Origin of the sequence: Microbispora triticiradicis (assembly GCF_005864065.1) — a bacterium.
GTDB lineage: Bacteria > Actinomycetota > Actinomycetes > Streptosporangiales > Streptosporangiaceae > Microbispora > Microbispora triticiradicis.
Genome location: NZ_VANP01000005.1, coordinates 56553 through 114223 on the forward strand (window position 1 = coordinate 56553; position 57671 = coordinate 114223).

General features: G+C 70.9%; 46 protein-coding genes and 1 pseudogene (2 of these 47 cut by a window edge). 25 read left to right on the forward strand and 22 right to left on the reverse strand.

The features are described from left to right. A protein-coding gene (locus FED44_RS14530; protein ID WP_138461002.1) for a hypothetical protein crosses the window boundary here: on the reverse strand, positions 1-749 show its 5' portion. It extends 25 nt beyond the left edge of the window; the window shows 749 of its 774 coding nt (coding positions 1-749); the start codon lies at positions 747-749; the stop codon falls past the left edge of the window. After that, entirely contained in the window at positions 750-1247 is a 498-nt protein-coding gene (locus tag FED44_RS14535) for a hypothetical protein (protein ID WP_138461003.1), read from the reverse strand. Between the two features lie 1031 nt (positions 1248-2278). Here FED44_RS14535 and FED44_RS14540 point away from each other — a divergent pair. Both FED44_RS14540 and FED44_RS14545 read left to right on the forward strand, forming a co-directional pair. After that, complete coding sequence (locus FED44_RS14540; RefSeq protein WP_138461004.1) at positions 2279-3550, forward strand: S1 family peptidase; 1272 nt, start codon at positions 2279-2281, stop codon at positions 3548-3550. A gap of 134 nt (positions 3551-3684) precedes the next feature. Beyond that, positions 3685-4338, forward strand: a complete 654-nt coding sequence (locus FED44_RS14545) for a hypothetical protein (RefSeq protein WP_138461005.1) — start codon at positions 3685-3687, stop codon at positions 4336-4338. Between the two features lie 476 nt (positions 4339-4814). Here FED44_RS14545 and FED44_RS14550 read toward each other — a convergent pair whose 3' ends face one another. The 5 genes from FED44_RS14550 to FED44_RS14570 all read right to left on the reverse strand — a co-directional run bounded on the left by FED44_RS14550 (position 4815) and on the right by FED44_RS14570 (position 12267). Beyond that, positions 4815-7628 (reverse strand): DUF5682 family protein, encoded by a 2814-nt coding sequence (locus FED44_RS14550; RefSeq protein ID WP_138461006.1) that lies wholly within the window; start codon positions 7626-7628, stop codon positions 4815-4817. Beyond that, positions 7625-8740: an ATP-binding protein gene (locus FED44_RS14555; protein WP_111697253.1), complete on the reverse strand. Its 1116-nt coding sequence runs from the start codon at positions 8738-8740 to the stop codon at positions 7625-7627. The genes FED44_RS14550 and FED44_RS14555 overlap by 4 nt, the downstream gene beginning before the upstream one ends. A gap of 10 nt (positions 8741-8750) precedes the next feature. Beyond that, positions 8751-10085 carry a VWA domain-containing protein gene (locus FED44_RS14560; protein ID WP_396699878.1) on the reverse strand — a complete coding sequence of 445 codons (1335 nt, stop codon included), beginning with the start codon at positions 10083-10085 and terminating at the stop codon, positions 8751-8753. Between the two features lie 278 nt (positions 10086-10363). Continuing rightward, complete coding sequence (locus tag FED44_RS14565; RefSeq protein WP_138461007.1) at positions 10364-11764, reverse strand: hypothetical protein; 1401 nt, start codon at positions 11762-11764, stop codon at positions 10364-10366. After that, entirely contained in the window at positions 11764-12267 is a 504-nt protein-coding gene (locus FED44_RS14570; RefSeq protein ID WP_138461008.1) for a hypothetical protein, read from the reverse strand. Before FED44_RS14570 ends, FED44_RS14565 begins: the two co-directional genes overlap by 1 nt. A gap of 680 nt (positions 12268-12947) precedes the next feature. Here FED44_RS14570 and FED44_RS14575 point away from each other — a divergent pair. Continuing rightward, positions 12948-13532 carry a hypothetical protein gene (locus FED44_RS14575; RefSeq protein ID WP_138461009.1) on the forward strand — a complete coding sequence of 195 codons (585 nt, stop codon included), beginning with the start codon at positions 12948-12950 and terminating at the stop codon, positions 13530-13532. 114 nt (positions 13533-13646) lie between these two features. On the opposite strand, the gene ligA is transcribed toward FED44_RS14575, so the two are convergent. From ligA to FED44_RS14590, 3 genes are all read right to left on the reverse strand, one after another. Next, positions 13647-15731, reverse strand: coding sequence for an NAD-dependent DNA ligase LigA (ligA, locus tag FED44_RS14580; RefSeq protein WP_138461010.1), 2085 nt, complete (start codon positions 15729-15731; stop codon positions 13647-13649). 120 nt (positions 15732-15851) lie between these two features. Then, positions 15852-16523 (reverse strand): response regulator, encoded by a 672-nt coding sequence (locus FED44_RS14585; protein WP_111697271.1) that lies wholly within the window; start codon positions 16521-16523, stop codon positions 15852-15854. Beyond that, positions 16520-17848, reverse strand: coding sequence for a sensor histidine kinase (locus FED44_RS14590; RefSeq protein WP_244301934.1), 1329 nt, complete (start codon positions 17846-17848; stop codon positions 16520-16522). The genes FED44_RS14585 and FED44_RS14590 overlap by 4 nt, the downstream gene beginning before the upstream one ends. Positions 17849-18107: 259 nt before the next feature. Here FED44_RS14590 and FED44_RS14595 point away from each other — a divergent pair, with 259 nt between their 5' ends. The 6 genes from FED44_RS14595 (at position 18108) to FED44_RS14620 (ending at position 24068) form a co-directional block, all read left to right on the forward strand. Then, a complete protein-coding gene (locus FED44_RS14595; RefSeq protein ID WP_138461011.1) occupies positions 18108-18998 on the forward strand; it encodes an ABC transporter ATP-binding protein in 891 nt (296 codons plus the stop codon). Continuing rightward, positions 18995-20068, forward strand: a complete 1074-nt coding sequence (locus FED44_RS14600) for an ABC transporter permease (RefSeq protein ID WP_138461012.1) — start codon at positions 18995-18997, stop codon at positions 20066-20068. The genes FED44_RS14595 and FED44_RS14600 overlap by 4 nt, the downstream gene beginning before the upstream one ends. Continuing rightward, positions 20065-21477, forward strand: coding sequence for a S41 family peptidase (locus FED44_RS14605; RefSeq protein WP_138461013.1), 1413 nt, complete (start codon positions 20065-20067; stop codon positions 21475-21477). Before FED44_RS14600 ends, FED44_RS14605 begins: the two co-directional genes overlap by 4 nt. Before the next feature lie 12 nt (positions 21478-21489). Beyond that, entirely contained in the window at positions 21490-22644 is a 1155-nt protein-coding gene (locus tag FED44_RS14610) for an alpha/beta hydrolase family protein (protein ID WP_138461014.1), read from the forward strand. Positions 22645-23243: 599 nt separating this feature from the next. Then, entirely contained in the window at positions 23244-23672 is a 429-nt protein-coding gene (locus FED44_RS38445; protein WP_138461015.1) for a helix-turn-helix domain-containing protein, read from the forward strand. 51 nt (positions 23673-23723) lie between these two features. Continuing rightward, a complete protein-coding gene (locus tag FED44_RS14620) occupies positions 23724-24068 on the forward strand; it encodes a hypothetical protein (protein WP_138461016.1) in 345 nt (114 codons plus the stop codon). An 80-nt stretch (positions 24069-24148) separates the two neighbouring features. Here the strand turns inward: FED44_RS14620 and FED44_RS14625 are convergent, their stop codons facing one another. Continuing rightward, positions 24149-24316: a hypothetical protein gene (locus tag FED44_RS14625; protein ID WP_208759001.1), complete on the reverse strand. Its 168-nt coding sequence runs from the start codon at positions 24314-24316 to the stop codon at positions 24149-24151. A 190-nt stretch (positions 24317-24506) separates the two neighbouring features. Between FED44_RS14625 and FED44_RS14630 the strand changes: the two genes are divergently transcribed. Together FED44_RS14630 and FED44_RS14635 are read left to right on the forward strand one after the other, a co-directional pair. Then, entirely contained in the window at positions 24507-25733 is a 1227-nt protein-coding gene (locus FED44_RS14630; protein ID WP_167521473.1) for a GDSL-type esterase/lipase family protein, read from the forward strand. A gap of 437 nt (positions 25734-26170) precedes the next feature. Then, positions 26171-26509, forward strand: a complete 339-nt coding sequence (locus tag FED44_RS14635) for a VOC family protein (protein ID WP_244301935.1) — start codon at positions 26171-26173, stop codon at positions 26507-26509. A gap of 112 nt (positions 26510-26621) precedes the next feature. Here FED44_RS14635 and FED44_RS38450 read toward each other — a convergent pair whose 3' ends face one another. Both FED44_RS38450 and FED44_RS38455 read right to left on the reverse strand, forming a co-directional pair. Then, the gene (locus tag FED44_RS38450) at positions 26622-26894 is read right to left on the reverse strand and encodes a transposase (protein WP_208759003.1); all 273 of its coding nucleotides are present in this window, start codon (positions 26892-26894) and stop codon (positions 26622-26624) included. 49 nt (positions 26895-26943) lie between these two features. Next, positions 26944-27075: pseudogene (locus FED44_RS38455) on the reverse strand (IS5/IS1182 family transposase); the annotation flags it as partial. A gap of 362 nt (positions 27076-27437) precedes the next feature. Between FED44_RS38455 and FED44_RS14645 the strand changes: the two are divergent. Both FED44_RS14645 and FED44_RS14650 read left to right on the forward strand, forming a co-directional pair. After that, positions 27438-27911: an aegerolysin family protein gene (locus FED44_RS14645; RefSeq protein ID WP_111700956.1), complete on the forward strand. Its 474-nt coding sequence runs from the start codon at positions 27438-27440 to the stop codon at positions 27909-27911. Positions 27912-28103: 192 nt separating this feature from the next. Further along, positions 28104-29213 (forward strand): hypothetical protein, encoded by a 1110-nt coding sequence (locus FED44_RS14650; RefSeq protein ID WP_138461019.1) that lies wholly within the window; start codon positions 28104-28106, stop codon positions 29211-29213. A gap of 217 nt (positions 29214-29430) precedes the next feature. Here the strand turns inward: FED44_RS14650 and FED44_RS14655 are convergent, their stop codons facing one another. Continuing rightward, positions 29431-30348, reverse strand: a complete 918-nt coding sequence (locus tag FED44_RS14655) for a carbohydrate kinase family protein (protein WP_244301936.1) — start codon at positions 30346-30348, stop codon at positions 29431-29433. Between the two features lie 703 nt (positions 30349-31051). Between FED44_RS14655 and FED44_RS14660 the strand changes: the two genes are divergently transcribed. Then, positions 31052-31324 carry a helix-turn-helix domain-containing protein gene (locus tag FED44_RS14660; RefSeq protein ID WP_187406052.1) on the forward strand — a complete coding sequence of 91 codons (273 nt, stop codon included), beginning with the start codon at positions 31052-31054 and terminating at the stop codon, positions 31322-31324. A gap of 107 nt (positions 31325-31431) precedes the next feature. Here FED44_RS14660 and FED44_RS14665 read toward each other — a convergent pair whose 3' ends face one another. From FED44_RS14665 to FED44_RS14695, 6 genes are all read right to left on the reverse strand, one after another. After that, positions 31432-31638 (reverse strand): cold-shock protein, encoded by a 207-nt coding sequence (locus FED44_RS14665; protein WP_061253952.1) that lies wholly within the window; start codon positions 31636-31638, stop codon positions 31432-31434. A gap of 296 nt (positions 31639-31934) precedes the next feature. Then, positions 31935-32957 carry a LacI family DNA-binding transcriptional regulator gene (locus tag FED44_RS14670; RefSeq protein ID WP_111701044.1) on the reverse strand — a complete coding sequence of 341 codons (1023 nt, stop codon included), beginning with the start codon at positions 32955-32957 and terminating at the stop codon, positions 31935-31937. A 10-nt stretch (positions 32958-32967) separates the two neighbouring features. Then, positions 32968-34596 carry a glycoside hydrolase family 13 protein gene (locus FED44_RS14675; protein WP_138461021.1) on the reverse strand — a complete coding sequence of 543 codons (1629 nt, stop codon included), beginning with the start codon at positions 34594-34596 and terminating at the stop codon, positions 32968-32970. A 26-nt stretch (positions 34597-34622) separates the two neighbouring features. After that, positions 34623-35609, reverse strand: a complete 987-nt coding sequence (locus tag FED44_RS14680) for a sugar ABC transporter permease (protein WP_244301937.1) — start codon at positions 35607-35609, stop codon at positions 34623-34625. After that, positions 35606-36568 carry a carbohydrate ABC transporter permease gene (locus FED44_RS14690; RefSeq protein ID WP_138461023.1) on the reverse strand — a complete coding sequence of 321 codons (963 nt, stop codon included), beginning with the start codon at positions 36566-36568 and terminating at the stop codon, positions 35606-35608. The genes FED44_RS14680 and FED44_RS14690 overlap by 4 nt, the downstream gene beginning before the upstream one ends. Before the next feature lie 3 nt (positions 36569-36571). Continuing rightward, on the reverse strand, positions 36572-37879 hold the full coding sequence (locus FED44_RS14695) for an extracellular solute-binding protein (protein WP_138461024.1): 1308 nt from the start codon (positions 37877-37879) through the stop codon (positions 36572-36574). 313 nt (positions 37880-38192) lie between these two features. On the opposite strand from FED44_RS14695, the gene FED44_RS14700 reads away from it, so the two are divergent. Further along, a complete protein-coding gene (locus FED44_RS14700) occupies positions 38193-39467 on the forward strand; it encodes an ABC transporter ATP-binding protein (protein ID WP_111700963.1) in 1275 nt (424 codons plus the stop codon). A gap of 33 nt (positions 39468-39500) precedes the next feature. On the opposite strand, the gene FED44_RS14705 is transcribed toward FED44_RS14700, so the two are convergent. Then, the gene (locus tag FED44_RS14705; protein ID WP_111700964.1) at positions 39501-40118 is read right to left on the reverse strand and encodes an ACT domain-containing protein; all 618 of its coding nucleotides are present in this window, start codon (positions 40116-40118) and stop codon (positions 39501-39503) included. A 163-nt stretch (positions 40119-40281) separates the two neighbouring features. Between FED44_RS14705 and pulA the strand changes: the two genes are divergently transcribed. The 9 genes from pulA to FED44_RS14750 all read left to right on the forward strand — a co-directional run bounded on the left by pulA (position 40282) and on the right by FED44_RS14750 (position 56150). Continuing rightward, positions 40282-46086, forward strand: a complete 5805-nt coding sequence (gene pulA / locus FED44_RS14710) for a pullulanase-type alpha-1,6-glucosidase (RefSeq protein WP_138461025.1) — start codon at positions 40282-40284, stop codon at positions 46084-46086. Between the two features lie 577 nt (positions 46087-46663). Next, positions 46664-47548 (forward strand): sensor histidine kinase, encoded by an 885-nt coding sequence (locus tag FED44_RS38460; RefSeq protein WP_396787856.1) that lies wholly within the window; start codon positions 46664-46666, stop codon positions 47546-47548. A 192-nt stretch (positions 47549-47740) separates the two neighbouring features. Beyond that, positions 47741-49822, forward strand: a complete 2082-nt coding sequence (locus FED44_RS14720) for an N-acetylneuraminate synthase family protein (RefSeq protein ID WP_244301938.1) — start codon at positions 47741-47743, stop codon at positions 49820-49822. After that, complete coding sequence (locus FED44_RS14725; protein WP_138461028.1) at positions 49819-50769, forward strand: glycosyltransferase family 2 protein; 951 nt, start codon at positions 49819-49821, stop codon at positions 50767-50769. Before FED44_RS14720 ends, FED44_RS14725 begins: the two co-directional genes overlap by 4 nt. Then, the gene (locus FED44_RS14730; RefSeq protein WP_244301939.1) at positions 50762-52024 is read left to right on the forward strand and encodes an alpha-2,8-polysialyltransferase family protein; all 1263 of its coding nucleotides are present in this window, start codon (positions 50762-50764) and stop codon (positions 52022-52024) included. Before FED44_RS14725 ends, FED44_RS14730 begins: the two co-directional genes overlap by 8 nt. A 116-nt stretch (positions 52025-52140) precedes the next feature. Then, positions 52141-53640, forward strand: a complete 1500-nt coding sequence (locus FED44_RS14735) for an alpha/beta fold hydrolase (RefSeq protein ID WP_165900692.1) — start codon at positions 52141-52143, stop codon at positions 53638-53640. 130 nt (positions 53641-53770) lie between these two features. Beyond that, positions 53771-54997: a sensor histidine kinase gene (locus tag FED44_RS14740; protein WP_111700969.1), complete on the forward strand. Its 1227-nt coding sequence runs from the start codon at positions 53771-53773 to the stop codon at positions 54995-54997. After that, positions 54988-55641 carry a response regulator gene (locus FED44_RS14745; RefSeq protein WP_111700970.1) on the forward strand — a complete coding sequence of 218 codons (654 nt, stop codon included), beginning with the start codon at positions 54988-54990 and terminating at the stop codon, positions 55639-55641. Before FED44_RS14740 ends, FED44_RS14745 begins: the two co-directional genes overlap by 10 nt. Beyond that, positions 55638-56150, forward strand: coding sequence for a hypothetical protein (locus FED44_RS14750; RefSeq protein ID WP_133306007.1), 513 nt, complete (start codon positions 55638-55640; stop codon positions 56148-56150). Before FED44_RS14745 ends, FED44_RS14750 begins: the two co-directional genes overlap by 4 nt. A gap of 8 nt (positions 56151-56158) precedes the next feature. On the opposite strand, the gene FED44_RS14755 is transcribed toward FED44_RS14750, so the two are convergent. After that, the gene (locus FED44_RS14755; protein WP_111700972.1) at positions 56159-56725 is read right to left on the reverse strand and encodes an XRE family transcriptional regulator; all 567 of its coding nucleotides are present in this window, start codon (positions 56723-56725) and stop codon (positions 56159-56161) included. 74 nt (positions 56726-56799) lie between these two features. On the opposite strand from FED44_RS14755, the gene FED44_RS14760 reads away from it, so the two are divergent. Next, positions 56800-57671: the 5' portion of a benzoate/H(+) symporter BenE family transporter gene (locus tag FED44_RS14760; RefSeq protein WP_138461029.1), read on the forward strand. It continues 352 nt past the right edge of the window; 872 of the gene's 1224 nt are visible here — the first part of the coding sequence; the start codon lies at positions 56800-56802; the stop codon falls past the right edge of the window.

A 57671-nucleotide genomic window follows, 5' to 3' on the forward strand; every position in this document is an offset into this window, starting at 1 on the left:
TTGAGTCGGTCCATCATGTCTCGCATGCTTTTCGCCTCGCCCCACGCTTCACCGCCCTGTCGTATGTCTTCGAAAGCGCCGACCAGTGCGGAGATGTCCTCGTCCCGCCTCTTCATCAACGCCGGGTCTTCGAAGAGAAGACCTTGGGGGTGAACCGTCATGAGTTCTGCGTTCGCAGGAAGCGCATCGCCGAGGTTTTGCACCTTTTCCTCGTGAGGTGGCCGCTCACGAGGAAAGACTAAGACCGGCGTGCCCGTAGGGATAGCTCTTTCGAAGTCGGAGACAGGGTGGATTGGCTTCCAATCCTTGGGAGCGAGGTTGTCGTCGCGCATCACGGCACCTTGGTCTAACTCGATGTATACGATGTTGTTCGCGATGGACTTCCTCCCCTGAACTCCTTTCAGGGGTTCGGTGATCTTGACCCGGAGGACGATCCGGTAGTCGAGTGGGCCATTTGGGTAGCTTTCCAGAATGGGTCCTTGTTGCCATCCGTCGACGATGCCGGCAGCGACTATAGGGCGCTTCCGCGCGAGGGCCTCGGGTGATTTTTCCGCATAGAAATCAGCGAACCCGACTCTGAGAACAGAGACATCGACGCTGCCGCGTGTCTCAGTTTGTCGGGATGCACCCGAGGCGGCATTCGCGGAATGGAGGTCGACGGCCGGTTGTGCGCTGCATGCCACCAGCATTGAGGTGCCGACTGCCAGAATTGCAATACCGATGCCTCGCACTCTTCTGTCTCCCGTCACCTATGGCCACCATGCATTGATGTGATCGATGCGATGAGCATGATAAGTCCAAATCCAGGGCCCGTCTGGATCGCCGATGTGGTTGCCGATATCGTCGACGTTGCCGCCTGTGGCCATGCAATCGTGTGTTGACCCGCCCGATGTGCCTCCGGTTAGCGGGAAGTAATGAGCAAGACCGAGACTACGGCCGATTTCGTTGCAGGCAACATGAATTAGTTCATGATGAATGTCTGGGCTGTTCGCCTGAATCTCTTGCAGATTAACCTTCACATGCCATTGGTCGCACCATGTTGGCTGCCCCGAAGCCATTACCTTGCATGTGGTCTGACCGGCAAGGCCGTCTATCCATGCCTGGAACCAGGCGGCGTCGGTAGCAGGATCGCCGTCTTCAGCGGTCGGATGGATGTCGCATGCGGAGGCGAATGGAACCCCTGCGCACCCATCTCTCCCCACCTCAGGAAGCGATATCGCATGCCCGAAAACGATCAGCCGGAGCACTGGACGCTGCTGGCCAGGGCAATCAACAAGGCGGCGAAGGATTGGCCTACGACCTTTCGCACGAGCTTTGTGATCGCGGTCACCGGCACGGCGATCTGCTTGGCTACCCATTTCGCTCAGCCGTCTGCAGAGCCTCAGCCCCCGCCTGCGGCAACGTTTATGTGCAACCCCCGGCATGGCGGGACGCGCGACCGCTGCTCGACACCATGCCCTGGCGACGCCCAGCAGCGGACGTCGCGCTGCGCCGCCCCTCTCGGGTTGTCCGTCCGCAGCGCCTCGTCTAGCGCGTCAGCGCTGATGTGGGCCTCGACGCTCGCGTGACGAGGCCACCCGCGTTCTGTCGCAGCCCTCGTAGTCCGTGATTCACCTTGACATAAGGTCAATTATCGAGCATTGACAGAAGGGGTCTCGGGGCCCGGAAAACCACCCGCGACCTGCCGCCCGACACCCGCGCTCACCGTCTGTGCCACCCATCGCGGGCGTCGGCGCCCGGCACGCGACAACCGCCGAACAGCGCTAGCGGCGGGCGCAAACTCACCCGGCACACCGTCGATTTCGCACGGCGCACCACCGCGGCAGGCCAGAGATTCCATGCGGCACGCCACCGCGGCACGGCCACGGGAACCCGGGCATCCCCCACAGCCCCGCAGGTAGCCACAGGCCCTGGGCCGCCCCCCTGGCGGCCATACCTTTTCGCTATCGCCCGGTGGTCGCGTGTTAACACAGCCGATATCGACCGATATGTCATGAAGCCTTTCCTGATCACCCCTTTATGGTGACACCGCTTTCGACGTGAAAATCCATCCCGGAAGACGCCATTTCGAGCGAGCCGTAAATTCCCCCTGGCGCCGCCGCTGCCACAGCGATGACCAGCATCGACACCTGCGATAACACTTGCCCGAAATCCGGATATCCGGATTGTCGAGTCAACTCTGTACCAAGGGTTAACCCTCCAGTCAAGGCGTTGATCGGGTCTTCATTTCATGAAATACCGGATTCGCCTCAACAAAACGACAAGGAGGAAATCCTTCGTGAAACTCTCCCCCCCGGTCACCCGCGCAAGCCGCTTCGCGGCGGCGGCCGCCGCCGGACTCGCCCTGGTGACCATCGCCGGCACCCAGGCGGCCGTCGCCCAGGACCCGGCCCCGGCCCCGGCCAAGGAAGTCCATACCCAGGCCATCGAGCCCGCGGGCGCGGTGCCCGGCGGCTACGCCTCGTGGAAGGACCTGCTGGCCACCCAGCAGCGGCTCGTCCAGGCCGCCGACCGCATCACCGCCGTCGCGCAGGAGCAGGGCGGCGGCCTCGCCGGCATCGTGGTCTCCGCCGAGAACCGCGAGCTGCGCCTGTACTGGAAGGGCCAGCCCCCCAAGTCGGTCGACGGCATCGCCGGCGAGCTCGGCGGCGACCTGAAGCTGAGCGTCCTTCCGGCGCGTTTCACCGCCAAGCAGCTGGCCGCCGCCTCAGCCCGGATCGCCAAGAGGGCCGGCGGCGCGATCACCTCGATCGCGCCCAACGTGGACGGCTCGGGCCTGACGGTCAGCGGGCTCACCGCGGCCAAGGCCCGCTCGGCGGCCTCGGACGAGAGCGTCCCGGTCACCGTGCAGACGGGCGAGCGCCCGGCCCTGGCCAGCCGCTGGAACGACTCGCCGCCCTGGTGGGGCGGCGGGGCCTGGAGGAACTCCAACCTCGGCAGCGGCTGCTCCACCGGCTTCGCCGTGACCTACGGCGGGGTCACCAAGATGCTGACCGCCGGGCACTGCGGCGACGTCGGCCAGACGGCCACCGACCCCACCGGTGAGGTCATCGGCTCCATTACCCAGGACAACAACAGCTACGACGTCGCGCTGATCAACGCCAGCACCCAGGGATACGTCTTCAACAATTCCGTCGGCAACATCTCCACCGAGTTCAGCTCCCTCGTCATCGGCACCGCGAGCAGCTACGTCGGCATGTACGTGTGCACCTCGGGCGCCTACTCCGGCACCGTCTGCAACAGCCAGGTCACGGCGACCGGGGTCACGATCATTGTGGGCTACGTGATCTACAACGTGGTCCGCGCGGAGCAGACGGCCCACACCAACGCCGCCGGCCAGGGCGACAGCGGCGGCCCGGTGGAGCTCGTCAACCCCTCCAACACCACCCAGGTCTACGCGACCGGCGTCATCACCGCCATCGACACCAGCGCCGCCGTCCCGTGCACCGGCTACGTGACCACCGGCCGGATCTGCTCCTGGCGGTACTACTACGCGCCGTGGGCCAACGCGACCACCGCGTTCCCGGGCATCGCGATCAAGGTCGGCTGACCGTACGAGCCGTTCGGCACGGAACTCGGCACGGGGCGGGGCCGGCGCGTTTCGCCGGCCCCGCCCCCGCCGCACTCGTACGCTGACGACGACAGGCGGGCAGGACGGCCCGCCCGGGGAAGGAGCGCGGGGACATGGACCTGTATGAGCGGCGGGGCCGCCGACCGGACGAAGCCGCGGCGCTCTCCCGGGCCGGTGAAGCGCCGCGGGCCGCGCGGCGCGGCGCGAAGGCAGCCCGCAGGATCGCAGTCGCCCTGCTCGGGGCCCTGGCCCTCGGTGCTGTCACGGCGGTGGCCTGCGCGTCGACGGGCCCCGCCGCCGCGGGAGACATCCCGTCCGCCTTCGGTGCGCCGCACCCCGGTCAGGTGGAGCTCGCGAGGCTGGCCGACCGCATCGACGCGGCCCTGCGGCGCGACTTCCCCCGTCAGTACGCCGGGGTCGCCCTGGCGCCCTCGGGAGGCGGCCTGATCGTCTACCGGCGCCCGTCGCCCGCCCTCGACGCGGCGCTGCGCGCCCGTTTCCCGAAAGCGCCGATCAAGACGCGCTACGCGCCCCATGCGGCGCGGGAGCTGGACGCCCTGGCCGCGCGGGTGCGCCGCGACATCGCCTACTGGGGCCGGCGCGGGGTGCCCATCACGTCGGTGACCACGCGTCACGACGGCACCGCCGTGGAGGTCGGCACCACTTCCGTGGCCCGCGCCTCGGCGCAGCTGCGGCGGCGGTACGGCTCGGCCCCGCTCCGGTTCGTCGAGGCCAGGCCGTCGCTGATCCTGGACGGCGCGCACTGACGCCTGTCCGGGTTGTCGGGAACCAGACCTCAATCCGGGAAAAAAGATTACATACCGAACAGAAACGTCATTCTGTCTGATCAAATGCTGCTGTCCGTCGCGATCGGCTTGTGCGTCCCGACAGGCGGTGTGCCCAAACCAGAAAGACACGACCCCCCGACCTCCAGGTACCCGTATCGCTGTGGAGGTGGCTGCCGTGGGTCCCGCTGGGGGTGGCCCCCGCAGGCGCCCTTATCAGATGGCTCTACTGGTGGCTGACCGGAGCTGTAGGAGTTCCGGGCCGTCACGGACCGCTAACAGGCGAAGAAGCCGCAGGTCGCTACCGCTGATTTCTGCACTCCGCATCCTCGCCGACGCCTGGCTACATGTAATCGGGTACTGCTGGCAGGACGCCGCCGCCTACGATCCTGCCAAGGGCAGAGCCCTCCAAGCCGTGCTTCATAAGATCGAGAGGCGGCGGCTTGGCACAGGGGGACTCAGTCGCAGAGCAGGGCGGCGATCGCGTCGGTCGTGGCGGGGTGACGGGCGAGCAGCTCCCGCACCTCGGCGCCTCCCAGCTCCGGGCCGTCGACGTCGGGCCATTCGGCTGGGCAAGCGAGCAGGGCCGCCACGGCGTCGCACGCCTGCGGGTGCCGGGCCAGCAGTGCGGCGACCGGCCCGCTCAGTACGGCGGCCGGGCGGGCCCGCCCGGCCGGTACGGCCGGCCGTTCCCACGGCGGCGTCCACCCGTCCAGCTCGGCGAGGTTACCGGGGAAGGTGCGGCCCGCCTCCCGGACGAGCACCGGCACCAGCTCCTGCGCGTGCCTGCGCAGCGTCGTGATCAGCGTCGGCAGCCACGGCAGCAGAACGGAGTCGGGCAGCCGCGCGAACGCCTTGGACAGCGCCTCCACCACGAACGGCGCGAGGGCCGGGACCGGTTCGAGCGCCTGGACGAACCCGCTCAGGTAGAGCGGGAAGGCGGGAACGACGAGCGGGCTGGCCAGCAGTTCATCACACCTGGCGCGCAACTCGTCCCGCGGCAGCAGGCCCAGCTGCGTCTTGGCCGCCCACAGCAGGGCGACTTTGGCAGGGGCCCCCGGGTGCGACTGCCGTATGGCGAGTTCGAGCTGGGCCCGGTCGCAGCCCAGCGACAGCGCGAGGCTCTCCAGCGTGAACAGGAAGCCGAGCATGGCGCCGACCTGCCGCAGGCCGGCGTCGTCGTCGGCGAAGGCGGTGGGCAGCAGCGTGCAGTAGTGCGCGTATCCGGCCGTGACGAACGCCTCGCACCAAGCCGGCAGTTCCGGTTGCGTGGCCCGGAAGTGGGCCAGCAGCCGCCGGATCCGGCGCAGCACCTCGGGCGCGTCGTCGACCGTGCGCTCTGCGGCCAGCAACTCGACCGCGCGGTTACCGAGCTCGTCGGCGAACCGGCGGCTGCCGAGGTAGAGGATGGCGTCCTCCACGGCCGCGAGTGCGTCTCCGGCGGTGGCACGGGGCTCCCAGACCTTGCGGCGTAGCCGCTGCTCCAGCACCTGCTCGACAGTGACGCCCTCGTAGCCCAGCTCGATGATTGACCGCTGGTGCCGGCCGATCGCCAGATCCCAGCTTTCCTGAATCGGCCGCTCGCCGAGCCGCCTGGCCCCCATGATCGGCCGTACCGCGTCGTCGGGCAGCAGGTAGCGCAGCTTCCACAGCACGTCCGAGCACGGCTCCAGCTCCGGGTCCGCCTTCAGGTCGAGCAGCACCCGCTGCTGGGTGCGCCGGCTCAGGTCCAGCCCCAGCGGCTCCAGCCGGTCGTACACGTCGCGGGCGAGCGGAGGCAGCGCCTCGTAGCCGACCACGCCGATCCGGTCACCGCCCAGCAGGATCTCGCACAGGCGGCGGACGTCCCGGCGGCCCGGCACGGCGTCCTTCTCGATGCAGGTCACCGCCGCGTCCGCGAAGTCGTACGGCGCGGGCCTGGCCCGGCCACGCAGACCGGCGAGCAAGATCGACGTCTCGAACACGGCGATGGCGTCGGCCGTGCTGGCCAGGTAGCCGTTGCGTCTGGCCAGCCGCACGATGTCGACGCACCACCCACGCAGCTCGTCCTCGTCCAGGTCGTCCAGCACGGGCGGGGTGGCCAGGAACCCGGCGAGCCGGTCGCGGGCCGGCCCGGCGACGGCGGGCGGCGCGGCCTTGACCGCCTTGGCGCGGGCGCGCCTGTCCTGCTGCCCCTTCAGCCGGTACGACGTGGCACCGGCCCGCCGGATCGCCTTGGCCCAGGTGGCGGCGGCGATCGACACCGATCCCTGGGCCAGGCCGAACTGGGCCTCGATCGCCGAGTGGCTGGAGGGGATGAGCCCGTACAGCCAGCGGGTGCCGGTGCGCGGCGTGATCGTGTAGGGGGCCGCGTCGGACGTCAGACCGAACTCGGTGATTTCGCTGACGGCGTGGAAGGCCCCGCATACGTACAGGCAGTCGGCCGGGTCGGCTCCGGAGATGGCGAGATGCTCGCGGATCCGCGTCCACATGTAGCGTTCGCGTTCCTCGTCGATCGCCAGCCGGTCGTCCTGCGCGGGGCGCAGCCGCCGGAACAGGCTGCCGATCAACGCCATAGCCTGCCGGTAGGTGTCGTAGTCCGCACCGGTCAGCGGCTGCTCGACGTACTGGTCCCACCATTCCGACCAGTGCCGGACCTTGCCGTGATGCAGCAGGTGGGCCTCCAACTCGGCGAAGCGGGGGCGCAGGTCGCCGATCTCGACGCCGACGGAGTCCCCGTGCAGCGCCGCTTCTTCACCGTGCTCGTCGAGGTCCTCCGGTTCGCTCCCGGCGTCGTTCCCGGACTTGGCCGGGCCGTCCGAGGCGCCGGGCTCCCACTGGAATACGTGGTCCACCGAGCGATCGACCAGCACCAGCTCCACGTCCGGAGTGTCGAGCGCGTACGCGATCGCCTGGTATTCGGCGGACGCCTCGGTGACCGGCGCCACGACGCTGAGCGGTCCAGAGCCGGCCGGGAAGCCGTCGAGCTGAGTGGCGAACGCCTGTAGCGCCACGGGCAGCCTGCAGTTGCGCAGTTCCTCCAGCAGCGGGCGCAGGTCCTCGCACAGCTCCAGGTAGACGACCTTGGGCCGCTTGTCCCGCAGCCGCAGAGCCATCGCCAGCGCGGAGGCCGGCGAGTGGTGACACACCGGGAAAATCTCGAGGTCCTCCCGCAGCATCCGGTCGACGTCGTCGACCATGCCGGTCAGGATGCCCGACAGGGCGCCCGCGCCGCCGGAGAACGTCTCGGCGGCGGCGAGGAGTTGCCCGCGCAGGGCGTCGAACGTACTCATGACAGCGTGGAGATGGTCTGACGGCCGCCCTCGAGGAAGCTCGTCCACTCGCCGCCGTCCTTCTTGCTGCGTGGTTCGACCACACCGTGCCAGTACTTGTTGAGGATCGCCAGGTCCTCCGGTGCCCGCCGGGCCAGCGAGCCCACCAGGGAGCCGCCCAGAGTCTCGGCACGCAGCGTGCGGTCACCGAAGAAGTGACTGTGCAGGATGGCGTCCTCCAGCACGCCGATCTGCTCGGCGGTGGACAGGGCCGACTCCAGCTTCTCGTCCTCACTGGTGGCCGACGCGGCGGCTGCGCGCAGGTCGGCGAAGCTCTGCAGCAGGATGTCCAGCAGCGTGGGCGGGACGTCCAGCTCGATCCGGTGCCGGCGCAGCAGCTCCGTCGTACGGAAGCGGACGATCTCCGCCTCGCTGGTCTTGCTGGTCACCACCGGGATGCGGACGAAGTTGAACCGCCGCTTCAGCGCCGAGGAAAGGTCGTTCACCCCGCGGTCCCGGCTGTTGGCCGTGGCGATGATCGAGAACCCGGGCCTGGCGAACACGGTGTTGTCGGTGTCCAGCTCGGGGATGGAGACGTACTTCTCGGACAGGATCGAGATCAGCGCGTCCTGCACGTCGCTGGTTGAGCGGGTCAGCTCCTCGAACCGGCCGATCACGCCCTGTTCCATCGCCGTCATGATCGGCGAGGGGATCATCGACTCCCGCGACTGGCCCTTGGCGATCACCATCGAGACGTTCCACGAATACTTGATGTGGTCCTCGGTAGTGCCCGCCGTACCTTGCACGACCAGGGTGGAGTTGCGGCAGATCGCGGCGGCGAGCAACTCGGCCAGCCAGCTCTTGCCGGTCCCGGGGTCGCCGATCAGCAGCAGGCCGCGGTCGGAGGCGAGTGTGACGATGCTGCGCTCGACGAAGCTGCGGTCGCCGAACCACTTCTGCGGGATCTCCCTGTCCAGGCCGTCGGAACGCTCGGAGCCGAGCACGAACAGCCGGACCATCCGCGGGCTGAGGCGCCAGGAGAACGGCTTGGGGCCGTCGTCGATCGACTCCAGCCAGTCGAGCTCCTCGGCGTACTTCACCTCGGCAGGCGCACGGAGCATCTCATTGGTCATCAAAGTCTCCTTAGGCGAGGAAGTTCTTCAGTTCGAGCACGAGTTTGCGGATGTGGCCGGAGATGACGGGCGTGCCAAGGTCCTTGAGCTTCTGCCGGAACCACGGGTTCACGCTCTGCTGGCCGCCACTGCTCACCGAGCCCACCGGAATGAGCCGTACGCCGGATCGGTGCAGCGCCTCCATTCCGGCGTAGACGCCGTCGCAGTTCCATTCGTAGAAGTCCGAGATCCACACGACCACCGTGTTGCGGGGGTCGGTGACCTTCGGGTGGGCGACGGCCAGGGCGGCCGTGCCGTCGGTGCCGCCGCCGAGCTGGGTGCGCAGCAGCACCTCGAACGGATCGTGCACCCACGGGGTGAGGTCGAGCGCCCGCGTGTCGTACGCGATCAGGTGAACGTCGACCTTGGGTAGCCCGGCGAAGATCGACGCGAGAATCGTGCAGTTGACCATCGCGTCGACCATGGAGCCGGACTGGTCGACGACCACGATCATGCGGGCCGGAGTGGTACGCCGCGCGGTGCGCCGGTAGTACAGCCGGTCGACGTAGAGCCGCCGATCCTCAGGGTTGTAGTTGGTGAGGTTCTTCCAGATCGTCCGTTCGAGGTCGAGGTTGCGGAACACCCGTTTGGGCGGCACCGAGCGGTCGATCTCTCCCACGCTGGCCTTCTCGACCTGCGTGCGCAGGACCTGGGCGACCTCGTCGACGAATCTGCGGATCAACGCCTTGGCGTTGGCCAGAGCCACGCCGGACAGGTTCGACTTGTCTCGCAGGAGCTGCTCGACGAGTGACATGCTCGGTGTGAGCCGCTTGGCCAGGGCCGGGTCGGCCAGAACCTCGCGCAGCTGCATCCGGCGGACGAGGTCGCCCTCAAGGTCGGCCAGTGCGCGGGCCAGCTCGGGGTCGAGCCCGTCGCCCGCCCCAAATCCCGCCCCGGGTCCGCCACCAGCTCCCACCCCGGACCCCGACCCGGCCCCGAATCCGGGGCCCGCTCCGGACGCGGCGCCGGCCCCCGCGCCAGGTCCCGCCGCGGAGCCCGCCCCTTGCCCGGTCCCCGCGCCTGGTCCCTGTCCGCCGCACATGGCCTGCTTGAACCAGGCGGCGTCCTGCTGCCAGGTCGCGAGCTGCGTGGCGGTGACGTCGCCCGTACCGGTGGCGAAGACGTTGAGCAGCAGCTTCGAGATCAGCGCGGCACTGCGCACCTCGTCACCGGGGGCGTCCTCCCCAGGCGCGAGCAGGTTCTGGAACTCGGCGGCCAGCTCCGGAAACCGCTGCACCAGCGATTCGATCGAGACGGAGGGATCGAGCACCGCGGCGGGCAGCCCGAGATCCCCGGCGATCGCCATGCTCGCCGTCTCCAACGCCGGCTGCTCCTCGGGGGCGAAGAGGCGCGCGAGCAACCGCCAGTACAGCACCTGACGCCGGTTCCGGTCCGTCGTGCCGCCGTCGATCACGGCACGGCCGTTCGTGGTGCCGCCCTCGGCCACGATCTGCTGAGAAGCGCGGTCACCGGTCATGACACCTCCACTCGCCGCGGGGTCGTCGCCCGGCGCCTCGATGCCCGCTATGACCCGCTCACCCGGGTTCCGCACGGGAAGATCGTCGCCGGTAGGATTGTGGTCGTTCATTGCCGCAGCAACCGCCCGGCCCGCTCGCGCAGCACGGCGACGGCGTCTCCCGACCTGGCCTCGGCCTTGACCACCTTGGGGTCGGTCGGGCCCTGCGCCCAGTCGCCGGTGCCCACGGCGACGGTCTCCCGTTTGACCTTCGCCTGAACGGCCAGCGGCTGCAGCAGCCAGCACCCGCCGTCCCAGCGGACCAGGCCGACGCACGCGGAGGAGCCCGCGACCAGCTTCGGGGTGAGCGGGCCGCAGCCGGGCAGCCGGGCGGTATCCACCGCGAGCACTGATCCGCCCAGGTCGAACGAGCCGTCGCCGGTCACCTCGTAGCCCTCGATCAGCACAGGTTCGGCGATGCGTACCGGGACCCGCTCCAGCGGCGGCACCGCGGGGGCGAGCACCCCGGCGAGGTGCAGCCGCGCGGTGGTGAACGGATCGGCCGGCTTGCCCAGGGACGCCCGGTCGTCGTGCCAGATTACGTCGCCGCCGTCGAGCAGGGGCAGGTCCGTGACCTCCAGGGACAGGTGGCCGGCCAGGGCGGCCAGCAGGACCTTGTGATCGTGTGCCAGTTTCCACAGCGCGGGCCCGACGATGGTGTCGACCTTGGCCGCCGTGACACTCGTGCGCACCAGCCGGGCCTGACCACCGTCCGCGGGTTCCAGTACGGCGTGGACCTGGAACTGGACCGCGGTTCCGTGCTCGTGCACGTCGACGCCGAGGATCAGCAGCCGGCCGGACACCGTGGCCACGGGCCGGGGCTCGCCGGGCAGGACGCCGTCCTGAGCCAGCAGCAGGGCGCGGGTCCACAGGTCGGCCCAGCGCCGCACCGGCAGGTGCTCCATCGTGCCGACGGGGCAGGAGGCGCGCAGTTCGGCCGCGAAACCGTCCAAGAGCACGGCGAGCCTGCGCAGTCCCGGCACGACCGTCAGCCCTTCGGTGATCTGGTCGACGGCGGAGACGAGGTCGTGGTCGACGCCGCGCCAGCCGGTGATGGCCAGTTCGCGCAGCCAGGATCGGGCTCCGCCGAGCAGGTTGGCGGCTGTGTCCTGCTCGGACCGCGGCGCCGGGTACCAGGGCGCACGCTCGCGTCCGAGCGCCGCGTCGAGATCGGCGAGCAGGGCGTCGTGGACGGCTCCGAAGAGCGCGGCCCGGCCGCCCGCGAGCGCGGTCAGGTGCTCCTCGGTGATCGAGCCCGAGGCGACCTTGGCCGCCGCCTCCGCCAGCCGGTCGCCGATCGGGGTCGCGCTGAACGCCCCGGCCAGGGCAGCCGGCGCCTCGGCCCGCTCCTCGGAGAGCCGGGCGAGGCCGTGCACCAGGGCGTCGTCGAACCCGTCGACTAGGGCGAGCGCCTCCCTCGTGCCCTCCGGGTCGCCGTCGAGCAGCCCGGCCAGTTGTACGGCGAGCATCAGTGCACCGCCCCCTCGGACGGAAACCAGTGCATCTCGGGGATCGGCACGGTGGTCGCCGGCACCTCCAGATAGGCCAGGTGGCGCAGGAAGCGGCTGAACACCATGGCGGCGGGGGCGGGCTCGTGCCCACCACTCAGACAAACGATCAGGTCGGCGCCCTCCGGAACCTCTACCCGCAGGTACGTGGCCACGCGATCGAGGCCGTACTGCAGCACGGCCTCGGCTGTGAGGGCCTGCAGGTGTTTGCACGGCGAGCCGTACAGGCCGCCGCAGGGGCGGTTGTTGTTGGTGCTGCAGTTGTAGTTGTGGGTGCCCGCGGCGATGGAGGAGACGTAGACCCGGCTGATGTCCGAGCCGCTCGACACCACGCCCTGCAGCCGGCCGTCCGCCAGCTCGACGAAGGGGACCTTCGCCAGCTTGCGGGGCTGGACCGGCGGTATCACACGCAGCCTGCTGCGATGCGCCCACACGGCTTCGCCGTCGGGGGAACGGTCATTCATGATCCGGAAGGTACTGGCCGGTCCCGACAAAACCGGTACGCCCTCACCCGGCCTGCGAAAAGACACATGCCGGGCTCGGATAGATACCGTGGCCGACCGATGGCACCTGTGGCGATGCGTGCGGAGTTGCCGCTCGATCGTATTGTTGGCTGTCTGGAGTCCGGGCAGGATCACCTCCCCCTATCCGCGTCAACTGCCCCATGAAGAGCTGCACCCGACTCTCACCGCGGGCGGCTCGGTCATCTACTCCATCGACAAAGCTCCCGGCGTCTTCCGGTCGCGATGTGAGAGCCTCTTCTGCTGATCGGTGATCCCGCGGCTGTCTCGCTGCGGGCTGTGGGACGAGGACCGCTGGACCGGAGGGCGGGTGCCACGGCGCTCACCCTCTGGCCCGTGCCGCTTCAGCAAACGAAAAGGGCAAAGGGCAAATGCATGGTCCGTGTAGCTCGGTGCGGTCTGCTCGACGGAAGGAACCTGCGATGAGGCCGCACAAACTCGCAGCGCCCTTGCGCGGCTGGTGGTGCGTAAGGGTCGCTGCGATCGCGCTCGGCCTCACAGTCATGGGCTGTGGCGGGGAAACTCCTGGCGGCACCCACCCGGCAACATCCTCAGCCCCCCGTGTGTGGCCAAGTAGCCTGTCGCTTCATCCACAGATCCCCGAGACTCCGCCGCCCGCCAGCGTGACGTTGCCGACGGGTAGCCGCGGCGACCTCGTGCGACGGGCGCTGTTACGCCGATTCCGCGACGCGAAGACCATGCAGCAACTGCCTCCGGAGGCCGCGCCGTTCACCTCCGGGCGGATCGCCACCATCGGGGAGACCCAGGTAGGTGCCCCGCCCGTGAATCAACGTGAGTGCCGTCAGTGGACGCAGGGCATCTGGAGCGTCACCGACTCGCTCCATGAGGGGCTCGACGGCATTCTTGGCGGTGCTTTCCTGGTCGACACGACGAAAGGCGCATTCGGAGGGCCGATCCTGAGCGAGGCGATCGTGTACGCCTCCGACTCCACCCTGCGCCACCTGTCCGCCGATCCACCTGCGGGATGCCACACCCTGCGACTCAGTGACGGACGAACCACATGGACCGCGCGATATCAGCGCACCGCGTTGTCCCATCCGCCGAGTGAACAGGCCGTGGCCTACCGCCTGGTGGACGAGTCAGGGTCCAATCCGACTACGTGGGTCGCCCTTGCTCGTCACGGTGCTTACCTCATCGAGGTCCGCCTCGTCGTGCGTGTGCCGAAGATCAACTATCTGTGGATGTGATGTTTCCGGGCCGCGAGCGAAGGGTCCGGTCAGTGGTACGGCGGCGCCGGCATGCGACAACCGTACGGTGATCCCAGCCCGAGCCCCGGGGCACCGGCGGACGAACGGGGTCGCCTACAACAGGTGCGCGACCATCTCGGCGAACTCCTCGGGGGAGGCGATCCGCACACCGAGGGACTCGGCCTTCGCCCGCTTGGACCCCGCGTTGTCTCCTGCGACGACCAGCGAGGTCTTCGCCGAGACGCTGGAGGACGCCCGGCCTCCGGCCCGCTCGATGAGCTCGTTCATCTGGTTGCGGGACAGTGCCGCCAGCTGCCCGCTCATCGCGCCCGTGACCACGACCGTCATCCCGGTCAGTGGCAGAGCACCCGGCTCGTCCTCACCCGACGTCAGATTGGTCGTGCCCTCGTCACCGACGGGCGCCGCCGCATCCGGCTCCACCATGTTCACCCCGGCCCGGACGAGCTTGTCGATGAGGTCGCTCAGCTCGGCCAGGTCAGCGACGATCACGGGCGCCTTCTCCGGGCCGATGCCGTCCACCTCCTGCAACCCCTCGGCGTCGGCCGCACGGACGGCCTCCATCGTGCCGAAGTGCCGGGCGATGCGGCGGCTCATCGAGCGCCCCGTCCCCCGTACCCCGAGCGCGCAGAACACCCGGCTCAGCGGTCTGGTCCTGGCCCTGCCGATGGCGGCCAGGAGGTTGTCGGTGGACACCTCCCCCATCCGCTCCAAGCCCAGCAGCTGCTCGCGGGTGAGGAAGAACAGGTCGCCGAAGTCGGCGATCAGCCCGGCGTCCAGCATCTGCTGAACGCGGTTGTCGGCCAGCCCTTCCACGTCCAACTGGTCCCGGCCCACCGCGTACCGGATCGAGGCGATCGCCCGGCAGCTCCGGCCTCGCACGCACCTCCACCGCTCCTGGGAGGCGTCGATCTCACCACCGCAAGTCGGGCACACCTCCGGGAACACGATGGGCCGCTCGTCGCCGGTGCGCAGATGCACCACCGGCGACTCCACCCTCGGAATCACGTCACCGGCCTTGTAAACGACGACGCTGTCCCCCAGCATCAGCCCACGGCGCGTGATGTCGGAGGGATTGTGCAGCGTCGCGTACGTCACGACGGACCCGTCCAGCTCCACCGGCTCCAGAACCGCCCGCGGGGCGATCACACCGGTCCGGCCCGTGTTCCACTCCACCATGAGCAGCTTCGTGATCTTCTGCACGGCGGGCAGCTTGTAGGCGATCGCCCACCGCGGCGCCCGGGAGCCGAATCCGGCCTGCGCCTGATCCGCCGCGTCATCCGCCTTGATCACGATGCCGTCGATCCCGAACGGCAGCTCCGGCCGCGCGGCCGCGATCTCCTCGACCCGCCGCTGCACCTGCTCCACGGTCGTCGCGACGATCCCGGCGACCGCAGTGCCGGCCGTGGTCTGCACACCCTGCCCGGCGACCCAGTCCATCACCTGGCTGTGCGGCGACTCCCGGAGCCGCGTGGCGAGCCCGGAGGTGTCGTCGGGCAGCGGCAGCGCGCCGTACCCGAAGAACGTCAGCTCGCACACGTACGGCCGGTCCTGCGCCCTCAGCGTGCCCGCGGCGGCGCTGCGCGGGTTCGCGAACGTGGTCCCGTCATGCGCCTGCCGTTTCGCACACGCCTCCTCGAACTGCCGGGCGGTCATCATCACCTCGCCACGCAGCTCCACGGTGACCGGGTCGGCGAGCCGCCCGGGGAGGCCGACGATCGTGCCGATCGCGTGTGAGACGTCCTCGCCCGCGCTCCCGTCGCCGCGGGTGACCAACTGGACGAGACGGCCGTGACGGTAGCGGGCGGCGACCGCCAGCCCGTCCAACTTCGGCTCCACCGACCACGCGGTCACCGGGCGGCCGAGCCGGCGCTCCAGCGAGGCGGCCCAGCCGGCCAGCCCCTCGGGCCCGAACACGTTGTCCAGGCTGAGCATGGGCACGGTGTGCGGGACATCACCCACGACTCCGGCGACCTTGCCCGTCGGCGAGTCCTCCAGCACCTGGCCGGGGTGGGCCTTCTCATAGGCGGCGATGCCCCGGACGAGCCGGTCGTAGGCGTCGTCGTCCAGCGGGGAGGTGCCGTCACCGTAGTAGGCCGCGGCCGCGTCGGCCGCCAGCTGGACCGCCTCGGCGTAGGCGGTCTCGTCGGGGATCGCGTCGATCGGGGGTGCTTCAGTCATGCGGCCATCGTGCCTGGAGGGACCGACAAGAACGTTCGACGCCGCCGCCTCGCATCCCACGACCCGTCCACACGCGCCGCCTGCCATGGACCCGCTGTGGTTGTCCGGGTGAAGTTCTGATCAGCCGGCGCCGCCCGGAGAGACCAGGCCGGTCTCGTAGGCGACCACCACCGCCTGGACACGGTCGCGCAGGCCGAGCTTGGACAGGATGCGCGCGACGTGCGTCTTCACCGTGGCCACGCTGAGGGAGAGCCGGTCGGCGAGTTCGGCGTTGCTCAGTCCGGTGGCCAGCAGGCGGAGCACGTCCAGCTCGCGGGGGGTCAGCTCGGACAGGTCGCGGTGGAGGGCGGGCCGGCCGTTGTCGCGACGGGCGAAACGTTCGACCAGGCGGCGGGTGATGGTGGGCGCGAGCAGGGCGTCGCCGGCGCGCACCAGGCGTACGGCGGCCACCAGGTGTTCGGGTTCGACGTCCTTGAGCAGGAATCCGCTCGCGCCCGCGGCGAGCGCGGCGTACACGTAGTGGTCGAGGTCGTAGGTGGTCAGGATCAGCACGCGGGTGTCCTCGGCGCCGCCCGTCAGAATTCGCCGGGTGGCTTCGAGGCCGTCCATCTGCGGCATCCGGATGTCCATGAGCACGACGTCGGGTCTGGTACGGCGGACGGCGGCGACGGCTTCGTCCCCGTTGGCGGCCTCGGCCACCACGTCGATGCCGTCGGCGGTGAGGATCATGCGAAATCCCGTGCGTACCAGCGCCTGGTCGTCGGCGATGACGGCGCGCAAGGCCTCGGTCACGCGGTCCTCCACGGGAGACGGGCCTTGATCCGGAATCCGCCCTCGGCCGTCGGCCCGGCGTCCAGGGTGCCGCCGTAGACGGCGAGCCGCTCGCGCAACCCGAGCAGCCCCCTGCCGCCGCCGCTCCGTGCTCCGCCTGCCGGGGGTCCGGCGCTGCCGTTCCCGCCGGTGTCGGTCACCTCGATCTCCAGCCAGTCGCCGTCATGACCGATCGTGACGGAGGCGGTGGCCCCGGCGGCGTGCTTGATCGTGTTGGTGAGGGCTTCCTGCACGACACGGTACGCGGCGAGGTCGATCCCCGGAGGCAGCGGCCCGGGCGCCGACAGCGCGACGCGTACGGGCACCCCGGCGGCACGGACCCGTTCCGCCAGGGCGTCGAGCTGGCCGAGCCCGGGTTGCGGCGCGAGCCCGTCACCAGGCCCGTCGAGGCGTTCGCCACCCGGCCCGGCGAGCAGGCCCATGACATGGCGCAGCTCGGACATGGCCGCCCGGCCGCCGGACTCGATCGCGAGCAGGGCCTGTTTCGACAGTTCCGGCTCCGCGTCCATCACCTTGCGGGCCGCGCCGGCCTGGATCACCATCACGCTGACATTGTGGGTCACCACGTCGTGCAGCTCGGCGGCGATCCGGGACCGCTCCTCCGCGACAGCCCTGCGCATGGCCTCCGCCTGCTCCTGCCGCACCTCGGCGAGCCGGTCACGGCCGGCTCTGAGCTGCCACCGCCAGAAGCGGACGATGTTCGCGAGCACGCCGACGCCCAGCAGGGCGAAGAACGGCCCCACCCAGCCCGGCAGCGCGGGCGCGATGTCGGCGAACCCGGCACCCGCGAGCCCGGCCGCGAGCACGAGCCCACCCATCGCCAGGAACCGGTGACGGCTGTACACGATGGCGCTGTACGCGGCGAAAGCGCAGGTCAGTACGGTGACCCAGGTCGCGTCCTCGTGCGTGGCCCGCGCCGCCGCCAGTACCACCAAGAACACGAGGGTCGGGTAGCGCCGCCGCGCCGCCAGCGGCAACGCCGTCAGCGCCACAAGGAACGCGGACGGCCCGGAGGACTGGGCAAGCGGGCCGCCGGGGGGCAGGATCATCGGGCCGGACCGGAGCTGCAGGTAATCGACCACCTCGGGCCGGTGCGAGACGGAGCCCATCGCCGACACGGTCACCGCGATGACCGTCAGGACGATCGCCACCACCACATCGGCGGCGAGCGCCCTGCGAGACGGCCTCGGTGGTCCGTCGTCACGCCGCACCGGGTAGTCCTGGTTCAGCCGGTCGTACAGGTCGAGCACCTGCCGCCACCACGGCCGTCGTTCACCGGTTTCCACCAGCGCATTGTCACGCCCGCCCTGATCGCCTCGCATCAGCCGTGGTGACGGGACTTCACGGTCTTCGGGCGTACATCTCAGGGATGACCTCGCGGCCCGTCGTTCCCAGGCAGTACGTGATCTCGGTACCGCGGCCGACGCGCACCGGCATGAGCCTTGCCTACTTTCGTCTCCGGCGCCACACCGTCGTGGAGCCGCGGCCTCGACGATCGAGGCGCTTCTCAAGACCACCCTTCCGCCTCTGTTCAGGAGACATGGTGTGACCTCCGTCCTGCAGGCCCAGGCGCTGGGCAAGAAGTACGGCAGCCGCTGGGCGCTGCGCGAGTGCACCGTCGACATCCCGGCGGGCCACGTCGTCGGGCTGGTCGGCCCCAACGGAGCCGGCAAGTCCACCCTGCTGAAGCTGGCCGGCGGGCAGCTCGAGCCGACCGCGGGCGCGATCGCCGTGCTCGGCGGCCGGCCGGGAAGCACGCCCGCGCAGCTGGCCAAGGTCGGGTTCGTCGCCCAGGACACCCCGGTCTACGCGAGCCTGACCGTCGCCGAACATCTGCGGCTGGGAGCGCGGCTCAACCCACGCTGGGACGACGGCATGGCGCGCGAACGCGTCGCGCGGCTCGGCCTCGTCCCCACCCATCGGGCGGGCAGGCTGTCCGGCGGCCAGCGCGCCCAGCTCGCCCTCACCCTGGGCCTGGCCAAGCGGCCCGACCTGCTGATCCTGGACGAGCCCGCGGCCGCCCTCGACCCGCTGGCCCGTCACGAGTTCCTGCAGGTGCTGACGGAGGCCGCCGCCGAGCACAAGCTGAGCGTGGTGCTCTCCTCCCACCTGGTCTCCGACCTTGAACGGGTCTGCGACTACCTGGTCGTGCTCGCCGACTCCCGCGTCCAGCTCGCCGGAAGGACCGACCGACTGGTGGCCGCCCATCACCGGCTCACCGGCCCACGCAGCGATCCCGGCAAGCTGCCCGCCGGCCAGTACGTGGTCTCCGCCCGGCACACCGACCGGCAGAGCACGTTCGTGGTCCGTGCCGGTGCCCCGATGCACGATCCCGCCTGGACGGTCAGCCGGATCGGCCTGGAAGACCTCGTCCTGGCCTACATGGACCGGCACACCGCCGAGCACCGGCGGGTCGCCCGGGAGGTGCAGGGATGATCTGGCTGACCTGGCGCCAGTTCCGCGGCTCGGCCGCGATGACAGCCGCCGTACTCGCCGTCCTCGGTATCGCCCTGGCCGTGACCGGCCCGGGTCTGTCCTCCCGCTACGCCGCCGGAATCGCCGACTGCACCCCGAACGACACCTGCGCCGACTTCTTCGACCGGTTCTTCGGCGAGTACCAGATCCCCTTCCTGGCCCTCACCCTCGTCGTGCTGATCCTGCCCGCGCTGGCCGGGCTCTTCTGGGGTGCCCCACTGGTCACCCGTGAGCTGGAGGCGGGCACGCACCTGCTGGTGTGGAACCAGAGCATCACCCGCGCCCGCTGGCTGGCCGTCAAGCTCGGGCTCACCGGCCTGGTCGCCGTGGCCGCCGCCGGGTTGTGCGGTCTCGCGGTCACCTGGTGGTCCGACCCGCTGGACAGGTCGGCCGTACCGGAAATGGCGCGCATGGCTCCCCTGGTGTTCGGCGCCCGCGGTATCACCCCGGTGGGGTACGCGGCTTTCGCCTTCGTCCTGGGCGTGACCCTGGGCGTGCTGGTGCGCCGCACCCTGCCCGCCATGGCCCTCACATTGATCGCTTTCGCCCTGATCCAGCTCGCCATGCCGCTGCTGGTCCGGCCCCACCTGATACCCCCGGTCACGTCGACGTTCGAGCTCGGCCGGACCAACGTGGAAGGCACCGTGCCGCCCGGCCGGCAGGGCGGAGCCATGCAGATCTTCCTGAGCACGTCGGCCGTGCCCGGCCACGCGGGGGCCTGGGTCCTGTCCAGCGACCTGGTCGATCCGTCCGGACGCGTCGTCGGCGGCGGTGGGGCCTCGGGGCCGTCCTCGACGATCGCGCGGTCCGTCCCGGTCTCCACGACGTCGGGACCCTGCGCACCCACGGGGGGACTGGGCTCCGACACGTGCACAGCCGAGATCAACCGGCTCGGCTACCGGCAGCAGGCGACCTACCAGCCGCTGGAGCGCTTCTGGCCGTTGCAGTGGATCGAGACCGGGATCTATGCCCTGCTCACCCTCGCTCTCGCCTGGCTCTGCTTCCGGCGGATACGCAGAGGCCTGTCATGACCGCCGTCAGGGTCGCGGCCGCAGGGCTCGCCCTCCTCCTGGCGGCGGCTTGCACGGCGCCGCCGCCGCGCGGCGAGACCGGCACGGCGGCCGGTACGGTCTGCGCGCCGCCCAAGGGCGCCCCCGGCAAGGAGACCGCCACCACGATCGAGGTCGTCGAGCAGGCCTACTTCTGCATCCTCGGCAACTACCACAGCGGCGCCACACCGGACGCCCGCTCCCTGCTCACCGCCGGATTCACCGCCTTGACCCAGGAGCTCAACCGCAACGGCCGCGACCTGCCCGACGCAGTTATGCCGACGCTGACCGGCGACCTGAAAGCCGACTGGGCCGCCTTCGAAACCGCCTACCGGAAGATCACCGGCCAGGTGCCCGACCTGCGCGACAAGCTCGCCGTAGCCGCCCTCGAAGCCATCGTGGCCGCCCTCGACGACGAGCACGCCTCCTGGGCCCACGACGTCGGGCAACCACCGGACTACTACGACGGCGACGGCTACGGCCTGGGTCTCGAAGCGAACGTGAACGCGTCGCAGGCGGACGGCGGCCTCGCCGCCGCCGTACCGCCGCTGTTCGTCACCACCGTGCAGGGCGGCGCGGCGCAGGCCGCCGGGCTGCGCCCGGGCGACGTCATCGAATCGATCAACGGATCGGCGCCCTTCATCGATGGAAAGGCCACCCGCGCGATCGCCGCCCTCTACCCGCGCTACCCGCAGACGCGCCCGGTCGAGCTGAGCCTCCTGCGGCAGAGCACCGGCCGCCGCCGGAGCGTGACGCTCCAGCCCGGCCTGTTCCAGCGGGACCTGGCCGACCTGCAGGTGGTGCGGTCGAAGCCGCTGGACGACATCGCCTACGTACGGGTGACCGGCTTCCTGCCCGACGCCGCGGACCGGATCCTGCGGGCGATCTTCCGGCTGCGCAGGGGGCGGACCCTGTCCGGCGTCGTGCTGGACCTGCGCGGCAACAGCAGCGGCAGCGCCACGGAAGCGACCCGGCTGCTGAGCGCGTTCGCCCACGGCAAGGTCACCGCCTATCACTGCACCGCCGGCGACACCTGCCAGAGCCTGCGGACCGACGACACCGTCGAGCTGCTGCGCCTGCCGCTGGTGGTGCTCACCGACCGCGGCTGCGCCTCGGCGTGCGAGCACTTCGCCTCCGCGGTCAAGGATCTGCGGGCCGGTCGGCTGGTCGGCACCAGAACCGCCGGCATGGTCTCCGGGCCGGCGCAGCCGTACCTGCTCACCAACAACACGATCTTGAACCTTCCCGCCGAACACCACCTGGGTCCGAACCGCGAGGTCGTCGACCGGATCGGCGTGCCGCCCGACGACTACGTGCCGCTGACCCCCGAAGACGCGGCCGCCGGGCGCGACCCCGCGTTGGCCGAGGCCCTGACCCTGCTGCACCGGTGAATGGACCTCCCGATGAGACGTCTCCTGGCCGCCGCCGCAGGGCTGGCCCTCCTCGCCGGGTCCGCCTGCTCCGCACCCACCCCGCCCAGAGCCGATGCCGTGTCACCCACGCCGGCCGGCCCCGCCACCCTGCCCGCCCCCACCGGCCCTCACCCCGTCGGCAGCACCGCCCTCTATCTCAAGGACACCTCCCGCCCCGACCCCTGGAACCTCGACGCCGAAGCCCGGGAGCTCAAGGTCACCCTGTGGTACCCGGCCAAGCAGCGTGACGGGCAGCGCGCGCCGTACATGACGCCCAAGGAATCCGAACTCCTCCTGAGAGGCACCCAGATCACGAGCGCGCCGTACGACACGCTGAGCAGGACCCGGACGAACTCCATCAAGGACGCCGAACCCGCAGGGAGGTCGCTTCCGCTGGTGGTGCTGTCCCCCGGCTTCACCAAGCCGATGAGCACCCTCACCTCACTGGCCGAGGACCTGGCCAGCCGCGGGTACGTCGTGGCCGGCGTCGACCACACCTACGAGAGCTACGCCACGACCCTCCCCGGCGGGCGGGTGGCCGAGTGTCTCGCCTGCGACAGCAACTCCGATCCCGGCTTCGGCGCGGGACTGGTCCAGGGACGGGCCGCCGACGTCTCGTTCGTGCTGGACCAGTTGCCCTCGAAGTGGGAGGGTTCCGGCCGGATCGACCGCTCCCGCATCGCCATGGTCGGGCAGTCGATCGGCGGGTCCAGCGCCATGGCGACCATGCTCGAAGACCCCCGCGTACGGGCCGGAATCGACATGGACGGCACCACCTACGCCCGGATCCCCAAGAGCGGCTTCTCCCGGCCGTTCATGTTCCTGGGCTCGGCGCAGCACGTCTCCGGAGGCCCCGCCCCCACGTGGGACCGCGACTGGAAGCTGCTCACCGGATGGAAACGCTGGATCGTACTCTCGGGGGCCGAACACCAGTCCTTCACCGACACCCCGTTGCTGTCCGACGCCCTCGGCATCAAGCCCCTCCCCGGCGTGCTGCCCGCGGCACGCGCCGCCGAGCTCACCCGCACCTACGTGGCGGCCTTCCTCGACCAGCACCTGAAGGCCAGGCGGCAGCCCCTCCTGGACCAGCCGTCCTCGCGCTACCCCGAGGCCAAGTTCTGCCCCGAAACCTGTGCTCCATCCTGAGGCCCGGCGGCTCGGCGCGGCGAGACACTCCGGGATCGGGCGGTCCCGGCGCCCAAGCACCTGCGGCAGGCCCGGCGCGACGATTCCGACCGGCTGGATGACCTGATCGGACCCTGGTGGGATAAGGCGTCGGCGGTGATGCCTTCGTGTCCGCCCTGATCTCTTTCGGGATGGTCGGCACGGGCTCGACCGGATGAAGGCGAAGCCGAGCCGTCGAAACGGGCTGCGCGCGGTCACCATTGCCGCGGTTCTCGATCTCGGGTGGGTCGCCGCTGGGCGCTGTCGCCCTCGTCGCCGCACTGTGCGGCGAGGGCCCGCTCATACTGACCGTTCTGCCCGGGGCCGCAGAGTGTGAACTGGAGCTACACGCTGAGCGTCACGCGGTGCCAGGCGCCGACGCGACGAAGCCACGGCACGATGCTGCCCGGCAAAAAGAAGACCGGCCGCTCCCGCATCACCGGTCCCCCCATGCTGTCCACACTGCGCCGGCTGGTTGGAGAAACGGCGCCTCGGTCACTGAGGTACTCCGCCCACTACGGAACTTAAAGGGGTCTTGTCGGTGAGCTGACGAGGGCGGATGTGGTCTGTATGACCGGGGTGTGCGGTATGCCCAAGGCGGCGGCTTCACCCCCCAGGAGCAGCGGCGCCGCGAGGAGGTACGGCTGCGAGCAGCCGAGATGTTCGAGCAGGGGGTCACGAACGCGGCGGTAGCCAAGACGTTGCGGGTCACCCAGAGGTCGGTGGAGCGGTGGCGGCGCGCCTGGCGCGAAGGCGGCACGGCGGCGCTGGCCTCAGCAGGCCCGCACGTAATCTCGCCCCCGCCCGCCCGGCCGCTGGGCTCAGGCTTCGCGCAAGGACGGAATCGCCTTACCGGGGGCGGCCGGGCAGTACTCCAGCACCTTGGGCGGCAGTGCCTTGCGGATCGGGAGGGGACCGCCGATGGTGGGTCGCGGTGCGGGCGCGGCGACGTATGCCGTCGCCGTCCCGTCCCCCGCGGGCAAGGCACGCGCTCGACATCCAACACTTAGTGTGACCTAATGATTACACACAGTGTTGTCGCTGTTTGGGGAAGAGGATCCATGCGTCTGCGCTCTGCCGTGGCCGCCGCCAGCGGCGCCCTCATGCTGGTTCTGGCGGTTCCCGGCTCCGCATCGGCCGCCACAGGCCAGTTCCGTTACTCCTACAAGACCGCCGACGGGTACGAGGCCGTTGGCTTCTTCAACAACCCCGAGAGCGGGAGATGTATCGACATCCAGGGGGCCGGCTCTGACGGCACGTCGGCCGCCTACGCGCCGAAGAACCTGACCGACTCAACGGCCACGGTCTTCCTCGAGGCCGGCTGCATGGGAGATGTCTTCTACAGCCTGCGCCCCGGCGCAGGTGCTTCAGAGCGCCTGCTGGTGCGCTCCGTCGTCTTCTCCTGAAGCGCGGATCGGGCGCCCTGGCCATGACGACCCCCGCGGAGCGGCTGGTGTGGCCGTTCCGGTCCGCACCGACAGGCTGGTCAGCCCTCGACCGACGCCGCGGTGGCGTCGTGCTCGCGGAGCATGCGCAAGACGGTAGCCGGGGACGGGTGCCGGCCCTTCCTCTTGCCCTTGGTGATGACAAGCCGTCTGGCGATGTCACGCAGGCTGAGGTTCTGCTCGCGCAGGTGAAGGGCCATGGAGAGCATGGCGTCGTCGGTGACGGCGGAGCCGCCGATGGTCTTGCCGCGGCCGCGCGCGGACTCGTGGCCTTCCAGCGTGCGGTCACGGATGTACTCGCGTTCCCCCGAACACCGAGGTCAGGCACACGTTTCCGTTCTTCCACACCCCGAAGGCCGGCTCAGAAGGCGTCTCCCACGCACCGTGAAAGGAACAGCAGTGAGCGCTACCGTCCCGCAGCACCCCCGCAGCGTTCCCGCCGCCCCCCGCCGCCCCCGCCACGTGCGCCGTGCCGGGCGTGCCGGTCGGGTTCTGGCAATCCTGGCGCTGACCGCCACGGCCCTGGCCGTTCCCGCACCCGCCCAGGCCCAGGCAGCCGAGCAGGTGGCGGTGTCCTTGGGGGACAGCTTCATCTCCGGCGAGGCAGGCCGGTGGTGGGGCAACAGTACGGTGTCCGCCGCTGCGGGCTGCACCCGCGGCGGAACCGACCGGGCCGCTTATCGCAAGCTGTTGATCTGTTACTACGACCCCCGGCGGGTGTATGACGGCACGGCCGTGCACGGAGAGGGCACCGGATGTCACCGCTCCGACGTGGCAGAGATCACCGGGCTGGGCCAGGCCGGGCTCACCCCGGTCAACCTGGCCTGTTCAGGGGCGGAGACCCAGCACGTCATCGACGAGGCGTTCAAGGAGAACACCGCCTCCCAAGCCGAGCTGCTTGCGCAGGTTGCCGCCACCCAGCTGGTCAAGGTGGTCGTGCTGTCGATCGGCGGCAACGACCTGAACTTGTCCGGGATGCTGCGCCGCTGCGCCGCGATGTACATGGCGGGCGACAGGCGCTCCTGCGCCTCAACGGGCGAGGGCGATCGGTTTCTCGCTGCGCTACCGGCGGTGGAGCAGCAGGTGACCCTGGCGGTTCAGAAGATCCGCCGAGTGATGAGCCAGGCGTCGGCCCATTTCGCCGGATACCGGCTGATCCTGCAGTCCTATCCCTCTCCGGTGCCCTCCTCGGCCCGGGTGCGCTACGGCGAGGGCGGCGGCGGCAAGGCCACCAAGCGTACGCTCGTGGGCGGCTGCCCGCTGTGGGACGCCGACTTCGACCTGATGCACGACACCCTCGCACCCGCGATCGACGCCATGCTGCGACGGGTCGCCACCGCGACCGGTGCGGAGTTCCTGAGCATGCTGAGCGCCGTAGAGGGCCACGCGTTGTGCGAGCAGGGCACAAGCCAAGCCGGCCCGCTGGACGACGCCGCCGGACTCGGCGACACGATGGAATGGGTACGGTACGGCACCGCCGGCGCGAAGATCAGCCAGGGACACCAGCAGGAGGCCATGCACCCCAACGCGTTCGGCCAGCAGGCGCTCGGCCGCTGCCTGCTGGCCCTCTACCGCGACCCCGGCACCCAGCCCTGCAACGCGGGCATGCCCAGGAGTCAGACCTGATCCATTGCACAGCCCGCACATAGTCCTCGACGGCACCATCATCGAACTCACCCGGCGGCCAGCGCTGCACGCGCCTCCATCCCAGGGGCCGTGCGCCTTACCGGGGGCGGTCGCGTCACCGGCCTCGAGCGGGCCCAACGCGTGGGCGACTCTTCAACGTACACGTCTTCGTACTACGCGCTTTGTTGGTGCGTCTGGCGAACGTCGGCGTTCCTGCCGGGCGCACCGCAACGAGAACAGCCCCCGCACCTAGGGCGCGTATCGAAAGCGCCGGTCACAATCACCCGTTGCTCTGAGGCAGGGGTAAACCGCTACTTCAGCGGAGGATGTGGCGGGTACGGTGTGGCTGTGGCCGGTGATCGCGTGCAGCGGCGGCTTACGGAGACAGGCGCGCGGACACGAAGGAGCGAATGGTGCCAGGCGCTGTACTGCGAGGGGTGACTTTGGACTGTGCCGACCCGCAGGTGCTGGCGGGCTTCTACGGTGCACTGACCGGGATGCGCGAGCTCTTCAGTACGGACGAGTTCGTCGCTCTGACGGACGACTCCGGCTGTGATCTGGGATTCCAGAGGGTTGACGGATACCGGGCTCCGCAGTGGCCGGGTCAGGACGTGCCACAACAGTTCCACCTGGATTTCCGCGCTGACGACCTCGATGCGATGGAAGAGCTGGCGCTGGAACTCGGCGCGGCCAAACCGGCCCATCAACCCGGCGACGGACGCTGGCGGGTACTCCTGGATCCGGCTGGCCACCCCTTCTGCCTGACGTCTACCTGACATCCCCGGCGTTGACAGGTATCCCCCGTCAGACGCCGTAGCGCTCAGGCGTGGTCGGGCGGTTCATCAGCTGCTGGCCGCCTCGGAGAGCGCATGGCGTCGGCTGTGCTGGTCACAGCCACTCGTTTATGGCCGCGACAAGGATGGTCGCCTCGTAGCGGACCGCGAGCTTGTCGTACCTCGTGGCCACAGCCCGGTGCCTCTTGAGGCGGTTGATGCCGCACTCGACCGCGTGCCGAGCCTTGTAGTCCTGCGGGTCGAACTTCGGCGGACGGCCGCCGTGGGAGCCGCGTTTCTTGCGGTTGCGGGCCTGGTCGGCCTTGTCCGGGATGGTGCAGCGGATCCCGCGCCGCCGCAGGTAAGCGCGGTTCTTTCCGGGAGGCATACGCCTTGTCGGCGCGCACGCGATCCGGCCGGGTGCGCGGCCTGCCCGGCCCAAGACGCGGGACACGGACCTTGTTCAGAACAGGCTCGAACTGCGGCGAATCGCCTCGCTGCCCGGCCGTGATCACGATGGACATGGGCTTCTGGCCCTGTTCGACAGCCAGGTGCAGCTTGGTCGTCAGGCCGCCGCGCGAGCGCCCGAGCCCGTGGTCGTCCGGCTCGACGGTGACGCCGCCAGGCGGCTCCTTTGCGTCAGCCCGGGCCTGGAGCGCGGTGAAGAAGGGTCACGACGCGAAGGTCGATGCCTTCGTGCACGAACTCCGTGCGGTGGCGGTGCCGTCTCCTGGTAAGGGCATGGTGGCGGATCGGTCGTTGCCCGGAGGAGGACAGGTGAATACGATGAGTCATGAGTCGATTACCTAGCGTAGGGATTGCTGGGGAATCCGCAGCCGGCCCCGCCCGGGAGAGGACAGACGATTTCGGTCTGCCTTGTCTTTGCGCGACGTCCGGTCAAAGGCATCTCGTCTCAGGAGAGGAGCATTCGATGACCCGTTGGGTTCACCTGGCCGCCGTAGCGGTGCTGGGAGCCGGGCTTGCGGCGGTTCCTGGCGCCGCACAAGCCGCGCCGGCCCACGACCCGATGGCACAACAGCAGAGCGCGGCGCGCAGCGTCGCCGTCACGTTCAACAACACCACCAAGTGTGTGCTGACGCTGCGCGACAAGGAGCTCAACCACGGAATCTGGGTGACACACCCCGCGCGGACGATTCAGCCCGGCACCAGCGACAACTTCGAGACCGAGTCCGACGGAGTCATGACCGGCACCGAGGCCGCGGTGAGCTACCTGGCCAGCAACTGCACCCAGTCAGGCAAGCGGATCCGCTTCCACTGGGACAACCCCTACACGGGACGCAACAGCTACGACTGGGACCAGACCGACCAGGTCTTCGACACCGACTACACCGGTGGTAACGGCAACAACGCCTCCGTGACCGCAACGGTCTCGGCACCCGACTGATCCGCCGGCCTACCGGCTCTCACCCAGACAGATCACCGACCTGGTCCTGCAGCGGCGATCCCCCGCGGCCTGTTCTGGAGCCTCCTACCGGCCAGGTCAGGCCGCCGGGGACGGACCGCGCCCTCACAGGCGCCGGTCCGGGTCGCGGCAAGGCCAGCCTCCCTGTGATCCTTCATTCCCAAGGAGCGCGCTGTGACGACAGCCGACCAGACCTACGACGCCTCCCAAACCTCCGGCGCCACGCTCAAGCCGGGCGGCATCTATCTGATCAAGCAGGCCGACGGGAATAACGTGCGGGTGTACCGGCCCGAGCTGCCCAAGTGCCTACTCGACCTGGCCGCCAAGCCCGAGCCCGCCAACTACTTCCACCTGATGCCGATCAACAGCGCACGCACCACCTACTGGATCGTCAACGCCAACCGGGGCGAGCTGGTGATGCCTGAGAACCTCAGCAGCGCCGCGGACACGAACCTTGTGATCGAGACCTCCGGCCAGCAGCGAGCCTGGGCGGCCAACACTCTCACCCACTGGGGCATCGTCGGCAACGGCGTCGACTACGAGATCACCAACGCCAGCACCAGCCTGTACGCCCGCCGCAAGAAGGCAGGCGACCCGCCGCTGCTCGTCGGGGACGACGATGAAACCCTGGCCCGGTTCACCCTCCAAAGGGTCAACCACCTGGCCAAGGTCGAGAACTTGGCGCACATCGACACCGACCCGTCCCAGATCGGTGACGTGGACCGGCTCAAGGGCTTCCAGCAGCCCAAGATACGCACCGACGAGATCCTCATCGGCCAGGCCGCCATCCCCTACCTGGCGATCAACGAGCCCGGCAAGGACACCACCTGGCAGGCCAAGCACAGCCCGTACTACATCGTGCGGCGCTACGGCTACTGGCAGCAGGTGCTTTACCACGAGCACGCCGGCAACAGCACCTACACCAAGACCGAAGAGGCCTACATCGGGCTGACCACTCGCAACGAGCAGGTGGTCGAGGAGACCACCGACATCCGCGTCGGCCTCGACCTCTCGTTCTCCTACAAGGGATTCTCCACCGCGGTCAGCTCCTCCTACGAACACGAGCTGAAGGTCACCACCACCTCCCAGGAAATCAAGGAACAGTGGAAGAAGGTAACCGTCAGCCGGGAATTCAAAAATGACGGGAAGCGTGTCGCCCTTTGCGTCTGGTACCGCGGAGATCATTACACCGTCCACCGGATCGATTCGGCCGAAACCTTGATCGCCGACTGGCGCACCCTCACCGAGACCGGCCATATCGACGACGGATGGCCAAAGAACTGACCCATCCCGGCCTCTGACAGCACCGCGGAACCGAGCAGCACCGCCGCGCCGGCCTGCCGGCGCACCGCCGGGTCCGCGGCCGCGCGGGCCAGCGCAGCCGCCGCCGGAAAACGGCGGCGGCGAGACATCGCCCGCAGCCGTGGCGGGGGTGACACGGAGCGGCGACGCGTCTCCTATATGTACAGCAGTGCGCCCCCGGACGCCGAGCAGCGCGTTCTCAGGCGCTGAGCAGTGCGTCCAGGCCGATCGGGTCCTCGTGGGTGCCCGGCACCGTGCACGCGTGCGCCCCCGCCACGGCGCCCAGTCGTACGCACTCCTCCAGGGGCCGGCCGTCCAGGCGGCCGTACAGGAAGCCCGAGACGAACGCGTCGCCGGCGCCGTTGGTGTCGGCCACCGGCGCCGGGAGCGGCAGGGCCGGGAAGTGCCGCAGGCTGCCCGCGGCCAGCACGTGGCAGCCCGCCGCGCCGTCGGTGCAGACGACCAGCGACGCGCGGCCCGGCTCCGCGATCGACCGCATGACCCTCTCGCGCCGATCGCCGAGCCTGGCTGCGGACAGGAAGACGATGTCGGAGGAGAGGGCGAAGTCGCGGTGGTGCTCGGCCTCCCCGTCCCAGTCGTGCAGGTCGGTCGAGGTCGTCGTGCCTGCGGGGACGTCGGCGTACACGTGCCGGGAGAAGTCCGTGATGGACAGGTGGACGTGCCGCGCCGCGCGGAGCGCGGGCAGGTAGAGGTCCCGGGGCAGCCGCTCCCCGGCCACCGCCCGGGGGTCGAACAGCGAGGTGCGCCGCCCGTCGGGGCCGACGAGCAGCACGCTGCGCCGGGTGCCCGCCGCCGTGACCGCATGGCGGAAGTCCACGCCCCGGGCGGCGAGGTGGGCGCGGATCAGCGCGCCCTGCGGGTCGTCGCCGATCAGGTCGACGAGCGTCACCCGCAGGCCGAGCGCGCGGCAGCCGAGCGCCACCCCGGCGCCGGTGTTGCCGATCCGGTCCACGACGGGCGGCACGGTGTAGGTGTCGGCGTACGGCAGAGGCAGCTCGGGCACGTAGACGGTGGTGTCGACGCCGGCGCCTCCGACGACGAGGACGTCGAGCGGGCGGTCGGCGACGACGCGGTCGTCGGCGTCATCAGGGGTCACGTCGGCTCCGGACGGTCGCGGCGCGGAATCAGGGCGGTACGACGCTGCCAGATCACCGAGGTCGACGAAAGACTGCCTCGCCCGGCGCCGAAAATCTGTGTTCGCCGCAGTAGACATTTGGGCCCGCTGGGGCTAGTGTTTCTCGCATCGTAAGGAACGGTTGGACCGGGCAGCGGAAGTATCTGCATCACGACGAACTGCCCGGAGCACGACGAAGTCGGAAGTCGATGGCAGAAGGCCGGGTGTGACGGGCTGGTGCAGTGGTTGAGGCCCTGATCGTCGGCGCGCTGCCGCAGGTGAAGCCGGACAATGGTCCGGGAAGAAGAGATGAAGGGAGTGCTGACGCCATCAGGATCGCCCGTTGCCGGCTGAGTCTCGCCGCTCGGGTACCGCAGTTCCACAGGAAGCAGGTGGTCTACGGTCACGCATCCGCGATCCCCGCATCGCCGCCGCTCAGTACGGCGGACGCGGAAAACAGTTGGCCGGCCGGACATGGCCGGTAGATGGTGTTGAACTCTTCGGGGCCCCGGCACGACAGGTGCCGGGGCCCCCTGACGCGTGATGAAAGGAACGTATGGTTCAACCTCGTTCGGCTGCCGAGGGTGCCACACACGCTCACGGCGGCATTGCGGACTCGGCCGGGTCCGGGGCCGGACCCAGGGCCGAAGACCGGTTCGACGATGAGGACTACCCCGCCTACAGCATGGGCGCGGCCGCGGAGATGCTCGGTGTCAGCCCCGCGTTCCTGCGGGCTCTGGGCGCCGCGAAACTGATCGAGCCGAAACGCTCCAGCGGCGGCCATCGCCGCTACTCCCGCTACCAGTTGCGGCTGGCCGCGCGCGCCCGGGAACTCGTCGATCAGGGCACTCCTGTGGAAGCCGCCTGCCGGATCATCATCTTGGAAGACCAGCTCGCCGAAGCGCTGCGCGTCAACGACGCGCGCGACCGCCCGCCCGGAGAAGCCACGCGGCCGTGATCGGCGTTTCGTGCCGCCGATTCTCATCGCGGCGGCCATGCGGAGCCGGAAACGAATCAGGGCTCGCACCCGTGAAGGTGCGAGCCCTGATACGTGACGCCGCTTTGTCAGGCGGCGACGATGTTCTCGGCCTGAGGGCCCTTCTGGCCCTGGGTGACGTCAAAGGCCACCTTCTGGCCCTCGCGCAGCTCGCGGTAGCCGCCCTGAGAGACGATGTTGGAGTAGTGCGCGAAGACGTCGGCGCCGCCGCCGTCCTGCTCGATGAAGCCGAAGCCCTTTTCCGCGTTGAACCACTTGACGGTGCCGGAAGCCATGTCGATCTCCTCTTGATAGGTGTGGCCGGAATCCGCGTCGTCACGAATTCCGCGTTGCCGCGATAGGCCCACACCCGGAGTAGACCGGGCAAACAAAAATGCACCTGAGGCTACATACCGTCAGGTGCACACAAGTTCATCATGGGTACCACAACTGCAACTACGTCTAACTTAGCACACGTGAGGCGCGATACGCATACCGCGCCGCCGTCCGCCCGGACAGATCGCGTTCCGCGCCGCACCCCCGCACCCCGCTCGCCTTCGGAAAGACGCCCCAGGGGGGCGGGAGCACGGCGTCAGCGGTTGACGAGAGGGCCGGAGCTGGTGGAACCGCGGACGACGAGTTCCGGTTGGTAGACGAGCTCGACGTGCTTGCCGGGGGTGCCGCCGATCTCCTCCAGCAGCGTCTGCACCGCGGCCGCGGCCATGGCGCCGATCGGCTTGCGCACGGTCGTCAGCGGCGGGTCGGTGAACGCCATCAGCGGCGAGTCGTCGAACCCGACGACCGACACGTCCCCCGGCACCGACAGCCCGCGCTCGCGGGCGGCGCGGATGGCGCCGAGGGCCATCAGGTCGCTGGCGCAGAAGATGCCGGTGCAGCCCCGCTCGATCAGCGCGCCCGCCGCGGCCTGCCCGCCCTCGACCGAGAACAGCGAGTGCTGCACGAGGTTCTCGACGTCGCTCAGGCCGAGCAGCTGGGCCATCGCCTGGCGGAAGCCCTCGATCTTGCGGATCACCGGGACGAAGCGCCGCTGCCCCAGCGCGAGCCCGATCCGCTCGTGGCCGAGGTCCACCAGGTGCTGTACGGCGAGCCGGGCGGCGAGCCGGTCGTCCGGCGAGATGAACGGCGCCGGGATGGCGTCGCTGTACCCGTCGACCAGCACGATCGGCAGCCCGCGGTCGGTGAGCCGGGTGTAGCGGTCCATCCGGGCGGTCGTGTCGGCGTGCAGGCCGGAGACGAAGACGATGCCGGAGACGCCCCGGTCGAGGAGCATCTCGGTGAACTCGTCCTCGGGCGCGCCGCCGGGCTCCTGCGTGCACAGGATCGGCGTGTAGCCGTGCTGGATCAGCGACTTCTCCATCGCCTGGGCGAAGGCCGGGAAGATCGGGTTGCCGAGCTCGGGGATCACCAGGCCGACCAGGCCGTTGCTGCGCTGGCGCAGCCGCTGGGGCCGCTCGTAGCCCATGAGGTCGAGGGCGGTGAGCACGGCCTGGCGGGTGGCCGGGGCGACCCCCGCCTTGCCGTTGAGCACGCGGCTCACCGTCGCCTCGCTGACTCCGGCCTGAGCAGCGATGTCAGCGAGGCGCGTGTTGTGCATGGCCACCACTTTAGACATTGTCCCTGGTCCACCAGGTGGCGGAGTCGGGGGCCAGCCGGACCACGCCGCCGGAGGACTCCGGCCCGCTGCTGGCCAGCAGCGGCTCTCCGTACTCCGCGGCGCGGGCGTGCGGGATCTCCACCCATCCGGACGTCATGTTCAGGACGCAGGCGAACGTGTCGCCGCGCCGGAACGCGAGGGTGCCGGGCGGACTGTCGAGCCAGGTCAGCGTGCCGTCGCCCAGCTCCGGGCGCTCCCGCCTGAGGGCGAGGGCGGCCCGGTAGAGGCTGAGCATCGACGCGCCGTCCCTCACCTGGGCCTCCACCGACAGGTCACGCCAGCCGGCCGGCACCGGCAGCCAGCTCTCCGTGATGCCCGGCGGGCTGAACCCGTACGGCGGCTCGCCCGCGTCGGTCCACGGCAGCGGGACCCGGCAGCCGTCCCGGCCGCTGTCGGGGTCGCGCAGCCGCTGGGGGTCCTGGAGGTACCGCTCCGGCAGGTCGAGCACCTCGGGCAGTCCCAGTTCCTCCCCCTGGTAGACGTAGGCGGAGCCGGGCAGCGCGAGCATGAGCAGCGCCGCCGCGCGCGCCCTGCGCAGGCCTCGCTCGCCGCCGCCGTACCGGGTGACGTGCCGCTTGACGTCGTGGTTGGACAGCACCCAGGTCGGCGGCGCGCCCACCAGCGCCGACGTGCGCACCGACTCGTCGATGACCTCGCGGAAGCGCACGGCGTCCCACGGCGCCTTGAGGAAGTGGAAGTTGAACGCCTGGTGCAGTTCGTCCGGGCGGACGTAGTTGGCCAGCCGCTCGGGCGAGGGCGCCCACGCCTCCGCGACGCCGATCCGCTCTCCTTCATAGGAGTCGAGGATGCGGCGCCAGGCCCGGTGGATCTCGTGGACGCCGTCCTGGTCGAAGAACGGCACGACCTGGGCGCCGATCATCTCGGCCTGCCCGGCGGCGCCCACGTCGGGCAGGCCGGGGGCCTTGACCATCCCGTGCGCCACGTCGATCCGGAAGCCGTCCACCCCGAGGTCGAGCCAGAAGCGCAGCACGTCGGCGAACTCCTCGTGCACCTCCGGGTGCTCCCAGTTGAGGTCGGGCTGTTCGGGGGCGAACAGGTGGAGGTACCACTGCCCGTCCCCGACCCGGGTCCAGGCGGGCCCGCCGAAGATCGACTCCCAGTCGTTGGGCGGCAGTTCGCCGGCGACGCCCTTGCCCTCGCGGAAGATGTAGCGGGCCCGCTCGGGGCTGCCGGGCGCGGCCCGCAGCGCCGCCTCGAACCAGGGGTGCCGGTCGGAGGTGTGGTTGGGCACCACGTCCACGATGATCCGCAGTCCGAGCCCGTGGGCGTCCTCGATCAGCGCCCGCGCGTCGGCGAGCGAGCCGAAGATCGGGTCGACGTCCCGGTAGTCGGCCACGTCGTAGCCGAAGTCGGCCATCGGCGAGGGATAGAACGGCGTCAGCCAGATCGCGTCCACGCCGAGGTCGGACAGATAGCCCAGGCGGCTGCGTACGCCGAGCAGGTCGCCGACGCCGTCGCCGTTGCCGTCCGCGAAGCTGCGGACGTACACCTGGTAGATCACCGCGTCGCGCCACCACCGGGTGGTGACCACCGGCGGCGGGACGGCGAGTTCGGTCATGGGGATCCCCCGATTCTCATGTTGGGTCACGCCTTCGTCGCGCCGGCCGTCAGGCCGGTGACGAGGTGACGCTGGACGAGCAGGAAGACGGCGGCCGCCGGGATCGCGATCAGCACCGACGCGGCCGTGAGCAGGCCCCACTCCGCCTTGTGCTGGCCGACGAACTGGCTCAGCCCGACCGCGAGCGTGTACTTGTCGTCGCCCGTCATGAACGCGGTCGCGTACGCGACCTCCGCCCACGCGGTGAGGAACGAGTAGAACGCGGCCACCGCCAGGCCGGGCTTGGCCAGCGGCAGGATCAGCCGCCAGAACGTGCCGAAGGGGGTCAGGCCGTCCACCCGGCCCGCCTCGTCGATCGACACGGGGACCGTGTCGAAGTAGCCCTTCATCATCCACGCGCAGAACGGCACGGTGGAGGTGAGGTACGCGACGACCAGCGACGGGAACTGGTTGATCAGCCCGAGCCCGGCCATCAGGTTGTAGATCGGCACGATGAGGATCGCCACCGGGAACATCTGCGTGATGAGCAGCATCCACATCACCGACCGGAACCCGGGGAAGCGGAACCGGCTGACGGCGTAGCCGGTGGTGGCCGACAGCAGCACGCCGAGCGCGGCCGTGATGAGCGACACGATCACGGAGTTGGCGGCCCAGGTAAGGAACCTGGTCTCCCCCAGGACCTGGGCGTAGTTGGCGAGGGTGGGGTGGTCGACCGGCGCGACCGAGGCCGTCTCGATGACGCTCCTCGGCTTGAGCGAGGTCAGCACCAGCCACGCGACCGGGAACACCGACACGATGCTCGCCGCGATCAGCGTGAGGTGCAGGGCGGCCGACCTGGCCGGGGTGCGCCGGTCGCGGCTCCACGCTCCGGCGGGAGCGGGAGCGGGAGCGGGTGCCGGCGCGGGTGCCGGGGCGGCGGAAGCGGGGGCGGGCACCGGGCTCGGCTCAGGGCTCGGCACCGGGCTCGGCACCGGGCTCGGCTCAGGGGCGGGTGCGGGGGCGGCGGGGCTCACCACGCCTCCCCCTGCCGCCGCAGCGCGCGCTTGTAGACGGTGGCCAGGACGACGAGCAGCGCGAGGATCACCAGGCCCCAGGCGGCGGAGCCGGAGTAGTTCCTGATGCCCTCGAACGCCTGGCGGTAGGCGTACGTCACGAGGATCTCCGTGGATCCGCCCGGTCCTCCGCGGGTCAGCAGGAAGATGACCGGGAACTGGTTGAACGTCCAGATCGTGCCGAGCAGCACGACCGTGCTCGACACCGGGCGCAGGCCCGGAAGCGTGATGTGCCGGAACCGCTGCCATGGGCTGGCGCCGTCGACCTCGGCCGCCTCGTACAGTTCGCGCGGGATGGCCTGAAGACCGCCGAGCAGCGCGAGCATCATGAAGGGCACTCCGAGCCAGACGTTGCAGGCGATCACCGAGACCTTCGCCCAGAACGGGTCGTCGAGCCAGGCGATCCCGGCGAACCCGGCGGCCCGCAGCATGGCGTTGACCACACCGAACTCGCCGTTCAGCAGGTAGCGCCAGATGAACGCGGACACGAAGGCCGGCACCGCCCAGGGCAGCACGAGCAGCATCCGGTAGAGCGACCGCAGCCGCAGCGGGCGGTTGAGCAGCAGCGCGAGACCGAGGCCGATGCCCACGTGCAGGGCGACGCACACGACCGTCCACACGATCGTCCAGGCGAGCCGGCCGAGGAACTCGGGCGAGGTGAGGATGGCGGCGTAGTTCTTCAGGCCCACGAACTCGTACGTGGACGGGATGACGTTCATCCCGATCGTGCGGCCCATGTTGGCCTCGGTCGCGTCGGTCAGCGACAGGTACACGCCGCGTCCGAGGGGATAGCCGACCAGCACCAGCGTCACGATGACGACCGGCGCCGTCATCGCCCAGGCGTACCAGTGACGCGACAGGAGGCGCCGCGCCCCACTGCGGGGCGCGGCCCTTCTCGTCGCGACGACGTCAGCCGTCATCGCCTACAGGCTCCAGCCCTTGAGGATGCCCTGGTACGCGGTGGCGACGTCCTTGAGCATGGGCTCGGTGGTCGTCTGGCCGCCCGCGAGCTTCTGGTAGCCCTCGACCAGCGGCTGGAACAGCGAGGCGGCCTCGGGGATCCAGGGGCGCTCGACGGCCGACTCCATCGGCTTCTGCCACTGGGCGATCTTCGGGTTGGCCGTGGCCTCGGAGGCGCTGTAGGCGGGCTGGCGGGTCGGCAGCAGGCCGAGCTTGCCGGCGATCTTCGCCTGGCTCTCCGCGCTGTCCATGAACTGGACGAACAGGTAGGACGCGTCGAGGTTCTTCGAACCGGCGTAGACGGTGTAGTCGTGGCCGCCCAGCGGCGCGCCCGCCTTCGCCGAGCCGGCCGGGACCGGAGCGACGCCGAAGTTGTCCGGGTCGTCCTTGAACACCTTGCCACCGAGGTTGTCGGCGTTCGACCACGGGCCGTTGAAGATCATCGCGACCTTGCCGTCCTTGAACGCGGTCTCCGCGTTCGTGTAGCTGTCCTGCAGCGCGGGCTTGACGGCGGCGCCGGACGTGATCAGGTCCTCGACGATCTTCACACCCGCCACGCTCTGCGGGGACGAGATCGTGATCTTCTTGTTCGGTACGTCGACGAAGTCGCCGCCCTCGCCGTATATGAACGGGAGGAGGAAGTAGGCGTCCACGTTCAGGGCGAGCCCGCCCGCTCCGGTCTTCGACTTGACGTCGAGCGCCGCCTTCTTGAGGTCGGCCATCGTGGCCGGAGGCTCGTCGTAACCCGCCTTCTTCAGCAGTTCCTTGTTGTACAGCAGGCCGAGGGTGTCGGTCACCTGCGGCACGCCGTACGTCTTGCCGTTGTACTTGCCGCTCGCGGCCGGGACCGGCAGGAACTCCTCGGGCTTGTCGACGGCCGCGGTGCCGTCGAGCGGCGCGAGGTAGCCGAGGGAGGCGAACTCCGCGACCCAGCCGACGTCGGTGCGCAGGACGTCGGGGGCGCCCGACCCCGACTGCGCGGCCGTCTTGAACTTGTCCCGCGCGTCCGCGAACGGCACGTTGACGTACTCGACCTTGATCTTCGGGTACTTGGCCTCGAAGTCCTTGATGAGCTCCTGGAAGACCGGACCCTCGGTCGTGGCGTCCGAGGTGTCCCACCAGGTGACCGTGCCGGACACCTCGGCGGGAGCGGCGCTCCCGGCGGGCGCCGATCCGGCGCCGCCCGAGTCGCCGCCCGAGTCGCCGCCACAGGCCGTAACCGCCAAAGCCAGCGCCGCGGCGACCACCGCGGACGTGAGGGCTCGCCTCATCTGTGTCGCACTCCTTGGTCAGGGGATTTGACCGGAAGGTAACAGGGGGCCACCGGTGATGAAAGGCCTTACAGAAAGTTTCAGCAATTTCGTTACCTTTGACCCCTCCCGGAGTGCGTCAGGGAGGTCACGGCATAACCCTGACACGCGGCTTTAGCAAGGGGAAAGTTTGGAGTAACGGCAAGTTGCAGGCAGATGCCGGATCTTTCACGACACGTATGGACACGAGTGCCCGCGACGCGATGTACTACCTCATCATTTACATCGGCGGCTGGGGATCCGGGCTCTCCTGCCCGGGAGGAACGAGCTTGCAATGAGCACCGTCGTCCTCGACAACGTGACGAAGATCTACCCGGGGGGGTACCTCGCGGTCGACCGCATGAACCTGCGTGCGGACGAGGGCGAGCTTCTTGTCCTGCTCGGCCCGTCGGGCTGCGGGAAGTCCACGCTGCTGCGCATGATCGCGGGACTGGAGGAGATCACCTCCGGCGACCTGTGGCTGGGCGGGCAGCTCGCGAACCACCTCGCTCCCCGGGACCGGGACGTGGCGATGGTGTTCCAGAACGGCGCCCTCTATCCGCACCGGACGGTGCGCGGCAACCTGTCGTTCCCGTTGGAGATCGCCAAGGCCGACCCCGCCGCCGCCAAACAGCGGGTCGTCGAACTGTCGCGGGCGCTGCACATCGACGAGACGCTGGACCGGCGTCCGGGCACGCTGTCCGGCGGCCAGCGCCAGCGCGTCGCCATGGGCCGCGCGATCGTGCGCCAGCCCTCCCTCTTCCTCATGGACGAGCCGCTGTCCAACCTCGACGCCGGCATGCGCACCGAGTTGCGCATGGAGATCTCGTCACTGGTGCGCGCGCTCGGAGTCACCACCATCTACGTGACGCACGACCAGGTCGAGGCGCTGACCCTGGCCGACCGTATCGCGATCATGAACAGGGGCGTGCTGCAGGACCTCGGCACCCCCGCCCAGGTCTACAACGACCCGGCGACCGCCTTCACCGCCGCGTTCCTCAACTCCCAGCAGCTCAACCTGCTGGCGGCGACCGTGCGCACCCCGCAGAACAAGTTCATCATGCTCGACTTCGGCCCCCATCAGATCACGATGCCATGGACCGATCCACGCGCGTACGCGGTCTCGCAGCACACCGGCATGCAGATCATCGTGGGCATCCGGCCGGACGGGCTCGTCCCGGTGCCGGAGAAGACCGAGGGCCCGACCTTCTTCGGCCGGGTCAGGACGCTGGAGTACCACGGCCACGAGTGGCTGGCCTACCTGGAGGCGGGGATCCCCGCCGTCACCGCGCCGGAGCCGCCGGACCGCCGCCAGATGAACGGCTCCAACGGCGGCGGCAGGGCGCGGTCGATGATGCGCCGCCTGCTGAACGGATCGCCGGCGCCGGAGGAGCAGGAGGAACCGCCGCCGGTCTCGACGTCGGGCACGCACCGGCGCGCCGACCTCATCGTCCGGCTGGGCAACCGGCCGGTGTGGCGCGCGGGCGAGCACGGCCGGGTCGCCGTCGACGTCTCCCGCCTCATGCTCTTCACCATGGACGGCAACCGCATCGACCCGCCCCGCCGCTGACGCCACCCGCCGTCCCGGCCCGCGGGCCAGGGCTCACACCGTACGGCTGACGCCGCCGGCCAGCACCGAGACGATCCCCACCAGCCGGACGATCTTGTCGACCTCCGCCCGGTGGAACGCCGGGCCCTGGGATCGGGCCACCACGAGGTGGACACCGTCCATCGGCACGCTGACCAGGTGCAGGTCGCCCTCCTCGAACGCCGTGGCACGCAGCGGGATCAACTCGGTCGCGGGCACCGACTCGGGCGCCTGCCAGCTTCCGTGGACGACCGCGCCGCCGGTCGAGTCGACGGTCACCGCCCACTCCGCGCTGACCAGGTCGGCCACCGCGTCCACGAGGGTGACGTACGCGCGGTCGGGGTCGCCGGCGACGTGGCCGAGGAGGTCGTAGTCGAGGCTCGCGCCGGGCACCTCCCGGGTCGGCCACACGCCCTCCACCCGCGTGCCGGGCACCACTCCGATGCGGTCGCGCAGCTCGGCGGGCTCGAACACCCCCGACCAGGAGACGGTGAAGTCGTCCACGGCCCGGCCCGCCTCCCGTTCCAGCACGGTGACCTGCAGGATGTCGGCGCCCATGACCCCGAACGCCCGCGCCACCTGGCCGAGCACCCCCGGCCGGTCGGGGAGCGAGACCCTCAGCCGCAGCAACATCCCCACCACCTCCTCCTCCATCCGCGCCGGGCGACGCGACACCAACAGTGTCGGACACAGGTTTCACGCCTGTTACGGCGGCGGGTCACGAGGCGACTGGAATGTTTCTGGAAATTTCAGCAAATGCTTGCACCAACGTGGTCAGGACAGTAGCTTCCGGGCCATGGTGACCCCCCAGCACCGGCGCGGGCGCGCGCCCCTCGCGGCACTCTCGGCCACGGCACTGGCCGCCGCGCTCCTCGCCGTCCCTCCCGCCACCGCCTCCGCCACCACGTCCCCCACCACGTCCCCCACCACCGCGCGGATCGCCGTCCCTCAGGCCGGCGGGACAGCCGCCGGGACCACGGCGAGAACCGGCGCCGGGACGGCCACGAGCCACGCCGGGCCCTCCGCCGCGCCGCCGGACGCCGAGCTCGCCCGGGACGCGCTCCGCGTGAACCTGTCCCGCGAGCGCCTCTACTTCGTGATGACCGACCGGTTCGCCGACGGCGACGCCTCCAACGACCGCGGCGGGCTGACCGGCGACCGGCTGACGACCGGGTTCGATCCCGCGGACAAGGGCTTCTACCAGGGCGGCGACCTCGCCGGGCTGATCTCCAGGCTCGACTACGTCAAGGGCCTCGGCAGCACGGCCATCTGGCTCACGCCGTCGTTCAAGAACCGTCCCGTGCAGGGCACCGGGGCGGAGGCCAGCGCCGGCTACCACGGCTACTGGATCACCGACTTCACCGCGATCGACCCGCACCTCGGCACCAACGCGCAGATGAAGAGCCTCGTCAAGGAGGCGCACAAGCGCGGCATGAAGGTGTTCTTCGACATCATCACCAACCACACCGCCGACCTCGTCGACTACGCCGAGAAGACGTACGGCTATCGCGGCAAGGCCGCCTATCCCTACGTGGACGCCTCCGGCCGCGTCTTCGACGACCGCGACTACGCCCTGCGCGACGACTTCCCGAAGGTCACCGCGAAGTCCTTCCCGTACACGCCGGTGGTGCGGGCGAGGTCGAAGGTGCCGTCCTGGCTGAACGACCCGACGATGTACCACAACCGGGGCGACTCGACCTTCTCCGGCGAGAGCTCCGAGTACGGCGACTTCTCCGGCCTCGACGACCTGTGGACCGAGCGTCCCGAGGTCGTCAAGGGCATGACGGACATCTACCGGACGTGGGTGAAGGAGACCGGGATCGACGGTTTCCGCATCGACACCGCCAAGCAGGTGAACCTGGAGTTCTGGCAGCGCTTCGCGCCCGCGCTGCACACCTACGCGGCCAGGCTCGGCAACGATAGGTTCTTCATGTTCGGGGAGGTCTACACGTCCGACCCCGCAGTGGAGAGCCGCTACTCGACCACGGGCACGCTCGACGCCACACTCGACTTCGGCTTCCAGGAGGTCGCCCGCTCCTACGCGGCCGGCGGCGACGCCGCGGGCCTGAGCAGGCTGTACGCGGCCGACGACTACTTCACCGACGCCGACTCCAACGCCGCGTCGCTGCCGACGTTCCTCGGCAACCACGACATGGGCCGCATCGGCTACTTCCTGAAGCAGGCCGCCCCGTCGGCCGGGGACGCCGCCCTGCTCGCCCGCGACCGCCTCGCCCACCAGCTCATGTATCTCACCCGCGGCCAGCCGGTGGTCTACTACGGCGACGAGCAGGGCTTCACCGGCGACGGCGGCGACAAGGACGCCCGGCAGACCATGTTCGCTTCCAAGACCGCCGACTACCTTGACGACGACCTCATCGGCACCACCGCCACCCACGCCGCGGACAACTACGTCACCACCCACCCGCTCTACACCTCGATCGCCGAACTGGCCCGGCTCCGCGACCGCTATCCCGCGCTGGCGGACGGCGCGCAGATCGAACGGCTGGCCGACGGCGGTGTGTACGCGTTCTCCCGGCTCGGCACCGGAGAGCGGGTCGAGTTCGTGGTCGCGCTCAACAGCGGCACGGCCGCCAGAGCCGTCCAGATCCCCACGTACTCGGCCGGTGCCTCCTTCACCCAGGTGTACGGGGGCACGCAGGCGCTCACCAGCGCGGCGGACGGGAGGCTGGCCGTGACCGTGCCGCCGCTGACGGCCGTCGTCTACCGCGCGGACAGGGCCCTCGCCACCCCGGCGGCGGCTCCGCGGATCTCCCTCACGCTGCCGGGGACGGCACTGCGCGGAACCGCCGGCGACGGCCGCGTGCCGATCTCGGCGGAGGTGCCCGGCGGCGGCTTCGCCCAGGTCACGTTCGCCGTCAAGGCGGGCGACGCGCCGTGGCGGGTGCTCGGCACCGACGACGCGCCCAACGGCCGCGTCTACCGGGTGTTCCACGACCTGACCGGCGTGCCGGAGGGCACCCCTCTCACGTACAGGGCCGTGGTGAAGGACGCGGCGGGCCGGTACGCGGGCGCCACGGCGGCCGCGACCGCCGGGCCGGAGCCGGCCGGGGAGGAGCCGGGCGCGGTGAAGCGCGACCACCTGGTGGTCCACTACCGGCGCGACGGCGGCGACTACGACGGCTGGGGCCTGCACGCCTGGGGCGACATCGACCAGACGGTCGAGTGGGGCTCGCCGGTCGCCTTCGAGGGCGAGGACGCCTTCGGCCGCTTCGCCTGGCTCAAGCTGAAGCCGGGGGCCACCGAGGTCGGCCTGATCACCCACAGGGGCGACACCAAGGACCAGGGCGACCGGACGGTCAACCCGGCCCGAACGGGCGAGGTGTGGCTCACCGAGGGGAAGCCCGGGGTGTACGCCTCCCGGGCCGCCGCCCAGGGCTACGCCACGATCCACTACCACCGCCCCGACGGCGCGTACGACGGCTGGGGCCTGCACCTGTGGGGCGACGCGCTCGCCGACGGCGCGGGCACCGAGTGGGCCTCGCCGCGCCCGCCGGACGGCACGGACGCCTTCGGGGCCTTCTGGCGGGTGCCGCTGAAGAACGCGGACGCGCCGCTGAACTACATCGTGCACAGGGGCGACACGAAGGACCCCGGGCCGGACCAGTCGTTCGTCCCCGCCCGGCAGCCCGAGGCGTACGTCAACGCGGGCGAGAACGCGGTCCACGCGAGCGCGGCGGCGGCCCGGCACGTCGCGGTGCTGCACTATCACCGAACCGACGGCGACTACGACGGCTGGGGCCTGCACTTCTGGGGCGACGCGGCCGGGTCGGTCGAGTGGGGCGACCCGCTGAAACCGGCCGGGAAGGACCTCTTCGGGGTGTACTTCGAGGTGCCGCTCAAGGAGGGCGCGCGGTCGCTCGGCTGGATCGTCCACAAGGGCGACGTCAAGGACCAGCAGGCCGACCAGTCGCTCGACCTCGCAATAAACGGCAACGAGGCGTGGAAACTGTCAGGTGTGGACGGATACCTGCTGCCTCAACCGCCGGCCTCCGGAGCGGACGCCGACCTGTCGAAGGCCACGGCCCAGTGGATCGACCGCGACACGGTGGCCTGGAAGGGCGAGGTCGCGACGGCGAACCACTACGCGCTGGCCTACTCCCCCAAGGGCGACATCGCGTACGACAAGGGTGATCTCACCGGCGACGTCCACCTGATCCGGCTGGCCCCCGGGCAGCTCAGCGACGCGCAGAAGGCCGCCTGGCCGCACCTGGCGGCGTACGGCGCGCTGAAGGTGGACCCGCGCGACGCAGGTCTCGTGCGCGACGCGCTGCGCGGCCAGGTCGTGGCGGTCGAGCGCGGGCCCTCGGGCGCGCTGCTGACCGCCACCGGCGTGCAGATCCCCGGCGTGCTCGACGACCTGTACGCCGCGGCCGCCAGGGCCCCTCTGGGGCCGACCGGCGGCGGCGCGCTGTCGGTGTGGGCGCCGACGGCCCGCACGGTCGAACTGGCCCTCTACGACGGCCCGTCGGCCGGCCACCGGACGGTTCACCCGATGCGCAGGGACGACGCCACCGGCGTGTGGTCCGTCTCCGGCCCGCCGTCCTGGCGGGGCAGGTACTACACCTATCTCGTCACCGTCTACGCCCCGGCCGCCGGGAAGATCGTGACGAACGAGGTGACCGACCCCTACAGCCTGTCGGTGTCGGCCGGGTCGGGGCGCAGCCAGATCGTGGACCTGGACGACCGGGCGCTGCGGCCGGACGGCTGGACGGCGCTGCGCAAGCCCCCGGCGGTGCGGCAGGACCGGGCGTCGATCTACGAACTGCATGTGCGCGACTTCTCCGCCTCCGACGCCACCGTGCCGGCCGCCGAGCGCGGCACGTACAAGGCGTTCACCGAGACGGGCAGCGCGGGGATGACCGAGTTGCGGAGCCTGGCGAAGGACGGGCTGACCCACGTCCACCTGCTACCGGTCTTCGACTTCGCGACCGTGCCCGACCTGGCGGCGGACCGCGCCGAGCCGGGCTGCGACCTCGCCGCGCTGCCGCCGGACTCCGACCGCCAGCAGGCGTGCGTCGCGGAGACGGCCGCGAAGGACTCCTTCAACTGGGGGTACGACCCCCTGCACTACACGGTGCCGGAGGGGTCGTACGCGACCCACCCGGACCGGCGGATCAGGGAGTTCCGCGAGATGGTCGCGGGGCTGAACGGCGCGGGGCTGCGGGTGGTCATGGACGTGGTCTACAACCACACGCACGCCGCCGGGCAGGACCCTGGCAGTGTGCTCGACCGCGTCGTCCCCGGCTACTACCAGCGGCTCATGGACGACGGCACGGTGGCCACCTCCACCTGCTGCGCGAACACCGCCCCGGAGCACGCGATGATGGGCCGCCTCGTGGTCGACTCGATCGTCACCTGGGCGCGGCAGTACAAGGTCGACGGGTTCCGGTTCGACCTGATGGGTCATCACCCCAAGGCGAACATCCTCGCCGTGCGGAAGGCGCTCGACGCGCTGACGCCGGACAGGGACGGCGTGGACGGCAGGTCGATCATCCTGTACGGCGAGGGCTGGGACTTCGGCGAGGTCGCGGGTGGCGCCCGGTTCGAGCAGGCCACGCAAGCCGCCATGGCCGGGACCGGGATCGGCACCTTCAACGACCGGCTGCGCGACGCGGTGCGCGGCGGTTCGCCGTTCGACGCCGACCCGGGCGTCCAGGGCTTCGGCTCCGGCCTCGCGGACCGGCCCGGCGACCGGCTCGCGCACTACGAGGACCTGATCAGGCTCGGGCTCGCCGGCAACCTGCGCGACTTCACGTTCACCGGGTCGTCGGGCACGCCGGTGAAGGGCTCGCAGATCGACTACAACGGCGGCCCCGCGGGCTACGCCGCCACGCCGGGCGACGCGGTGACGTACGTGGACGCGCACGACAACGAGACGCTGTTCGACGCTCTGGCGTACAAGCTGCCGCGGGACACCCCGATGGCCGACCGGGTCAGGATGCAGACGCTGTCGCTGGCGACGGCCCTGCTCGGCCAGGGCACGGCGTTCGTCCACGCCGGAAGCGAGCGGCTGCGGTCCAAGTCGCTCGACCGCAACTCCTACGACTCGGGCGACTGGTTCAACCGGCTGCTGTGGGACTGCGAGCGGGGCAACGGCTTCGGGGCCGGCCTGCCGCCCGCGAAGGACAACGAGGCGCGCTGGCCGTACGCGCGGCCGCTGCTGGCCGATCCGGCGCTGCGGCCGGACTGCGCGGCGATCGGGGCGGCCCGGGCCGGGTTCGGCGAGCTGCTGCGGATCAGGTACTCCTCCCCCGCGTTCTCGCTGGGGTCGGCGGCGGAGATCGCCCGGCGGGTGACGTTCCCGCCCTCGGGGACGCCCGGAGTGATCGTCATGCGGATCGACGCCGCCGGCGCCGACCCCGCGGTCAAGGCGCTCTACGTGGTGTTCAACGCCACCGGGCAGGCCGCCGCTCCGGCCGTGCCCGGCGTCAGGGGCGCCAGGGTCGCGCTGCACCCGGTGCAGGCGGCGTCGGCCGACCCGGTGGTGCGCCAGGCGGCGGCCGACCCCGCGAGCGGCGTCCTGCGCGTGCCCGCCCGCACGGTCGCGGTCTTCACCGAGGCGTCCGTCAATGCGGCATAAATCCGTCTTTGGGTAACTTTGGTGCTCTATTTCCGCTCTTGCGAGTTTTTCGCGTAATGACCATGGATAGCCTCGGGTGATGCTCGTTCCCAAGCACCCCCGGTCACTCCGAGCCCGGCTGACGCTGATCGCGGCCGGGCTCGCGGCGTGCCTGCTGATCCCGATCGCGGTCGTGCTCAACGTGCTCGTCCGGCACGCGGTCGCCGAAGGGATCTGGAACGAGAGCCTGGACACCGCGAGCCGCGTCGCGGCCTCGGTCCGCGACGGCAGCCTGACCAATCCGGTGGTGACCGGCGGCAACGGCATCGACCTGGTGGAGGTGGTCAGCTCCGACGGCCGGGTGATCGCCAGCAGCGCGGGGGCCGACGGCGTCCACCGGCTGAGCCCGTTACACCCCGCCGCCGACGGCGACGTGACCCAGACGACCTCCTGCGCCCCCCACGGCCGCGACTGCCTGTACGTGACGGTGGTGCGCGTCTTCCCCGGCCCCGGCTCCGACTTCGTCTACGCGGGCCGCGCCGCCCCGGCGGTCCTCACCAGCCCCCTGGGCCTGCCGTCGCTGCTCCTGCTGGCCCTGATGCTCGCCGCGCTCTCGGGATGGGCCGCCTGGAAGACGGCCGGCCGCGTGCTGCGCCCGGTCGAGGCCATCCGGTCGGAGCTCGCGGGGATCAGCGGGAAGAACCCCGGCTCGCGGGTGCCCGAGCCGCCCGGCGACGACGAGATCGCCCGCCTCGCCAGGACCGCCAACGACGCGCTGGCCCGGCTCGACACCTCGATCCAGCGGCAGCGGCAGTTCGCCGCCGACGCCTCGCACGAACTGCTCACCCCCATCTGCGGGATCCGCGCCCAGCTGGAGAGCGCGCGGCTGCATCCCGAGGACACCCCCGAGGCCGTCCTCGCGGCGCTGCGCGACACCGAGCGCCTGGAGGCGATCGTCTCCGACCTGCTCCTGCTCGCCCGCATCCCCACGGTCCCCGAGACCGCGAGGGAGGAGGTCGACCTGTCGCATCTGGTCGTCGCCGAGGTCGACCGGCGGCCGGGCCGGTTGCCGACCCAGCTGCACGAGACGCCGGGGGTGATCATCTGGGGCATGCGCCGGCACCTCGCCCGGGTGGTGGCCAACCTGCTCGACAACGCCGAGCGGCACGCGCTGACCGGGGTGTCCGTGTGCGTCGAGCGGGCGGGTGACGAGGCGGTCCTGTGCGTGCGCAACGACGGCGGGTGCATCCCGGAGGCGGACCAGGAACGGATCTTCGAACGGTTCTACCGGACCGACGCGGCGCGCAGCCGCAGCCGGGGCGGCACCGGCCTCGGCCTGGCCATCGCCCGCGAGGTCGTGGAGGCCCACGGAGGGTCGATCCGGGTGGAGAACGTCGAGGACGGCGTGCGGTTCGTGCTGCGGCTGCCGCTGGCGCCCGACCAGCCGGACGGGCCGCCGGGACCCGGCGGCCAGGACGCGTAGCCGGACGGCCAGGACGCGCGGCCGGACGGCCAGGACCGGCGGCCCGGAGGCGAGGACACCCAAAGTTAAGACCGGCGCCCCTGCGCGTTCAGCCGGGCAACCCCCAACGGGACAACCTGCTGGCTAGTTTTCTCGACACCCCGCCCCCCAGGACCCCCGGGGTTCCCGATGTCGCAGGTGAAGGAGTCACTCGTGCGAGTGCTGGCAGTCGTCCCCGCCAGAGGTGGTTCGGTGGGCGTCCCGCTGAAGAACCTGGAGAAGGTGGGCGGCATTCCGCTCGTGGCCCGCGCGGTCGACGCCTGCCTGCGCGCCGAGCTCGTGGACGAGGTGATCGTCAGCACCGACCACGACCTGATCGCCCGGGCGGCCGAGGACGCCGGGGCCCGCGTGGTGCGCCGCCCCGCCGACCTCAGCGGCCCGACCGCCTCCAGCGAGTCGGCCGTGCTGCACGCCCTGTCCGAGACGCCGGGCGAGGACCCGGAGATCGTCGTCCTCGTCCAGTGCACCAGCGCGTTCATCGACCCCCGCGACCTCGACGCGGCCGTGGGCAGGGTGCTCGGCGGCGAGGCCGACTCGGTCTTCTCCGGCGTCGAGACCTACGAGTTCGTGTGGACCGGCGCCGGGCACGGGGTGAACCACGACCCGGCCGTGCGCCCGCGCCGCCAGGACCGCGAGCCCCACTTCCGGGAGACCGGCGCGTTCTACGTCATGCGTACGGCGGGCCTGCGCGAGCGCGGCCACCGGTTCTTCGGCACCGTCGCGGTCCAGCCGGTGCCCAGCCGGCACGCGGTCGAGATCGACGTCCCGGAGGATCTGGAGATCGCCCGGGCGCTCGCCCCGTTCGTGGACGAGCCGCTGCCCATCGACGTGGACGCGGTCGTCACCGACTTCGACGGCGTGCACACCGACGACCGCGCGTTCGTCGACTCCGAGGGCCGGGAGATGGTCGCCGTCAGCCGCTCCGACGGCATGGGGATCGCGCTGCTGCGCCGCGCCGGGGTGAAGACGCTCGTGCTGTCCACCGAGCGCAACCCGGTCGTCGCCGCCCGCGCCGCCAAGCTCGGCGTGCCGGTGGTGCAGGGCCTCGGCGCCAAGGACGCCGCGCTGCGCGCGTGGCTCACCGCCGAGGGGCTGGACCCCGAGCGGGTCGCCTACGTCGGCAACGACGTCAACGACCTGTCCTGCATGGCGATGGTCGGCTGGCCGGTCGCGGTGCCCGACGCCCACCCCCGGGTGCGCGCCGCCGCCCGCGTCGTGCTGTCTGCCCCCGGCGGCGCGGGAGCGGTGCGCGAACTGTCCGACCGGGTGCTCGCCGCCCGCCCGGCCGCCGCCCCCGAAGCCGCCCCCGAGACCGTTCCCGCGCCCGTTCTCCCGGCGTACGGCACGGCCCCGCTCGCGGAGCCCCGGCCGGTGCGGATCGGCAGGTCGCTGGTCGGGCCCGGGCAGCCGGTCTACGTGATCGGCGAGATCGGCATCAACCACAACGGCGACGTGGAGATCGCGCGCAGGCTGATCGACGTGGCCGCCGACGCCGGCTGCCAGGCGGTCAAGTTCCAGAAGCGGACGCCGGAGATCTGCGTGCCACTGGAGCAGCGCGACCAGATCCGGCAGACGCCGTGGGGCGAGATGACCTACATGGAGTACAAGCTCCGCACCGAGTTCGGCGCCGACGAGTACGCCCACATCGCCAAGTACTGCGAGGAGCGCGGCGTCGACTGGTTCGCCTCGCCCTGGGACGTGCCGTCGGTGGAGTTCCTGGAGAACATGGACGTCGTCGCCCACAAGGTGGCCTCGGCCTCGGTGACCGACCACGAACTGCTCCGGGCGCTGGCGGCCACCCGCAAGCCGGTCATCCTGTCGACCGGCATGTCGACGATCGAGGAGATCGACGCCGCGGTGGAGATCCTCGGCACCGAGCGCCTGGTGATGATGCACGCCACCTCCACCTACCCGCTGCCTCCGGAGGAGGCCAACCTCCGCATGATCACCACGCTGCGGCAGCGGTACGGCGTGCCGGTCGGCTACTCGGGGCACGAGCGCGGGCTGCAGATCTCGCTGGCGGCCGTGACGCTGGGCGCGGTCACCGTCGAGCGGCACATCACGCTCGACCGCACGATGTGGGGCTCCGACCACGCCGCCTCGCTGGAGCCGAGCGGCCTGGAGCACCTCGTCCGCGACATCCGGATCATCGAGGAGTCCCTCGGGGACGGCGTCAAGCGGGTCTACCCCGGTGAGGAGGCCCCGCGGGCCCGCCTGCGCCGGGTCACGGCGTGATCACGCTTTCCGTGATCGTGCCCGTCAGGGACGGCGAGGCGTACCTCGGTGACGCCCTCGCGTCCCTGGCGCGCAACCGGACGCGCGAGTTCGAGACCGAGGTCGTCGTCGTCGACGACGGCTCGGCCGACGCGACGGCGGACGTCGCCGAGGACTTCCGGCGCGACCTGCCGGGGCTCTCGCTCGTCCGCAACGCGGCGCCGCTGGGGCTCGCCGACGCCCGCAACGCCGGGCTGAAGCTGGCCTCCGGACGGTACGTCACCTTCCTCGACGCCGACGACTGGCTCGCGCCGGGCTACCTGCCCCGGCTGGTCGCGGCGATCGAGGGGCTGGGCTGCGACTTCGTCCGGGTGGACCACGTGCAGGCCGAGGGCCGCAAACGGGAGACGCACCGGGCGCCGCAACCACGCCGCGGGGTGGTGCTCGACCCGCGCGAGAGCATCCTGCCGGCCGGGCTCAAGACCATGGTCGACTACCCCTACGCCTGGGCCGGGATCTACCGGCGCGAGCTGGGCGACCTGCTGGCGTTCCCCTCGGGCCTGCACACCGCCGAGGACCGCCCGTGGATCTGGCGGCTGCACCGGCTGGCCCGGTCGTACGCCGTGGTGTCCCTCGCCGGGCTGTTCTACCGGCGGGGGCTCCCGGCCTCGCTCACCCAGATCGGCGACGAGCGGCAGCTGCACTTCTTCGACGCCTACGACATCGTGCTGGACGAGACCGAGCCGCGCTACCTGCCCAAGGCGGCCCGCAACCTGTGCGCGCTGCTCGCCCACCACGCCGAGCTGGCCGAACGGTTCACCCCGGCCGTACGGGCCCGGTTCGACGAGCGGGCGCGGGCGGTGCTCGCCCGGCTGCCGCGCGAGACGCTGACCGAGGCGATCGGCGGCCTGGAGCCCGAGCGGGCCGCCCTGCTCGGCCCCTACCTTCCCGGAGGCCCGAGTGCCTGACCCGACGCTGTTCTACGCCTCCACGCTGTTCGGCGCGATGACGCTCGCCGCGGCGATCGAGGAGGGACGGTTCGGCGGCGGGCCCAGGGTCCTGCTGGTGTCGAACAACGCGGCGATCCCGGAGGTGACCCCGGCGCCGGACGAGGCGCCGGGGTTCGCCGCGTTGCGCGGGGCGTTCGACCGCGTGCTGTCCTGGAACGAGATCATCGCGCCGCTGCACCCGTCGGACTGGAAGCCCCGCTCGATCGAGACGCCCATGCTCGGCCGCCTGCTGCGCGACCTGCTGGGGGAACCCGGCGAGCTGGTCCTGGAGTCGATCGCGGTGCCGCCGGCGCGGACGCTCGCGGGGCTGGTGAAGGACTGCCCGATCACCGTCTACTCCGACGGGCTGATGAGCTACGGGCCCACCCGCGACCCGCTGCCGCAGGAGATCGCCGGCCGGATCGGCCGGCTGCTCCACCTCGATCTCGTCCCGGGCCTGGCCCCCCTGCTGCTGGCCGAGCACGGCGTGCCGGCCGATGCGCTGGCGGACGCGTCGTTCACGCGGGTGACGGGCCGGGTCGCGGAGGCGGCGGAGGCGGCCCCCCGCGCCGAGGCGATGATCCTCGGGCAGTACCTGTCCTCGCTGGGCCTGCTCACCGCCGCCGAGGAGGCCGGGCTGCACGAGCGGATGCTGCGCGGCCTGGCGGCGCGCGGCCACCGCACCGTGCTGTTCAAGCCGCACCCCGCGGCCGGGCGGCGGCACGCCCGCGAGCTGCGGCCGGTCGCCGCGGAGCTTGGCGTCGAGCTTCTGGTGGCGCCGGAGACGACGCCCGCCGAGGCGTGCTTCGCCGCGCACCGCCCCGACCTGGTCGCCGGGTGCTTCTCCACCGCGCTGGTGACCGCGCGGCGGCTGTTCGGCCTGCCGGTCGCGGCCGCCGGAACCGGCCTCGTGCTCGAACGGCTCACGCCGTACGAGAACAGCAACCGGATCCCGGCGACGATCGTGGACGCGACGCTGCCCCGGCTGGAGGCCGACGGCACGATCGCCGAGCCGCCCGCCCACGACCTGCCCGCCCTGGTCGCGGCGGTCGGCTACTGCATGCAGAGCGCCGCCCAGCCCGGGCTGCGCGAGGCCGCGGCGGCCTACGTGCGCGACCACGGCCCGGCCCGCTACTTCAAGAAGCGCAGGCTGGAGGCGCTGGGCCTGATCGAGCCCCCGCCTCCCCCGCCCGCGCAGCCGGCCTCACGCCTGCGCCGCCTGCTCACCCGCTGACCAGTGAAAGGCCCTCCTTCCGGCGGGCCACCCCGGCGACGGTAGGGCGTGCCTCACCCTGTTTCCGGATGCCTCGGCCATGTCGCCGGCACAGTCGTTATCTCTACGGTGAGCGCATGACAAAGCCAGCGAAACAGCCGGTCAGACCGGCACCGGTCCGCTCCGCGCATCGGGTGAAGACCGTGCCGGTCGTCCTGTCGGCTCTGTCCACGCTCCTGGGCCCGGCCGTACTGCCGGCGGCGGTCCGGGCCACGCCGAACCTCACCTGGAGCGGGTGCCCTGTGGGCCAGGGCCCGGCGGACATGGAGTGCGCCACTGTCGAGGTGCCGGTGGACTGGTCCGCGCCGGGAGAGACCACGATCAGGCTGGACCTCGCCCGGCTGCCCGCCACCGGTCCGTCGCCCCGTCTCGGCAGCGTTCTCGTCGTGTCCGACGGCGGTCCGGGCATCCAGGGCGTCCTCTCCTCGACTCCGGAGTCGTTCACGAAGTTGCGCGAGCACTTCGACGTCGTCGGCTACAACCCGCGCACCAGTGTGGCGGGGCGCTATCTGCCGCCCTCCTGTGGAGTTCCCGGGCTACCGCTCAACGACCCGCGTGACCGGGCCGCATACGAGGTCCAGGCAGCCGCCCTCGAACGCCTGGTGCAGCGATGCCGCCGGGACGACACGACCGGTCTTGCCGACCACCTGGACTCCGACTCGGTGGCCAGGGACATGGAGGCGATCCGAACCGCCCTTGGCCAGGACAGACTCACCATGTTGGCCTTCTCCTACGGCGGTGTTCCAGCCGCCGCGTACGCGCGCCTTTATCCGGCGCACGTCCGGGCCATGGTTTTCGACGCCACACCCGACGCGACGGTGGGCTGGCGCGGTGTGGAACGCGCACAACTGCGCGCCACCGAGGCGGCGTTCACGCGCTTCACGAACTGGTGCGCCGATGACGACGCGTGTGCCCTGCGGGGGTGGAACGTGCGCACGCTCTGGCGCCGGATGATCACGAGCGTCGGCCGCAGGCCCGTCATGTACGCCTCCGCGCGGCTGGGCGAGATCAGACTGACCGATCTGCACCTCAAGGCGGTGGCCCGGCTGGTCCTCCCCGTTCCGGAGAGGGCACCGGAGTTCGCCGACGCGCTGCGCAAGGCGAGCAAGGGCGACTTCGCCTGGTTCGGCGAGCAGGTCCTGGGCGTCTCCGCGAGCTGGAGCTCGCCGGGCGCGGTGGCGACCCGGTGCCCGGACGGCCTGGTGAGGCTGGGGTACGAGGCGCTCGTCAGCGACCACCGTCACAGCGAGCGGATCTCCCACAACTTCGGCGGCGGGGTCGGCATCGGGCTCGAAGCCCTGGCCTGCTCCGGCTGGCGTCACCGGCCGGTGAACCCGCTTCGCCCCCTGCCGACCGGCCTGCCTCCCGCGCTGGGACTTGGCGGCGACCGTGACTTTCCGGTCACAGAACTCCTGATGAGCCGGATCCCAGGCTCGGTCGCCGTCCGCTATGACGGCCCCGTCCACGTCGTCTACCTGCGGGCCAAGGATCCGTGCGTGACGGGATACGCCGACCGGTATCTGACGAGGCTGACGGTGACTCCCGCAGGCACCGTCTGCTCGCTCCGACGGCCATGACGCGGCAGGAAAGACGCCCTTCCGCGGCTCCCGCCTGGACCACGACCGGCGGAAAGGTGGGGTTTGCCGCACCTTCACCCGGGATGTCCGGGCCATGTCGTCGAGCCGTGCCGCTCTCTAGGGTTGGCGCATGACCACTCCCTGGGACCGGATCCGCGGCCACTGGTCGTCGCCGACCTGGCTCCGTACCATCCATGTGACGGCGGGCGTACCGATCGCGCTCACGTCGGCGGCAGCGATCTCGGGGCTGGTCGCGCTGTCGATAGCGCTGGCGTGGACAGTCGTCGTCCCCCTGGTCTCGCTGCTTGTCCTCACCTGGATCGTGCCGCGGCTCACCCGGCTGCAGCGCTCCCGGTTCGCCGCCTTCCTCGGCCACGGGATCCCCGAGGTAACACGTCTCCCCCGGGACGGAAGCCCGATCAGGCGACTTCTCCTGCAGGCGCGATCGGGCGTCCTCTGGCGGCAGGTCGCCTATCACCTGGCGATCGGGCCCGTGATCGGCGCCGCGGGCTTCCTGAGCGGGGCCGTGGCGTGGTCGGCGTGCCTGGTCGCGGCCATCGTCGCCGTACGACTCCTGATGGTCGGAGGCGGCTGGACCGCCTCCCTGCCCGCGGCGGGCGCGCTCTCGCTGTTCGTGGTGGTGCCGTGGCTGCTTCGGGGGATCACCGCGCTCGACGCGGTGGCGGCGCGTGCGCTGCTCGGTCCCAGCGTGAAGGACGAGTTGGCCCGGCGGGTGGAGACGCTGCGCGAGAGCCGGGCCGAGCTGGCCGAGGCTGCCGACGCGGAACGCCGCCGGATCGAACGCGACCTGCACGACGGCACCCAGCAGCGGCTCGTGTCGCTCGCCCTGAACCTCGGCATGGCCCGCGCCGCCTTCACCGACCTGCCGGAGCCCGCCCGCCAGGCCATCGCGCGGTCGCACGAGGAGGCCAAGCAGGCGCTGAAGGATCTGCGCGACGTCGTGCGAGGGCTGCACCCGGCCGTCCTCGACCACCAGGGGCTTGACGCGGCGCTGTCCGGTCTCGCGGCGCGCGCCCCCTTCCCCGTACGGCTCAGCGTCGACGTGCCGGAACGGGTCGCTCCCGTGGTCGAGGCGATCGCGTTCTTCGTGGTCTCCGAAGCCCTGACCAACGTCGCCAAGCACGCGCGGGCCTCCGGGGCCGACGTCACCGTCCGCCGCGACGCCGGCGTGCTCCGCGTCGTCGTACGCGACGACGGGCACGGGGGCGCCGAGCCCACCAGAGGGTCGGGCCTGCGCGGTCTCGCGCAGCGGGCGGGATCGGTGGACGGCACCCTGCGCGTCGACAGCCCGAGCGGCGGCCCGACGACGATCGAGGTGGAGCTTCCGTGCGCGTAGTGCTCGCCGAGGACTCCGTCCTCCTCAGGGAGGGCCTCGTCTGGGTCCTCGGATCAGCCGGCATCGAGGTCGTGGCCGCGGTGGACGACTCCGAAGGGCTGCTGCGGGCGGTCGACGAGCACGAGCCCGATCTCGTCGTCACGGACGTGCGGATGCCACCCACGCACACCGACGAGGGGCTGCGCGCGGCGCTGTTGCTGCGGCACCGGCGGCCAGGGCTGCCGATCCTCGTCCTCTCGCAGTATGTCGAGGAACGCTACGCGACCCGGCTGCTGTCCACGGCGACGACCGGCGTCGGATATCTGCTCAAAGACCGGGTGGCCGACGTCGCCGAGTTCCTGGACTCGCTGCGCCGGGTCGCCGCGGGCGGCACGGCCCTGGACCCCGAAGTGGTCGCGCAGCTGTTGCTGCGCCGGCGCAGCGATCCGCTCGACCTGCTGACCCGCAGGGAGCACGAGGTGCTCGCGCTGATCGCGGAGGGACGGTCCAACGCCGGCATCGCCGAGGCGCTCGTGGTCTCCGAAAGCGCGGTCGGCAAGCACATCAACAACATCTTCGCCAAGCTCGGCCTCTCCGGCTCCGAGAAGGACCACCGGCGAGTGCTGGCCGTACTGCGATTCCTGAAGATTCGAGAGGCGACATGATGCGAAGAGCAGTGCGGATCGGATGGATCTCCGCCGGTGCGGCGCTGACCGTGTCCGTGGTTGGGGCGATGACGTGGGCGGCGTGGTTGGAGATCCGTCTCCCCCACGCCGGCGACTTCTCCTTTCCCGGCTCCTACCGGTCGTCGGTCCTCGACCAGCGAGGGACCGAGACGAGGACCGTGACGTACGCCGTCACGGCACCCAGGATCATCGTGGATGTGCGGGGCAGGGTGGACGTGCGGGTCGCTCCGGGCGCCCCCGGACGCCTCTCCGTCAGGCGGGAGACGACCTGGCACGGCGCCCCGCCCTCGCTGAGCGAGTCCTGGGAGTCGGGGAAGACGCTGCGGGCCGAGGTGACCTGCTCCCCGGGTCCGGGGCGGGTGGATGCCGGCTGCCGCACGGTCTACACATTGAGCGCGCCACCGGGCGTCGGCGTGCTGGTGACGACGCCTGACCGGACCGTGCCGTGCCCGCCAGCCGCGACGGAGGCGACCTGCGCCTCTGCGTAGCCGTTCGCTTATCGGAGAGGTGGGTCGTGGGGGGTGCGGATGAGGAGGATCGCGTGCGCCTCCTCGCCGCCGAGGGCCGCGTAGACATGGGGGACGTCCGCGGCCCACGAGATGTGCTCCCCCGCGGCGGCGGTCAGCGGCGCGGCGGCCGGGCCCGTCCTGACCGTCCCCCGGATGACCGAGAGGTGCTCGGTGACGCCGGGCGGGTGCGCGGGCGAGGTCTGCTCCACCCCGGCGAGTATCCGCAGCCGGAGCATCTCGTAGGTCGCGCCCGGCTCCCGGAACACCTCCAGCAGGGTGGAGACGACGGCCGCGCCCCGCACCGGCGAGGCCGCGCCGGCCGGAGCGCCGGGGTCCAGCGTCAGCGCGCTCATGGGGACCGACAACGCGCCCGCGATCGCGTACATCGTCTCCAGCGTGGGGTTGCGGGTCCCGTGCTCCAGCCCGGACACGGTGGCCTTGCCGACGCCGGCCCGGCGGGCGAGCTCCGACAGCGACAGCCCGCGTGCCTCCCGCAGCCCGCGCAGCCGCCGCCCGATGGCCGGGTCGAACCGGCTTGTCCCGTCTGCACCCACCTGGCTATGGTGACACCTGAAATCGTTCCGTAAACGGAACGCTCGTGGTTGTGGCCGGATTCCAGGGAGGAACGGTGCGGATCCTTCAGCCGGTGCTCGCCGGACTGGTCAGCGCCGTCGTCGGTTACGCCAGCTCGTTCTCCGTCGTCCTCGCCGGCCTTCAGGCCGTCGGGGCCGACTCGCGGCAGGCGGCCTCCGGCCTGCTCGCGCTGTGCGCGGGCATCGCCGTCGCCGCCGCGGTCCTCTCCGTCCGGTACCGGATGCCCATCGCGATCGCGTGGTCCACTCCGGGCGCCGCGCTGCTCGTTGCGACCGGGCAGGTCTCCGGCGGCTACCCGGCGGCGATCGGGGCCTTCGCCGTGTGCGGTGTCCTGACGGTGCTCGCCGGGCTGGTCCCGTGGCTGGCCCGCGGCGTCGCCGCGATCCCGGGCCCCATGGCGGCGGCCATGCTCGCCGGAGTCCTGCTCCCGCTGTGCACCGCCCCGCTCCGCGCGATGGTGGACGTCCCGCTGCTGGCGGGACCGGTCACCCTGACCTGGGCGGTGCTCATGCGGTACGCCCGGCGGTGGGCGGTCGCCGGGGCGCTGGTCGCGGCCGTGGCCGGCCTCGCGATCGGCGGCGCCGCGTTCCCGGCCGCGTCCCTGCGCCCCGAACCGGTGTTCACGATGCCCGCCGTGACCCTGCCGGCCCTCGTCGGCATCGCACTGCCGCTGTTCCTGGTGACGATGGCGGGACAGAACGTGCCCGGGGCGGCCGTTCTGTCGACCTACGGCTATCCGGTGCCGCTGCGCGGCGCACTGGTGACGACCGGTCTCGTCAGCACGGCCGCCGCGCCGTTCGGCGGGCACGCGGTCAACCTCGCCGCCATCACCGCCGCCCTGACCGCCGGACCCGACGCCCACCCCGACCCGGCCCGCCGCTGGACCGCCACCCTGGCCCTCGGCGC

Bases quoted from the DNA above. Each gene is read 5' to 3' on its own strand.
- FED44_RS14645 (WP_111700956.1), top strand. From the start codon at position 27,438: ATGACCCGTTGGGTTCACCTGGCCGCCGTAGCGGTGCTGGGAGCCGGG.
- FED44_RS14675 (WP_138461021.1), bottom strand. From the start codon at position 34,596: ATGACCGAACTCGCCGTCCCGCCGCCGGTGGTCACCACCCGGTGGTGG.
- FED44_RS14555 (WP_111697253.1), bottom strand. From the start codon at position 8,740: ATGACCAATGAGATGCTCCGTGCGCCTGCCGAGGTGAAGTACGCCGAG.
- FED44_RS14735 (WP_165900692.1), top strand. From the start codon at position 52,141: ATGACAAAGCCAGCGAAACAGCCGGTCAGACCGGCACCGGTCCGCTCC.
- FED44_RS38450 (WP_208759003.1), bottom strand. From the start codon at position 26,894: ATGCCTCCCGGAAAGAACCGCGCTTACCTGCGGCGGCGCGGGATCCGC.
- FED44_RS14560 (WP_396699878.1), bottom strand. From the start codon at position 10,085: ATGGCGATCGCCGGGGATCTCGGGCTGCCCGCCGCGGTGCTCGATCCC.
- FED44_RS14550 (WP_138461006.1), bottom strand. From the start codon at position 7,628: ATGAGTACGTTCGACGCCCTGCGCGGGCAACTCCTCGCCGCCGCCGAG.
- FED44_RS14600 (WP_138461012.1), top strand. From the start codon at position 18,995: ATGATCTGGCTGACCTGGCGCCAGTTCCGCGGCTCGGCCGCGATGACA.
- FED44_RS14740 (WP_111700969.1), top strand. From the start codon at position 53,771: ATGACCACTCCCTGGGACCGGATCCGCGGCCACTGGTCGTCGCCGACC.
- FED44_RS14705 (WP_111700964.1), bottom strand. From the start codon at position 40,118: ATGTTGCTGCGGCTGAGGGTCTCGCTCCCCGACCGGCCGGGGGTGCTC.
- FED44_RS14695 (WP_138461024.1), bottom strand. From the start codon at position 37,879: ATGAGGCGAGCCCTCACGTCCGCGGTGGTCGCCGCGGCGCTGGCTTTG.
- FED44_RS14690 (WP_138461023.1), bottom strand. From the start codon at position 36,568: ATGACGGCTGACGTCGTCGCGACGAGAAGGGCCGCGCCCCGCAGTGGG.
- FED44_RS14605 (WP_138461013.1), top strand. From the start codon at position 20,065: ATGACCGCCGTCAGGGTCGCGGCCGCAGGGCTCGCCCTCCTCCTGGCG.
- FED44_RS14750 (WP_133306007.1), top strand. From the start codon at position 55,638: ATGATGCGAAGAGCAGTGCGGATCGGATGGATCTCCGCCGGTGCGGCG.
- FED44_RS14620 (WP_138461016.1), top strand. From the start codon at position 23,724: ATGCGTCTGCGCTCTGCCGTGGCCGCCGCCAGCGGCGCCCTCATGCTG.
- FED44_RS14700 (WP_111700963.1), top strand. From the start codon at position 38,193: ATGAGCACCGTCGTCCTCGACAACGTGACGAAGATCTACCCGGGGGGG.
- pulA (WP_138461025.1), top strand. From the start codon at position 40,282: ATGGTGACCCCCCAGCACCGGCGCGGGCGCGCGCCCCTCGCGGCACTC.
- FED44_RS14565 (WP_138461007.1), bottom strand. From the start codon at position 11,764: ATGCTCGCCGTACAACTGGCCGGGCTGCTCGACGGCGACCCGGAGGGC.
- ligA (WP_138461010.1), bottom strand. From the start codon at position 15,731: ATGACTGAAGCACCCCCGATCGACGCGATCCCCGACGAGACCGCCTAC.
- FED44_RS14665 (WP_061253952.1), bottom strand. From the start codon at position 31,638: ATGGCTTCCGGCACCGTCAAGTGGTTCAACGCGGAAAAGGGCTTCGGC.
- FED44_RS14570 (WP_138461008.1), bottom strand. From the start codon at position 12,267: ATGAATGACCGTTCCCCCGACGGCGAAGCCGTGTGGGCGCATCGCAGC.
- FED44_RS38460 (WP_396787856.1), top strand. From the start codon at position 46,664: ATGCTCGCCGCGCTCTCGGGATGGGCCGCCTGGAAGACGGCCGGCCGC.
- FED44_RS14660 (WP_187406052.1), top strand. From the start codon at position 31,052: ATGGGCGCGGCCGCGGAGATGCTCGGTGTCAGCCCCGCGTTCCTGCGG.
- FED44_RS14625 (WP_208759001.1), bottom strand. From the start codon at position 24,316: ATGCTCTCCATGGCCCTTCACCTGCGCGAGCAGAACCTCAGCCTGCGT.
- FED44_RS14610 (WP_138461014.1), top strand. From the start codon at position 21,490: ATGAGACGTCTCCTGGCCGCCGCCGCAGGGCTGGCCCTCCTCGCCGGG.
- FED44_RS14670 (WP_111701044.1), bottom strand. From the start codon at position 32,957: ATGCACAACACGCGCCTCGCTGACATCGCTGCTCAGGCCGGAGTCAGC.
- FED44_RS14545 (WP_138461005.1), top strand. From the start codon at position 3,685: ATGGACCTGTATGAGCGGCGGGGCCGCCGACCGGACGAAGCCGCGGCG.